The sequence below is a fragment of the Gaoshiqia sp. US2 genome, from assembly GCF_059705485.1.
Genome location: NZ_AP048550.1, coordinates 3,805,883 through 3,863,553 on the forward strand (window position 1 = coordinate 3,805,883; position 57,671 = coordinate 3,863,553).

General features: G+C 39.0%; 45 protein-coding genes and 1 pseudogene (2 of these 46 running past the window's edge). 45 read left to right on the forward strand and 1 reads right to left on the reverse strand.

All coding sequences use genetic code 11. The features are described from left to right. The 45 genes and pseudogenes from AC6H3C_RS15230 to AC6H3C_RS15450 all read left to right on the forward strand — a co-directional run. Positions 1-972: the 3' portion of a DUF5000 domain-containing lipoprotein gene (locus AC6H3C_RS15230; RefSeq protein WP_497516261.1), read on the forward strand. 207 nt of this gene lie to the left of the window's left edge; only the last 972 of its 1,179 coding nucleotides appear in the window; the start codon falls outside the window, past its left edge; the stop codon is at positions 970-972. Between the two features lie 32 nt (positions 973-1,004). Further along, the gene (locus tag AC6H3C_RS15235) at positions 1,005-2,120 is read left to right on the forward strand and encodes a DUF4998 domain-containing protein (RefSeq protein WP_497516262.1); all 1,116 of its coding nucleotides are present in this window, start codon (positions 1,005-1,007) and stop codon (positions 2,118-2,120) included. 219 nt (positions 2,121-2,339) lie between these two features. Continuing rightward, positions 2,340-5,552, forward strand: a complete 3,213-nt coding sequence (locus AC6H3C_RS15240; RefSeq protein WP_497516263.1) for a TonB-dependent receptor — start codon at positions 2,340-2,342, stop codon at positions 5,550-5,552. Between the two features lie 14 nt (positions 5,553-5,566). Further along, entirely contained in the window at positions 5,567-7,039 is a 1,473-nt protein-coding gene (locus tag AC6H3C_RS15245; protein ID WP_497516264.1) for a RagB/SusD family nutrient uptake outer membrane protein, read from the forward strand. Between the two features lie 204 nt (positions 7,040-7,243). Next, the gene (locus tag AC6H3C_RS15250) at positions 7,244-8,281 is read left to right on the forward strand and encodes a glycoside hydrolase family protein (protein ID WP_497516265.1); all 1,038 of its coding nucleotides are present in this window, start codon (positions 7,244-7,246) and stop codon (positions 8,279-8,281) included. A 21-nt stretch (positions 8,282-8,302) separates the two neighbouring features. Next, on the forward strand, positions 8,303-9,352 hold the full coding sequence (locus AC6H3C_RS15255; RefSeq protein WP_497516266.1) for a glycoside hydrolase family protein: 1,050 nt from the start codon (positions 8,303-8,305) through the stop codon (positions 9,350-9,352). A gap of 348 nt (positions 9,353-9,700) precedes the next feature. Beyond that, positions 9,701-10,702, forward strand: coding sequence for a LacI family DNA-binding transcriptional regulator (locus tag AC6H3C_RS15260; RefSeq protein WP_497516267.1), 1,002 nt, complete (start codon positions 9,701-9,703; stop codon positions 10,700-10,702). 243 nt (positions 10,703-10,945) lie between these two features. Continuing rightward, a complete protein-coding gene (locus AC6H3C_RS15265; RefSeq protein ID WP_497516268.1) occupies positions 10,946-12,979 on the forward strand; it encodes a DUF2961 domain-containing protein in 2,034 nt (677 codons plus the stop codon). Between the two features lie 32 nt (positions 12,980-13,011). Then, positions 13,012-14,877, forward strand: coding sequence for a right-handed parallel beta-helix repeat-containing protein (locus AC6H3C_RS15270; RefSeq protein ID WP_497516269.1), 1,866 nt, complete (start codon positions 13,012-13,014; stop codon positions 14,875-14,877). Positions 14,878-14,913: 36 nt separating this feature from the next. Further along, complete coding sequence (locus AC6H3C_RS15275) at positions 14,914-15,870, forward strand: aldo/keto reductase (protein WP_497516270.1); 957 nt, start codon at positions 14,914-14,916, stop codon at positions 15,868-15,870. Beyond that, positions 15,867-16,883 carry a zinc-binding alcohol dehydrogenase family protein gene (locus AC6H3C_RS15280; protein ID WP_497516271.1) on the forward strand — a complete coding sequence of 339 codons (1,017 nt, stop codon included), beginning with the start codon at positions 15,867-15,869 and terminating at the stop codon, positions 16,881-16,883. Before AC6H3C_RS15275 ends, AC6H3C_RS15280 begins: the two co-directional genes overlap by 4 nt. A gap of 9 nt (positions 16,884-16,892) precedes the next feature. Further along, entirely contained in the window at positions 16,893-17,720 is an 828-nt protein-coding gene (locus AC6H3C_RS15285; protein ID WP_497516272.1) for a TIM barrel protein, read from the forward strand. Then, positions 17,710-18,102 carry an L-rhamnose mutarotase gene (locus tag AC6H3C_RS15290; protein WP_497516273.1) on the forward strand — a complete coding sequence of 131 codons (393 nt, stop codon included), beginning with the start codon at positions 17,710-17,712 and terminating at the stop codon, positions 18,100-18,102. Before AC6H3C_RS15285 ends, AC6H3C_RS15290 begins: the two co-directional genes overlap by 11 nt. Further along, entirely contained in the window at positions 18,099-18,944 is an 846-nt protein-coding gene (locus AC6H3C_RS15295) for an amidohydrolase family protein (protein ID WP_497516274.1), read from the forward strand. Before AC6H3C_RS15290 ends, AC6H3C_RS15295 begins: the two co-directional genes overlap by 4 nt. 10 nt (positions 18,945-18,954) lie before the next feature. After that, positions 18,955-20,346 carry a sugar porter family MFS transporter gene (locus tag AC6H3C_RS15300; protein WP_497516275.1) on the forward strand — a complete coding sequence of 464 codons (1,392 nt, stop codon included), beginning with the start codon at positions 18,955-18,957 and terminating at the stop codon, positions 20,344-20,346. A gap of 311 nt (positions 20,347-20,657) precedes the next feature. Next, positions 20,658-22,094: an endo-1,4-beta-xylanase gene (locus AC6H3C_RS15305; RefSeq protein ID WP_497516276.1), complete on the forward strand. Its 1,437-nt coding sequence runs from the start codon at positions 20,658-20,660 to the stop codon at positions 22,092-22,094. 283 nt (positions 22,095-22,377) lie between these two features. After that, positions 22,378-24,003: an alpha-L-fucosidase gene (locus tag AC6H3C_RS15310; RefSeq protein WP_497516277.1), complete on the forward strand. Its 1,626-nt coding sequence runs from the start codon at positions 22,378-22,380 to the stop codon at positions 24,001-24,003. 125 nt (positions 24,004-24,128) lie between these two features. Then, the gene (locus AC6H3C_RS15315) at positions 24,129-25,427 is read left to right on the forward strand and encodes an SGNH/GDSL hydrolase family protein (protein WP_497516278.1); all 1,299 of its coding nucleotides are present in this window, start codon (positions 24,129-24,131) and stop codon (positions 25,425-25,427) included. Positions 25,428-25,575: 148 nt separating this feature from the next. Next, positions 25,576-27,105 (forward strand): glycoside hydrolase family 71 protein, encoded by a 1,530-nt coding sequence (locus AC6H3C_RS15320; RefSeq protein WP_497516279.1) that lies wholly within the window; start codon positions 25,576-25,578, stop codon positions 27,103-27,105. A gap of 318 nt (positions 27,106-27,423) precedes the next feature. Continuing rightward, a complete protein-coding gene (locus AC6H3C_RS15325) occupies positions 27,424-28,272 on the forward strand; it encodes an RteC domain-containing protein (protein WP_497516280.1) in 849 nt (282 codons plus the stop codon). A 744-nt stretch (positions 28,273-29,016) separates the two neighbouring features. After that, on the forward strand, positions 29,017-29,313 hold the full coding sequence (locus tag AC6H3C_RS15330) for a helix-turn-helix domain-containing protein (protein WP_497516281.1): 297 nt from the start codon (positions 29,017-29,019) through the stop codon (positions 29,311-29,313). Beyond that, entirely contained in the window at positions 29,310-30,122 is an 813-nt protein-coding gene (locus tag AC6H3C_RS15335; protein ID WP_497516282.1) for a hypothetical protein, read from the forward strand. The genes AC6H3C_RS15330 and AC6H3C_RS15335 overlap by 4 nt, the downstream gene beginning before the upstream one ends. Further along, complete coding sequence (locus tag AC6H3C_RS15340) at positions 30,109-30,771, forward strand: P-loop NTPase family protein (RefSeq protein ID WP_497516283.1); 663 nt, start codon at positions 30,109-30,111, stop codon at positions 30,769-30,771. The genes AC6H3C_RS15335 and AC6H3C_RS15340 overlap by 14 nt, the downstream gene beginning before the upstream one ends. 892 nt (positions 30,772-31,663) lie before the next feature. Next, entirely contained in the window at positions 31,664-32,023 is a 360-nt protein-coding gene (locus AC6H3C_RS15345; RefSeq protein ID WP_497516284.1) for a hypothetical protein, read from the forward strand. Between the two features lie 48 nt (positions 32,024-32,071). Then, complete coding sequence (locus AC6H3C_RS15350) at positions 32,072-32,386, forward strand: DUF4134 domain-containing protein (RefSeq protein WP_497516285.1); 315 nt, start codon at positions 32,072-32,074, stop codon at positions 32,384-32,386. Next, positions 32,386-32,697, forward strand: coding sequence for a DUF4133 domain-containing protein (locus AC6H3C_RS15355; RefSeq protein ID WP_497516286.1), 312 nt, complete (start codon positions 32,386-32,388; stop codon positions 32,695-32,697). The genes AC6H3C_RS15350 and AC6H3C_RS15355 overlap by 1 nt, the downstream gene beginning before the upstream one ends. After that, on the forward strand, positions 32,694-35,186 hold the full coding sequence (locus AC6H3C_RS15360) for a TraG family conjugative transposon ATPase (protein ID WP_497516287.1): 2,493 nt from the start codon (positions 32,694-32,696) through the stop codon (positions 35,184-35,186). Before AC6H3C_RS15355 ends, AC6H3C_RS15360 begins: the two co-directional genes overlap by 4 nt. 86 nt (positions 35,187-35,272) lie before the next feature. Next, positions 35,273-35,938, forward strand: coding sequence for a hypothetical protein (locus tag AC6H3C_RS15365; RefSeq protein WP_497516288.1), 666 nt, complete (start codon positions 35,273-35,275; stop codon positions 35,936-35,938). A 29-nt stretch (positions 35,939-35,967) separates the two neighbouring features. Further along, entirely contained in the window at positions 35,968-36,681 is a 714-nt protein-coding gene (locus AC6H3C_RS15370; protein WP_497516289.1) for a hypothetical protein, read from the forward strand. Between the two features lie 106 nt (positions 36,682-36,787). Next, a complete protein-coding gene (locus tag AC6H3C_RS15375) occupies positions 36,788-37,735 on the forward strand; it encodes a TraJ family protein (protein ID WP_497516290.1) in 948 nt (315 codons plus the stop codon). A gap of 102 nt (positions 37,736-37,837) precedes the next feature. After that, positions 37,838-38,464: a conjugative transposon protein TraK gene (traK, locus tag AC6H3C_RS15380; RefSeq protein WP_497516292.1), complete on the forward strand. Its 627-nt coding sequence runs from the start codon at positions 37,838-37,840 to the stop codon at positions 38,462-38,464. Between the two features lie 17 nt (positions 38,465-38,481). After that, complete coding sequence (locus tag AC6H3C_RS15385) at positions 38,482-38,850, forward strand: hypothetical protein (RefSeq protein ID WP_497516293.1); 369 nt, start codon at positions 38,482-38,484, stop codon at positions 38,848-38,850. After that, positions 38,825-40,012, forward strand: coding sequence for a conjugative transposon protein TraM (traM, locus tag AC6H3C_RS15390; protein WP_497516294.1), 1,188 nt, complete (start codon positions 38,825-38,827; stop codon positions 40,010-40,012). Before AC6H3C_RS15385 ends, traM begins: the two co-directional genes overlap by 26 nt. Before the next feature lie 32 nt (positions 40,013-40,044). After that, positions 40,045-40,890 carry a conjugative transposon protein TraN gene (traN, locus tag AC6H3C_RS15395; RefSeq protein WP_497516295.1) on the forward strand — a complete coding sequence of 282 codons (846 nt, stop codon included), beginning with the start codon at positions 40,045-40,047 and terminating at the stop codon, positions 40,888-40,890. Positions 40,891-40,978: 88 nt separating this feature from the next. Further along, on the forward strand, positions 40,979-43,018 hold the full coding sequence (locus AC6H3C_RS15400) for a type IV secretory system conjugative DNA transfer family protein (protein ID WP_497516296.1): 2,040 nt from the start codon (positions 40,979-40,981) through the stop codon (positions 43,016-43,018). Positions 43,019-43,071: 53 nt separating this feature from the next. Then, on the forward strand, positions 43,072-43,752 hold the full coding sequence (locus tag AC6H3C_RS15405; protein WP_497516297.1) for a DUF3945 domain-containing protein: 681 nt from the start codon (positions 43,072-43,074) through the stop codon (positions 43,750-43,752). A gap of 320 nt (positions 43,753-44,072) precedes the next feature. Then, positions 44,073-44,450 (forward strand): annotated as a pseudogene (locus tag AC6H3C_RS15410) (plasmid mobilization protein); the annotation flags it as partial. A gap of 29 nt (positions 44,451-44,479) precedes the next feature. Next, positions 44,480-45,415, forward strand: a complete 936-nt coding sequence (locus AC6H3C_RS15415) for a relaxase/mobilization nuclease domain-containing protein (RefSeq protein WP_497516298.1) — start codon at positions 44,480-44,482, stop codon at positions 45,413-45,415. Between the two features lie 234 nt (positions 45,416-45,649). Beyond that, positions 45,650-46,039 (forward strand): hypothetical protein, encoded by a 390-nt coding sequence (locus AC6H3C_RS15420; protein WP_497516299.1) that lies wholly within the window; start codon positions 45,650-45,652, stop codon positions 46,037-46,039. Continuing rightward, positions 46,008-46,463, forward strand: a complete 456-nt coding sequence (locus tag AC6H3C_RS15425) for a very short patch repair endonuclease (protein ID WP_497516300.1) — start codon at positions 46,008-46,010, stop codon at positions 46,461-46,463. The genes AC6H3C_RS15420 and AC6H3C_RS15425 overlap by 32 nt, the downstream gene beginning before the upstream one ends. Before the next feature lie 32 nt (positions 46,464-46,495). Beyond that, the gene (locus AC6H3C_RS15430) at positions 46,496-47,548 is read left to right on the forward strand and encodes a DNA cytosine methyltransferase (RefSeq protein ID WP_497516301.1); all 1,053 of its coding nucleotides are present in this window, start codon (positions 46,496-46,498) and stop codon (positions 47,546-47,548) included. 2 nt (positions 47,549-47,550) lie between these two features. After that, complete coding sequence (locus AC6H3C_RS15435; RefSeq protein ID WP_497516302.1) at positions 47,551-50,544, forward strand: ATP-binding protein; 2,994 nt, start codon at positions 47,551-47,553, stop codon at positions 50,542-50,544. 5 nt (positions 50,545-50,549) lie between these two features. Next, complete coding sequence (locus AC6H3C_RS15440; RefSeq protein WP_497516303.1) at positions 50,550-52,187, forward strand: response regulator receiver domain; 1,638 nt, start codon at positions 50,550-50,552, stop codon at positions 52,185-52,187. A gap of 135 nt (positions 52,188-52,322) precedes the next feature. Then, complete coding sequence (locus AC6H3C_RS15445) at positions 52,323-53,543, forward strand: hypothetical protein (protein ID WP_497516305.1); 1,221 nt, start codon at positions 52,323-52,325, stop codon at positions 53,541-53,543. Next, positions 53,521-57,189 carry an ORC-CDC6 family AAA ATPase gene (locus tag AC6H3C_RS15450; RefSeq protein WP_497516306.1) on the forward strand — a complete coding sequence of 1,223 codons (3,669 nt, stop codon included), beginning with the start codon at positions 53,521-53,523 and terminating at the stop codon, positions 57,187-57,189. The genes AC6H3C_RS15445 and AC6H3C_RS15450 overlap by 23 nt, the downstream gene beginning before the upstream one ends. 173 nt (positions 57,190-57,362) lie before the next feature. On the opposite strand, the gene AC6H3C_RS15455 is transcribed toward AC6H3C_RS15450, so the two are convergent. Further along, on the reverse strand, positions 57,363-57,671 hold the 3' portion of the coding sequence (locus AC6H3C_RS15455; RefSeq protein WP_497516307.1) for a hypothetical protein. Its footprint extends 174 nt past the window's final position; 309 of the gene's 483 nt are visible here — the last part of the coding sequence; the start codon falls outside the window, past its right edge — the gene reads right to left on this strand; it ends in the stop codon at positions 57,363-57,365.

The following is a 57,671-nucleotide window of genomic DNA, read 5'->3' on the forward strand; positions in this document are numbered from 1 at the left end:
GCTCAGGCAGAGGAACGTGCTTCTTTTTATCAAAGACAGGTTCTAATAAAGGGATTTGGAAAATCGCAAAAGCATATTGTCAAACTAATGGCAGTTGACCGTAGTGAAAATGAGTCCGTCCCACTGGAAGTAGAAATTGAACCGGAGGATTCTCCCATTTATGCAATACTTTCTTCTATAACAGTATTCTCTTCCTGGGGAGGACTTAAAGTTCTATGGGAAAACCCTGATGCTGAAAATATTGTAGTGGAATTAATCGGTAAAACGAATAGCGTCACCGAATTTTCAAGTCTGGACAATTTCTATACAGCTGAAAAAAATGCAAACAAATCTGTAAGAGGGATGGATACCCTGAAGGTAACTGTTGGTGTTTTTGTTCGTGACCGCTATAGTAATTATACAGATACTGTTTATAACAATTATAAACCACTTTTTGAGCAACAACTTGACCGAACCAAATTTAAGGGATTGCCTCAGTCGCCAAATTATACGCTTCACCCAACATTCGGAAATAAAAGCATGAGTGTATTGTGGGATAATATTATTTCTCCCGGAGATAATGTGTATTATATTGTTCCCGGAGGACCACCTAACCCTTATTTTACAATGGATTTGGGAGTAACCGCAAAACTTTCACGGTTCAAATTCTGGTCCAGAGACCAATGGTGGTTTCAACTTCATAGTCCAAAGCATTTTGAAATATGGGGAACAAATGATCCTACAGCAACTACTGTTGATAACTGGAACGGATGGTATAAAATTATGGACCAGGAAGCGTACCGACCTTCAGGATTGCCGGCAGGTGCTACACCTACTACTGATGATATTGCATATGCTATTGCCGGTGAGGAGTATGAGTTTGACATATCTAATCCTACAGTCAGATATATTCGTTTCCGTTGTACTGAAACCTGGAGCGGATCTACAGGCCTCAATTTGTCTGAAATTAGATTTTGGGGTGCAGTACAATGATTTTAAACTATGAATTTTAAATTCTTTATAGGATGAAAAAAATTATTATTTATATACAACTGATATTTGTGACTTTCATAATTATTAAGTGCACGGATATTAACGATATTCATGATGAATACTTAAAAAGGGGGGAAACCATCTATATTGCCAAGGTAGATTCGGTTGATGCTTTTAGCGGGGATAAGCGAATCATGCTACGGCTGTATACAAAAAATCCACAGATAACTTCTTTTGCGATCTTTTGGAACGAGGGAAATGATTCGCTGATTGTTCCCGTAGAAAACCGGATTTCTCCCGACTATCTGGACGTAATGATTGGTGATGCTAAAAAAAGTATGGATGAAAAAAGCTATGTATTTGAAATTTATTCCAGAGATGGCAAGGGGCATCGTTCTATAAAATATGAACAAATTGCAGAGATTTATGGTGATATTTATCGATCTACACTTCAAAATCATCCCTATAAATCAGCGGCATTTGATAGTAAAAGTTCTATTCTTAATATCACATGGTTCTCTCCTATTGATACCAAGGAAATTGCAGTTGAGTTCAATTACACGAACAAAAGCACTGGCTTGGCAATTTCTCAGGTGATAGGCGTGAAAAATCTGACAACAACCCAAATAGCTGATATCGATCCCAACTTTTCTGTTTCATACAGAACTCTTTACCTTCCAAAGCCGGATGCAATAGATACGTTTTATACCAGTTATGTTCCCGTTGAACTTGTAGAGATTGTTAATGTTGCATTAAATAAACAAGTAAAGGTTAGTGATGTGCTTGGCACTAATGAGGGGCGTTTTGCTGTGGACGGATCCACAAACACATCTCGGTGGGTTTCCAACCCGACTGGGGAGCATTGGATTGAAATTGATCTGGGAGGGGAATATAATATTTTTTCGTTCGCAACATGGAGTGGAGCGAGTGGCAGTTATGGAAACCCAATCCCTAGCTTTAAATTTCAAATTGATGTTGGTGGTTTGTGGCAGGATATTGTTACCGTTACCGGGAATACTAATCCGCAGTATAGTGTCGAATTTGGCTTGGTAAAAGCAAGCAAAGTGAGATATTTTGTTCCAAGTAATACCGATAATACTCGGTTGTATGAAATTGCTGTTTATGCAAAAATTAAGGTGAGACCATAATCATCTGCCTGAAGAACTAGTGAATTTGTAAGACAGCCAGCTGTTAATCAGATGGTTGTCTTGCATTAAGATATGATTCCAAACTTATCAAAATAAAATGCCTATGAAATATATATAAACTGACAGAAAAACAGGGAAATGCGCCTAACACTTCCCTGATGTAATTAATAACACCCAGTCTGACTCACTGGGTAATTATAAACTTTTCAACACAAAATTATGAAAAAAATAAGAAATTTAACCTGGAATGGAAAATTTCCGGGGGCAAAAACATTCAAAATTATCAAACTAACTACCTTTTTGATTTTAATTTCCATGGGTAGTGCATTTGCAAAAAATTCTTACTCGCAACAGAATCGCGTAGTTTCTGTTAAGGTTCAAAACGGGAAAATCGATGATGTCCTGAAACAAATATTTGCTGGGACCAATGTTAATTATACTTTAAAGGATAAATTTATTGTATTAGCGGCTCCTTCATCCGGTGAAAATTCTATAGCTCAGCAAAAAATCACGATATCTGGCCGTGTCACCGATTCATCCGGTCAGGCTCTTCCCGGCGTAACTGTGGTCGTGAAAGGAACCAACAACGGCACAATTACTGATGCCACAGGAAAGTATTCATTAAGTAATGTTCATGGCGACATGACGTTACAATTTTCCTTTGTTGGGATGAAAACCCAGGAAATTTCTGTTAACGGTAAATCTGTTTTTGATGTTACCATGTCTGAAGAAACTGTAGGAATAGAAGAGGTGGTTGCTGTAGGATATGGGACAATGAAAAAACGCGATTTGACAGGATCGCTTAGCTCAGTAAAAGCAAAAGAAATGATCGCTTTTACTGTTGCCAACCCGATTCAGGCTTTGCAAGGTCGTGTCCCTGGACTAGTAATCAGTTCCAATACGGGTGCTCCTGAAGGAAATTTCAGCATTCGAATAAGGGGAACTAATTCTATAAAAGGGGATAATACTCCATTATATGTGATAGATGGTGTTCCTGCGGGTGTTTCCAACATTAATAACTATGATATTGAATCAGTGGAGGTTTTGAAAGATGCATCAGCTACCGCTATTTACGGATCACGTGGGGCAAACGGGGTAATTCTTATCACCACAAAAAAAGGAAAAGCCGGAAAAACATCTGTTGATTATAATTTCGAGTATGGTGTGCAATCCCAGATAAAAAAGCTGGATATGATGAATGCCACTGAATGGGCGACACTTTACAATGAACAACGATTGATTGCGACGGGGAAAGAGTATTTTACAGCCGATCAAATTAAAGCTTTCGGGAAGGGTACAAATTGGCAATCGCTTGTTTTTAAAGATGCTCCCACTCAAAATCATAATATAACGATAAGAGGAGGTTCCGAGAAAACAAGAATATCAGTAAGTGGTTCTGCTATGCTAAAAGATGGACTTATTGATAATAGTTTGTATAATAAATACAATATTCGTTCTAATATTGATCATGTTATAAGTGATCATTTTGATTTATCATTAATCGCTTCCTATACAAGAACAGATAAATATTTGCAAGATTCCAATGCTGGTAATAGAGGAGGCTCATTAATCGGTGCAACTTTCTCAGTTCCCCCGATATGTAAACCATATAACGAAGATGGCTCCTATAGCTATTTTCCCGTGTCCAATCCCTATTTGCTGGCTCAGGGTGTTAATCCCATTAATTTAATTAATGAAACCAGTAATATTTCGAAAGCAGATCTTATGGATGTAAATGGAGCTTTGACTTGGAAACCCCTAAAGGGTTTATCCCTTAAATCTTCTTTTGGTATCGAATCTCTCAATTATAGTACAAATTATTATGTCACCTCTAAATATTTATACGGCTCTTCCAGTGCATCGGTCTCCAGTAATCAGCAGACGACCATCGTCAACGAGAATATTGCCAATTATGATTTAGTAATTGCAAAAGATCACCGATTAAATTTAATGGGAGGTTTTACTTATCAGGAATATAAAGGAACCTCAGTAGGGGCTAGTGGAAGCGGTTTTTTGAGTGACGCTCCTGAATCTTATCAATTGGGGTCGGCCTCTACATTTGGTACGCCTTCTACATCATTCACTAAATGGGTGCTTATGTCCTATTTGGGAAGGGCGAATTATTCTTATAAAGGAAAATATCTGGCTACTGCGAGTATTCGGGCAGATGGTTCTTCCAGGTACAGCAAAGGAGATAAATGGGGGTATTTCCCATCCGCTGCATTGGCCTGGCGTATCTCGGATGAAGCTTTTCTAAAAAGGTTCTCTTTTCTTTCAGATTTAAAGTTGCGTCTGGGCTGGGGAGCCACAGGTTCTACCGCAATTAATCCTTATACCACAATGAACATGTTAAGCCAGGGAAAAGCTCCGGCAAATGGAGATATTTATACTTATTATGCTGCCAGTACAACCTTCCCTGCTAATTTGAAATGGGAAACTACAGCCCAATGGAATTTGGGTATAGATTTAGGTCTATTAAACCAACGGTTACGCATCACTGCAGATTATTATCGGAAAAAAACCACCGATCTGTTAAATTCGGTTTCATTGCCAGCCTCTACCGGTTATGGAAGTACGATTCAGAATATTGGAGAAATGAGTAACAAAGGTGTCGAGTTTTTGATTGATGGGGATATCATTCAAAAAAAAGATTTTCGATGGAATGCTTCTGTCAATTTTGCTGTTAATAAAAACAGGGTTGACAAGCTATATGGTGGATCTGACCTCTATGGAAGTGATATTAATCTGGCATATATGTCAGGAACTATAAACCTGATTCGTGAAGGCGAACCCCTCGGAGTTTTCTATGTTTTTAAAAGTGACGGATATGATAGTAATGGGATACTTAAATATATCGATGTGGACAATGATGGAAATTTAACAACAAAAGATCGCTTTATTTTAGGAGACCCCAACCCAGATTTTACTTACGGTCTAAGTTCTACAATTCAATATAAGAATTTTGAATTTTCAGTTTTTCTGCAAGGAAGTCAAGGAAATGATATTTACAATGTCGGTGAAACGGCAAATTATGACTATGGATTAGGATTAAATCTGAAAAAAGATGTGTATTACAGCCATTGGTCCTCCAGTAATACACCGGAACAAAATGCTGCGGCCAAGTATCCTAAACTAAGTGCTAATCAAAAGCTGGTTCACTCAGACCGTTTTATCGAAGACGGTTCTTATTTGCGTCTAAAGAATATTTCTTTGGCTTATAATTTACCGGTTCAGAAATGGAGTTTTGCCCATTGGTTCAAAGGAATTCAAGTGTACGCAAGCGCACAAAATATTTTAACGATTACAGGCTATTCAGGTATAGACCCAGAAGTTAATTCGTGGGGAGGTGGTAATTCGGTGAATTTGGGGCTGGATTATTTGACTTATCCCAATACAAAAACGGTATCGTTTGGTGCTAAAGTTTCATTTTAAAAAAAGAGAAACCCATGAAAAAAATATTATTTATCACAATAATAGGAATGTTATTTTTTACTTCCTGTCAGAATTGGTTAGATGAAGAACCCAAAGCTGTAGCAGCTGAGACATTTTATAATACTTCAGCAGAGGCAGATGCTGCGGTAATGGCTCCCTTGTATAAATTAAGAAGTGGTTTTGGATCATTGTATCCCGGGCTTATGGAGTGCTTCGCAGACTATCAATATGGAAGAGGTAGTTGGGAAGATAATAGTAGGTATGCCGGATTAAATGCGACCAATGTAAATCGTGCAAGTGCAGTGTGGTCTTCACTGTACAGTGCTATCAGAGATTGCAATATCCCTATATCCAGACTGCCTAAAGCTTCCGCGTTAACTGATGTTCAGAAAGCAGCATATGTTGGAGAACTGAAGTTTCTCCGTGCTTTATGTTATTATCATTTGGTTCGGTTTTGGAATGCTGTTCCTTTGCGAACAGACGAAAATATGTCAGAATGGAACCTGGGAAAAAGTTCTGCGGATGAAGTTTATGCACTAATTAAAAGTGATTTGGAATTTGCGATAGTTAACGCTCCGGATAAACCTAGATTAGTGGGAACACCAGGGAAAAATGCAGCAAAAAGTTTATTAGCACAAGTACAAATCCAACTGGGGAACCATGCTGAAGCTAAAAGATTAGCTGGTGAAGTAATTAGCAGTGGTGTTTATGCGTTGGTTCCAGTCACAAAGTACCGGGAATTTGAAAAAATATTTGGGCCGAATGTAGTAAATACTACTGAAGAAATATTTTATTTTAAAACGTCTCGAACTAATAATATGGGATGGGAGTACGTTATGATGTGCTCACATCCAAGAGCTTTGATAGAAGGGAAATATATGCATGGGAGAGGTAGTGGAGCAGGCGATGGATGGTATGCAATATATACTAAATTAACAAACCAATTGATTTCAGATTGGGATGAGAAAGATCTTCGGAAAAATTATAATATATTGCCTTTCGATATCGGTCTGGGAAATACTACTTGCCTAGATACAAAATTTTATGATCCTGATGCTACAGGATCGGGAGCAGCCAATGTATCCTATCCTCTGGTCCGTTATGCCGATATTTTACTTTTATATGCAGAAGCAGCAGTACAAGCCTCGGGTACGCCAAATGATGATGCCATGGAAAAACTAAACATGGTACATAGGAGGGCCTATGGATATACACCAACTGTTTCTTCCACTATCGATTTTAAATTAATAGATTACAATACCAAGGAAAAGTTTATGGCTTTATTGATCAAGGAACAAGCGTATGAGAACTATAATGAGGGAAAACGCTGGCCATTCCTTGTTCGTTTAGGTATAGCAAAAAAAGTTATAAAAGAGGTGAAGGGAATTGATGTCGCAGATAAACATTTTCTGTTTCCTATACCGACTACAGAATTTGATTACAACAAAGGGCTAGACCCAACTAAAGACCAAAATCCAGGTTATTAGTATAAAAGAGAGAAAGGAAAGGCTGTCCTCCTATTGATTGAAATTCTTAATCATTTCAATATTTAGGTTTGGCTGGATTAAGTGTAATAGAAAATCTCTGATTTTCTGGAGGGCAGCCTTATTTTTTCAATCAAGTTCAAAAGTTCCATAATCTTCCAGGATAGGAAAGTATATTTTCATTTTTTTAATTGTTATAAAATAAACATGAAACTGATCTGTCTTTTTTTTCTTTGTTTGATAGCAGAAGGCCTTTACAGTCAATTTAAAGGAGACCAATCTTATATAAACTTTGCAACTAAGTTGGACCCCGTCGCAAAAATCATAGACTTGTCAGAACAAAAATATGTTGTCTGGGATTGTTCTCCTATTTATGATTCAAATGGTAAAATTCATGTTTTCTTTACCCGGGTGCCTAATTCAGATGGTAACTGGTTCCAGAATTTCAGGACACAAGGAGAAATTGTCCATGCTATTGCTGATAAACCGGAAGGCCCGTATACTATACACGAAGTTGTATGCAAAGGAAGAGGACCGGGGCACTGGGATGCTTATGGCATTGTTGGTCCCAGAGTTTATAAAATTGATAATCAATATGCATTATTTTTTACAGCCTATGAAATCCCATGGCCATTGGAAAAAATGAAAGAACATATCGGCTTATTAATATCTGATGATTTGCAACACTGGAGACTGGCTAACAAGGGGCAACCGGTATTATCTCCTGATACTGTGTCAAGGTCAAGCGATACATGGGATAGAATGATTGTTAATAATGCTGCATTTGTTAAAAATCCTGTTACAAATCAATATTGGTTGTATTACCGTGGCATGAAATCCTTAAATCAATGGAATATTGGACTGGCTGTTTCGGATAAATTGGAAGGACCATTCATTCGGCATAGCGAAAATCCGGTTATTGATGCTTCAAAGCTAAAGAAGAATTTTATAGGATTTGAAGACCCTGTCGTCTGGTATCAAAATGATCGTTTTTGTATGTTGGTTAAAGATGGTGGCTATTTGGATGAACCTGGCGGGTGTTATTTCGAGTCCGGGGATGGTATTCATTGGACTCAACCTATGCGTGGCTGGTATTCGCCTGATTTTTACTTACATGAAGCTGGAAAACTTGAATCACCACAAATTCTTAAAACTGAGAAAGGCGAGCCAGAGTATATTTTTTTTAATAAGTATATTGAAAGAAATCAGGAATCATCGGGCTTTGTATTCAAAATTAGTAAATAACATATTAAGTTAAAAAATAAAATGAAAGCTAAATTTATAATTTTATTAATGAGTATTTTGTATACGGTAACTTTATGGGGGCAAGCTCCAAAAAGTTTTGCGGAAAGATTAGAACCCGTCGGAAAAATTTTAGATATATCTGATCAAGGATATGTTACCTGGAGCATGGCTCCCATATATGGTCCAGATGGTAAAGTCCATGTTTTTTTTACCAAGATACCTAATTCAGATGGGAATTGGATGAAGAATCACAAAACAATGGGTCATATTGGACATGCCGTAGCTGATAAACCTGAAGGTCCTTATACTATTCTGGAAGATATTCCTTATAAAGGGAGGAAAGGACCAGGGCATTGGGATGGTAATGGTGTTCCGGGGCCTCGGATTTACAAAATTGACAACAAATATCTGTTATTTTTTACCGCTTATGAAGTTCCGTGGCCATTAGAAAAGATGAAAGAGCATATCGGTTTTTTAATCTCTGACGATTTGAAAAACTGGAGACTGGCAAATCATGAACAGCCTGTATTATCTCCGGACACCACGTCAAATGATGCCTGGGACAAGATGATAGTTAATAACGCTTCTTTCGTTAAGAATCCTGTCAATAATCAATTTTGGTTGTATTACCGAGGAATGAAATCCTTGAATCAATGGAATATAGGACTGGCAATATCAGATACATTGGAAGCTACTTACATTCGACATTGTGAAAATCCGATTATTAGCGTTTCGAAAATGAACGACAGATTCCATATAAAGAAAAATTTTGTAGGGTTCGAAGATCCTGTTGTCTGGTATGAAAACGGTCGTTTCTGTATGCTTGTTAAAGATGGTGGTTATCTGGATGCACCTGGTGGGTGCTATATGGAATCAAAGGATGGCATTCAATGGAGTGAACCGGTACGCGGCTGGTATTCTCCGAGTTTTTATTTGAAGGAAGAAGGATCGAAACTAGAATCCCCACAACTACTCTTAAATGATCGTGGTGAGCCGGAATACATATTTTTTAACAGGTATATAGAAAAAAATCAAAAATCATCCGGTTTTGTATTTAAAGTGAGAAAATAGTTGGTGGCTTTGGATAAAACAAAAACTGTTTCTGTTTATAGGTCCATCAAAAAATAAAATACTATGTAATGTATTACAAATATAGTCTACTATAGTAGTTCCCAAAACTAAGAATTGAACCTAAGGATTTACAAGTAACTGAAACAATAAATGGCAGATTTTTTAATAAAATGATATGCTGTGTAACATTTGTAATTGTAAAATATGCACACGTGAGTATTGTATATTTGCTTCGAAATTATTTTGATGAACTACCCGTTTGGGGTATAGATGCTGTGATATGATTCAAAAATTTAGTTCATGGATAATTGACATTTGCAATCAACTGACGACTTGTAATTTTAATAAATGAAGAATATTTCAATAAAAGATATTGCTCGGGAACTTGGGATCCATCATACTACAGTTTCTCGTGCTTTGCGCGAGAGCAATTCCGTAAAAAAAGAAACCAGAGAGAAAATTTTGGAAAAGGTAAATGAGATGGGATACAGACCCAACCGTTTAGCACAAGAATTTCGAAATAAACGGAGTAATACTATCGCAATAATTGTTCCGGTAATACCGCACTCCTTTTTTTCAAATTTTATTGCTGATTTTTCCCAGAAGGCCAACGTTTCTGGCTTTTCAGTAATGGTATTCCAGTCTAACGGTAATTTAAAAACTGAGAAGGGTATTATAGATACCTTATTAAGTTACAGAGTTTCTGGAGTAGTAGCTTCCGTATCTCATGAAACTAAGAGCGGAAAGCAATTTGAGTTGCTTAAAAATGCAAAGATTCCCCATGTATTTTTTGACCGTACTCCCGAAAATTATAAAGCATCTCATGTTATACTTGATAATTTTCACGCAGCTTATGATGCAGTAAAAATATTGATTGTTTCGGGGAAGAAACGTATCGCTTTTATCTCTACGCCTGACCAAGTTAATGTTTTCGACGATCGTTTTTTGGGTTATAAAAAAGCTTTGGAAGATAATAATCTACCTTTTGATGACCAGTTAGTTATCCGTAAGGGTTTGTCAATGAATGACGGATATTGTGCTGCTCAAAGGATGTTAGAACTATCGGAAAAACCTGATGCTGTTTTTGCCATTAGAGATGAATTAGCCATTGGTGCAATCAAATTTATAAAAAAGAGTGGTCTGCATGTTCCGGGTGATATTTCTGTAATCGGGTTTGACAATGATCCAATGGGTATAGCGTGTGAGCCTGAATTAACTACTGTGAGCCAGTTAATACCTCAAATGGCATCAGTAGCCTTTGATTTGTTGTCGAGGCAAATAAATAGTGATGTCCAGGAGGAGGAACAGCGGATTTTAAGAGCTGAAATAATTATACGCGCTTCTAGTTAAATTTTTTTTATTGAAATTGCTCACGTGAGCAATTTATTGATATTTACAAAAACTAAAATGACTAGATGATTGACTTAGGATGATAATTTAAAACGAAAATTAAACGGACTCTAGTTTCTCTTGAATTACGGTTGCTGAGTCATCTTATAATTTCATTTGGTTGGATCCAGGTGAGACCCATGAAGTTGAGGTAAACTTAATGGATGGATTACAACTTAATGCACGGAATATAAATTTTTAAGAATGAGAAAACTAACTTTCTATTTTTTCTTTTTGGCTTTTGCCGTAAATATTGCTTCTATCCGAAGTCAGGAGCCTATTGGAATTGAACAGCTTGGGTCAATTAAATGGTTGCCATTCAGAGCGGATTTAATAAAAGTTGGCTATGAAGGAAGCATTGATAAAAAAGGGGATAATGCAGATTGGGCTTGGGATTTGTACCAGGATAAGAATAATGAATGGGTAATTTTTGATATTGATGGTCCCGGCTGCATTTATAATTTTGTGGTACATCATGATCTTGCAGTATCCGACCCGATTTATCGTTTTTATTTTGACGGAAGCAAAAAGCCGGCCTTCGAGATAAGGCACTCCGAATTCGGGAGCAAATACCCTTTTATAGAACCATTAGCTGCAAGATATGACCCGAAAGAGCGATTTCCTCTATTTGCGATTGTCAGAAGTTTCTGTCCCATGCCTTTTAAAAAGTCATGCAAGGTAACTTCCTCTGAACACTTGTACGATAATGCCGGAGATAAAGGTGGCGGTGGTTGGGGGCACATTATGTACCATGCCTATCCTACAGGCAATAGTGTTGAAACTTTTAACAGTAAAGAAAGTTATCAACCGATTTTTGATCTTTGGAATAACGTTGGAGATGATCCTAAAAGTACAATTGGTAATTATGTAGAAAAAGGCACTACGTCGCTTAATAAAGGGGATTCAACAATTATCTATCAAAAATCCGGTTCAGGGTATTTGGCTTCAATAAAGTTACATATCCCTGAAGAACCTATGAAACTTCTTACCGATTTATGGATAAGGATTAAATGGGAGGGGGAAACAAGTTACGCTGTAAACTGTCCAATCGGGGCGTTTTTTGGGAACGAGCTAGGATTTAATGACATAAAGTACATTACCCATGGCATGAAAACAGAAGGCAGTTTCTATTCTTATTTTCCAATGCCATTTTGGCAATCAGCGCAGATTGAATTGTTAAACAAAAGCACAAAAGCTATTTCCCGGTTATCTTATGAGATCGCCTATAATGCTGATAATGAAAAGTTTTATCAAAAAGGTCCTTCCATGCATTTCAGGGCTTCGGCTTACCAGCCGCCTGAAAAAAAAGAGAGTATGCGGGATTCACATATTGCTACCATTACAGGGCATGGTCACATAGTCTCCGGCACCGTTACCGGATGGGAAAAAACTTTTTGCGAAGGAGATATCCGGGTTCTAATAGATGGAGCCTCGACGCCAAAAGTTGAAAGCGATGGGTCCGAAAGCTGGTCATGTTATGGATGGGGGTTTATTAATCCGCCAAAAAATAACCCTGTTTCTGGGTTTGACGGTAAAGGGAATAGTCAATGGTCTATGACAAGAGTCTGTGTAGGTGATTTTTATCCATTTCATACAAATTTGCGTTTTTCTGTTGAAGGAGGAAGTGGAGGGCATTCGGGCGAAGACATTCGAAGCGGAATTGTCTTTTACTACGGTGAACCGGAACCATCAATGATCCTGACTGATTTTATTGATGTGGGTGATATTACTTCGGAAAAGGTAAACAACTATAACGCTCCAGAATCGGCAATTGATTCGCTTAAGTCACTTTATGAAGGAGAATTTGATCAAATACCTGTTGCTGATGAAGGTCGTAAGCTGATGGATGAAAGCCGTTTTAAATTAAAAATATCGCCACAAAACAAAGGTATAATACTACGTAGACGTTCTGATCAGGGATTAGGCAGACAGCGAGCGAAATTATTTATTGATGGTATCCAGGTTAAAGAAAGAGACTGGTATTTTTCCGACCATAATACCTACAAACGCTGGTTGGATGATGAGTTTATAATTCCTGAAAAATATACCAGAGGCAAATCGAATATTGAGATTAAAATAGAACCACAAACAGTCAATTTAGAAAAGAACTGGAACGAGTATTTTTATTGGGGTTACAGCCTAATGGATGATTCCAAGCAAATAAAGATGGATGATATTGTTCTTCCATCAAAAGCTACTCCTGTTCATTTACGAGATCGCCACTTCCCGGTTAAATAAAGCAGACTTTATTAAACTCAAAATAATCTCTTATGAATAAATATATTTTGCTGATTATTAGCGTCTTTCTCTTCTTGATTTCTGCCTTTGGAAAATCTTACCACGTATCGCTGAAGGGGAATGATGTCAATACAGGTACGTTAAAGTCTCCTTTCCATTCAATTCAGAAAGCAGCCGACATTATGCAGGACGGGGATACCTGTTATATTCATGCCGGGACTTATTACGAATCGGTACGTCCTGTTAGTTCGGGTGTAGAAGCCAGACCAATTGTGTTTACGGCATATCATAATGATGAAGTCATTGTCCACGGTGGCAGGATAGTAAATAACTGGACAAAATACAAGGAAAATATTTATAAAGCCACTATACCAGACACCGTAAAAGACCTGTTTGTTAATAGACAGTACATGCTGTTAGCCCGTCATCCAAACATGCCTTACGATCCTTCGAAGGGTTTTGATATGCTTCATCCTGCACTCGGAACAGCCAATCCACCTGCCAATATCGACTGGACAAACGTTACTGTTATTCAAAGTGATAAGCATGGTTGGAGGAATCGCATATGGAATCAGGATACTTATTTGGAATTGCCTGACAGCATTGACCGGGGCGGTTGGTTGATGGGTATTCCCGGGTTACTGGATTCTGAAGGGGAATGGTACTGGAAAGATGGTGTTCTTTATCTCTGGTTGCCAAAGGGAAAGAAACCTGAAAGTCTTCTTGTGGAAGCCAAGGTAAGAGATTGCGGTTTCGACCTGTCCGGGCGGAACAATATCATTTTGAATAAGCTCACAGTATTCGGCTCAACGATAAATATGTACGGGGCCAGCCATTGCATGATGGATGGATGCAAAGCTTTTTACGTAGGTTCAATGTTTAAAAATTCAAAATTTTTTATCAGCGGATTCTGGTCTCCCATGTCTGCTGACATCACAGGCAAGGGAATACTCATGGGCGGTTCTTCCAACACTATTCAGAATTGCGAGATTGCTCATTCATGGGGTAACTGCGTATCAATTCTTGGATCGAATAATACGGTTTTCAACTGTGAAATTTATGATGCCAACTGGCAGGGCGATGAATGTGCGGTGATCCTTATGAACGGTGGGGGGCATATCATAAAGAGAAACAAATTACATGATTCAACTCGTGAAATTGTAATGTTGCAGAATTTAATGACGATGAACCCCGTTCCGGCGGCTCCTTGTCATATTGAATTAAACGAACTCTATAATGCGGGAACTGCAAAAACCGATAACGGAGCGTTCTATACTTTTTGTACGGATGGCAATAGAACTGTTATCGCGTACAACTGGATTCACGATTGTTTTAATGGCTATGATGAAAAATTGCATGGTGGAGCCGGGATTTACCTTGATGATTATTCTAAGAATTACATCGTTCACCATAATGTGATTTGGAATGTTACGAACGGCCCTTGGGCAACCGGGATATTTGCAAATAATCCCAAAAAGGATTACGAAGCTGGCCCTAATAATCACAGAATATATAATAACACGATATGGAATTGCAAAAGGGCTGTTAATTCTCCTGAGAAAGACTGGAATGGATCGGCCGCAAGTAGATTTTGGTCGGAAACGGAGGTTTTTAACAACATCCTTCTCAAGGATATTACATTCGCTAAAGCTGCAGTTAAAAATAATTATTCGGGTACCATTCCCGTGTTTACAGATACCTTGAATCATGATTTTCGCCTCGGGGAAGGATCTCCGTGTATCGATGCCGGAAAGGTTATACCCGGGATAACCGATAGCTTTAAAGGTTCAGCACCGGACATCGGTGCATATGAATACGGGGGTGAGTATTGGTTACCTGGACTTCTTCCTGGCAATAATGATAAAGTCTCAAAAGCCGACAAAACAACACGTAAATAATATACACATTAGTTAAGATTTTAAATAAGAATAGTTATGGAGTATAGAAGATTAGGAAAAACCGATATGAATGTATCGATCCTCAGTTTTGGGGCGTCCCCATTAGGAAATGTATTTGATCAATCGGACGAAAATGAAGGGAAAAGAGCTGTACATTATGCTATTGACCATGGCGTAAACTATTTTGATGTGGCTCCAATGTATGGAACGACTCTTGCTGAATCGCGACTGGGAAAAGCGCTTAAGGGCAACCGGGATAAAGTTTTTCTTGCCACCAAATGTTGCCGGTATAGTGTTGACGATTTCGATTTTTCTTATAACAGGGTGCTGGAAAGTATTGATGAATCGCTGAAAAGATTACAAACAGATTATGTTGATGTGTTGCAGATACATGATATTGAGTTTGGCACAACTCAACAGGTTTTGGAAGAAGCAATTCCTGCTGCTATCAAAGTGAAGGAAATGGGGAAAGCCCGGTATATTGGCATAACTGGCCTGCCTGTCAGGTACCTGGCAAAAGTTGTAAGACAAGTAGATGTGGACACCGTGCTTTCATGGGCTCATTATAACCTTGTTGAAGATGAAATCAACGACGAATTAGTACCATTATCAATAGAAAAAGGTTTTGGGCTGATTAATGCCTCCCCGTTGCTTCAACGACTTCTTTCCGATTCTCCGTTACCTGCCTGGCACCGTTCGCCTCAGTTAGTTAAAGATATTCAGCCGGGATTACTTAAGCTATGCTCAGAATACGGAATTAGTCTGAGCGATGTGGCAAATCGGTACGCACTTGATCATCCTGACATTGCAACCACCATTGTTGGTATGTCAAAACTGAAGAATGTTGAACAGAACGTCAGGGTTTTGGATTTTAAAATACCTGATGGCCTTTTGAAACGAATTGAAGCGATGGTTAAACCGGTAAAAAACAAAATGTGGTTCGAAGGAAATCCTGAAAACAACATTTCAAAACAAAAAATAACCCAACTATGAAAGCATTATTTTTGGTAAAACCGGGAGAAACTGAAATCAGGGAGATTGATATGCCGGTTATTGGGCCTGAGGACGTATTATTGAAAGTGAGTATGGTCGGTTTTTGTGGCGGCGACCTCAATGGGTTCAGGGGGCTATTTGAGTTGCAGGAATACCCGAATATTTTAGGGCACGAAGTAGGCGCTACCATTGAACAAACCGGCGCGAAGGTTCCCGGTGAATTTAAACCGGGGTTGAAAGTAACCTTAAATCCCTATTTGAGTTGCGGGGTATGTTATTCATGTCGTAAAGGACATCCCAATGCTTGTGAGGATAACAAAACAATGGGTGTGAGACGACCCGGAGCGATGACCCGGTATATTGCAGTTCCTTGGAAAATCCTTTATTCATCGGAAAAACTTTCGCTTAAGGAACTTGCCTTGGTTGAACCTTTATCAGTGGGATTTCATGCCGCAGCCAGGGGACATGTTTCATCAAAGGACCGCGTTGCAGTTATTGGCTGCGGAATAGTAGGAATGGGAGCAATAGCTGCTTCGGTCAATCGTGGCGCTGAGGTTATTGCCATTGATATTGACGATTTGAAAATGGAAATTGCAAAAAAAGCCGGAGCAGTTCATACGATTAATACAACTAAAGTCGATTTGCATAAAGCGTTATCTGAAATTACCAATGGAGACGGACCCGATGTTATTATTGAAGCAGTCGGCAATCCGGTGACTTATCGGGCCGCTGTTGATGAAGTGGCATACAAAGGAAGAGTAGTATACATCGGATATGCCAAAAAGCCGGTAAAATATAACACTGGAATTTTTGTAAAAAAGGAGATAGACATTTTGGGATCACGTAATAGTCTTAACGAGTTTCCAGAGGTCATTCGTTATCTGGAATCCGGTAAATTTCCTGTTGACGATGTAGTTACGAAAATTGTCCCGATTGAAGAAGCAGGAAGTGCCTTGTCGAGTTGGTCGGAGAATCCTGGTCCGATTACAAAAATCATTGTCTCATTTGATTAGCAAGAAACCATGATCAAGTCTAGTATTACGATCAATTTAGCCTCACAGGTAGAAACAGGGCCCTGGATTTACCGGGAATCACTGGAGACAAGTGTATTAAAGGCGGGTGAGCTGGGATTTGACGGTGTAGAACTTTTTACAGCCTCAGCAAATTCGGTTGATTCTGATTTGCTGGAGAATTTGTTGCAAAAGACTGGGCTAAAAGTATCCGCAGTAGGAACTGGTGCTGGTAAAGTGCTGCATGGACTGACTCTTACCAATCCTGATTCGGAGATAAGAAGACAGGCACAGTCCTTTATTCGGGATATGATTTCTTTTGGTTCGCGATTTGGAGCTCCGGCGATTATCGGGTCAATGCAAGGAAACTCGGTCTTCGGAATTGATAAGAAACAGGCTCTTGCATGGTTAATTGAGGGACTCAATAGCCTCAGTGAATTTGCCCATGACTATGGTGTCTCGCTAATTTTTGAACCGCTTAACCGATATGAAACCAATCTGGTGAATTGGTTGGAATTTGGAGTAGAAATTATTGGGAAGCTCAATACAAACAATGTGGTCTTACTCGCAGACCTTTTTCACATGAATATCGAAGAAAAATCGATTCCGGATGCCATACTCAATTATGGCTCCCATATTGGATATGTTCACTTTGCGGATAGTAACAGGTGTCCGGTTGGTAACGGGCATATTGAGATGCAGGAAATAGCCAGGGCCTTGAATGAAATTAAATACCAAGGGTATATTTCGGCAGAGGCATTTCCGTATCCTGATGCCGACAGTGCTGCTAAAACAACGATTGAAAACTTCAATAAATATTTCAAGAGAAATGAAGTATAAGAGATATTGCAAAACCATGCTTTTAAAAGACGATCGGGAACTGATCGAAGAATATAAACGGGTACATGCTCTTGGCGCTGCCTGGCCACAAGTGACAAAAGGAGCGAAAGAAGCCGGCATTATCGACCTGGAGATATACATTACAGGGAACCGTCTTTTTATGATCATGGATACTGTCTCCGATTTTAATCACGACCAAGCCATGCTCGAATTGAGCGGAAAGCCAGGGCAGCAGGAATGGGAAACGTTTGTTTCCCGATTTCAGGATACTTCGCCCGATGCTTCTTCCAAGGAAAAATGGCAACTAATGGAACGGATTTTTGAAATGGACCAGATTGCAGAATATGCTTCGGTTGACGGACAACTAAAAGAAAAGAAATGATCATTGATGCACATCAGCATTTTTGGAGCTACCATTCTGATGAATATGAATGGATCCGCGAGGATATGAAGATTCTCCGGAGAGATTTTTTGCCTGCCGGTTTGAAAGTTGAGATTGAAGAGTCAGACGTTGACGGAACGATCGCGATTCAGGCACGGCAATCCATTGATGAAACAAACTGGTTGCTTCAAATGGCTGAAAAGAATGATTTTATTAAAGGTGTGGTTGGTTGGCTTCCGGTTGCAGCCCATGAATTCAAAAGCAAGTTAGAATCAATTGCTAATCAGGACAAGCTGGTAGCCTTACGACACGTTGTCCAGGATGAACCTGATCCTGATTTTTTACTTGGCAAGGAATTTAACAGGGGAATTGATGAGCTAAAATATTTTGGACTGGCTTATGATATTTTAATATACGAGAACCAGCTTCCCGGTACGATTTCGTTTGTAGATCGGCATCCCGGACAGGTATTTATCCTGGATCATATTGCAAAACCAAAAATCGGCAAAAATTTATTAACCCCCTGGAAGGAAAATATCGGGGAGTTGGCCAGAAGGGAAAACGTGTACTGTAAAATAAGCGGTCTGGTTACAGAAGCTGAACCTGGTAGCTGGACAGAAGAACAATTGGCTCCCTATTTTGAAATTTGTCTTGAGTCTTTTGGCGCCAGCCGGCTGATGTTTGGTTCAGACTGGCCCGTTTGCCTGCTGGCCATATCATACAAGGAATGGCTCAAAATTGTAAAAGGGTTCATTTCCAAATTAAGCATTGAAGAACAAAACTGCATTTTACATAAGAACGTAATAAAAGCATATAATCTAAAAATTGAAAAAACAGTTTAAAACACGACGAATGAAATACAATTTTAAATTTTTACTGCTTATCATCTGGGTTGCGGCCATGGGTGGTTTTTTGTTCGGTTATGATTGGGTGGTTATTGGAGGAGCCAAGCCGTTTTATGAACCGTATTTTGATATAACAACGCCGTACATGAAGGGCTGGGGAACCAGTTCTGCCTTGATCGGATGCGTATTTGGGGCCCTGTTTTGTTTCCTGTTCAGCGACAGGTACGGAAGACGTCCTGTGCTTATCCTGTCGGCATTTATGTTCTGTGTCGGAGCATTTGGCACTGCCATGGCAGGTACTTTCACGACGTACAACTTTTTCCGTATTGTTGGGGGATTTGGTATAGGTATAGCATTGAACCAGTCGCCTGTTTATATAGCTGAAATGTCGCCGGCACACTTGCGGGGAAAATTTGTATCTGTTAACCAATTGATGATAAACATCGGGATTTTATTAGCCCAAATTGCGAATTGGCGAATATCGCTGATGGACACTGAAATGCCGGCAAATGCAACTGCAGAAATAATCCGACAAAGCTGGAACGGGCAAATGGGGTGGAGACTGATGTTCGGGATGCAGATCATTCCAGCTACAATCTTCTTTATCTTAATGATTCTGATGCCTGAAAGTGTCCGATGGCTGGTAAAAAACGGACAGGATATCAAGGCAGTGAAAATTCTCGAAAAGATTGGCGGCAAAGATTATGCCGCAGCTGAGATATCATCTATTAAGAATACTATTTCAAAAGATGAAGTCGCAAAAGTACACTTTAGCGAGCTGTTCCGGGGTAAATTATTTAAGATCATTTTACTGGGTATATTTATTACGTTGTTTCAGCAATGGTGTGGAATGAATGTGGTATTCTATTATGCCGCTGATATTTTCAAGGCGGCAGGATTTGATATGAAGCAAATGATGCTGCAAATAGTAGTAATTGGTACGGTTATGGTAATGTCTGTAATTTGTACCATTCTGTTTGTTGATAAAATCGGTCGGAAAACATTAATGTTATTTGGTGCCGGGTCTCTGGCCGTAATTTATATTATTGAGGGATTTTTTTTCCATGTAGGTTATATCGGGCTACCAATAATCATTTTAACATTGGCCAGCGTTGCTTTCTATTCGTTTACCCTTGCTCCTGTCATGTGGGTTATTCTCTCTGAAATCTTCCCAAACCGGATTAGAGGTACGGCCATGTCGGCAGTTGCAGTAATAATGTGGATTGGAAATTTTTCCCTCACGTTTCTATTTCCGATTATCAATGAAAAACTGGGTTGGGCAAAAAATTTCTGGTTATATGCTTTAATCTGTATTGCAGGATTTATAGTTCTGGCGCTTTTCCTTCCGGAAACAAAAGGTAAATCCCTTGAGCAAATTGAGAAACAACTGATTGGTTGATAATATTTTAAAGCAAATATTATCAAATATGCTGCCAAAATGGATCGCATTAATAAGGTTATTGATGATCAATGGAACGATAGATGAGTACTCTAAACCTGAATGGTTGAAGATGCCAAATTTGGTATGTTCATCGCTAGGGGCCTTTACACGAGGAACAGAAAAACGGCTGATGACTAAAGGTAAATGGCGAGGGAATTTACTCAACTATGTCTAATGTAATATCAGAATTTGACATGAGGTACTGCACCCGTTGTATCTTTAAACAATTCTATATTGGCATCAAAGATTCAATAATAAAAAGATATACTATGAATCAAAAACTTTGGATTTTTTTACTGTCTATTTTCACCCTTACTCAGGCGGGTGCAAAAGAGCCGGAATTTAGACTACCACAAAACGAAGTGGATAAAAAAGCCGGAGATAGCGATGTAATGGACGAAGCCTACCGGAAGCTCTGGAATCCGGAACTGCAGGCAGAAATTGACCGGAATATCGAAAAGTATCGAAAAGCCGACGCGTATGTCACATTAAAAGGCGTACTGGAAGGAACTGAGGTAAGAATAGAACAACTGGAACACGATTTTGAGTTCGGTGCAAATATTTTCAATTTTAACCAACTCGGCTCGGCTCAGTTAAATGACAAATACAGAGAATTATTCGGAACACTTTTTAATTCGGCAACCATTCCATTTTACTGGAAAACCTTTGAACCCGAACCTGGGAAACCTCGAAATAAAGCATCTTTTGAAGATACTGAAGAGTACTGGAACCAAAAAAGGGAACCCTGGAAGGAGTATCATTGGAGGCGACCTGCGCCTGAAAAGATTATCGAATACTGTGAATCGAAAAATATTCACATGCACGGACATCCGATTATTTGGGGAAGCAAATGGAACCATCCTGACTGGGTATCTAAAGATTCGAATAAAGTTGATGAAATGGAAAGACTATTTAATAAACGGATTACCGAGATATGTTCATATTATCATGATCGTATTCCAAGTTGGGATATTGTAAATGAAAGCGTTGACCCGGAACCGGGAAAGCCACGATACGGAGTAATCCCCGATGATTACACCTTTAAATCATTTAAGCTGGCAGAAAAAATGTTCCCTGTATCGGTAAAAATGTGTATTAATGACTCCTGGCGCACAGTTTATCCACAGTTTATCCGTGATTTAATTTCTCGGGGTGCAAAGATTGATGTGGTCGGTCTTCAGATGCACATTTTTGATTCACAGTCGTGCCTTGATGTGGCTGACGGGAAAACCGTTTTTCCAAATAATACATCATGGAAACCTCTAGATGTAATTCAATACCTGAAAACATTGGATTCATTGGGGAGACCGGTCCATTTGAGTGAAATAACCATTCCTTCACCCGGGAATGCACCCATTGATAATGATATACAAGCAGTAATTGCTCGGAATATGTATCGTTTATGGTTTTCCTGGCCAGGTATTTATAGAATCACATGGTGGAATTTGATTGATGATTGTGGTGCTCCTGGAGAACCCTCAAAATCAGGATTATTCACCCGAACAATGGAGCCCAAACCCGCATACTATGCTATCGAGAACCTGATAAACCATGAATGGAAAACCAATACGACTGTCCATGCAGGTAAAAACGGATATTTGAAATTTCGTGGTTTTAAAGGTAAATATCGTCTAAAATGGAAGAACAGTGCTGGAGAAGAACAAACTGCAGAGTTCTATTTGAAAAGAGATGGCGACGGATTTTAATCTTTCTCGTAATTTTTTAATTGTTTTTACATTATCTAAGTGAAAATAATCACAAAAAAAAACGGAAATAGGTAATTATGAAATATCTATAAGATAAGAATCGTATCAACCGAAATAGAACAACGACCTTTGAAAAAAAGGCAGTTCAAATGGAACAAGAGAAGCATCAATATCTGTCGTCAACCCTGATATTCAATTCATGGAAATAGGACGAATTAGCAAAATTATACTCTTAACTTATCTTGCAATTATTTGAAAATTAAATAAACAAAAATTTATACCTATGAAAAAGTACAAAATTTTCGGAATATTCGTTTTGGCAATGATTTTCATCTGCCCAATATTAAAAGCACAAAACACTGCAATACCGGTTGCACCCAAACAATACAGGCTTCCGGCAAATTACAAGCCTAAAAATTACAAGTATTCCTTAACCGATTTAAAGGAGAAATTCTCAGAAAAGATGCTGCAAAATGCATCTGAAGATTTTAAGCGTGTTCAGGACGTGAATGAAAAAGGTCAATGGAAAGCGACAGCCGAATCGATTGATAAGCACTCTGCCCCTGAATGGTACAAGGATGCAAAATTCGGAATGTATATAGATTGGGGCTTATGGTCTGTGGCTGGTTGGGCACCTAAAAAAGAAAAAGGCGCTATGTATCCTGATTGGTATGAATACAGACTTGATACCGATACTGCATTTATAAAGTATCACGAAAAGAATTGGGGAAAGGATTTTATGCGCGATGATTTTATCCCTTTATTCCAGGCTAAAGATTACCATCCTGAACAGCTTGTCAAAGTAGCCAGAGAAGCGGGGATGAAATATATAGTACCTTTTTGTAAACATCATTCCGGTTTTTGCCTGTGGCCCTCATCTTATACACAAAGAGATGTATCTGATATGAAGGGCAAAGATTTAATCAAACCGTTAGTGGAAAGTTGCAAAAAAAACGGGATGAAATTCGGATTTTATGTCAGCATTGAAGAATGGGAATATCCCATCATCGATGATCTTAATGGAATGAAATATAGAAAATGGGGAGGAGAATTTTACCCGTATTCAAAAAATCTTGAAAGAAAAGCTTCCGGAAAGATTGCGGTAAAAAACTATGCTAAAGACTACCTGCTTCCACAAATCACGGAATTTATCGATACCTATGACCCTGATATTTTATGGTATGATGGTGATTGGAGCACTCCTGCCAAAGATCTTTTGACTTATGATATTTCAGCTTATTTCTATAATCAGGCCCAAGGACGTAAGGAAGTAGCGATTAACGACCGGTATGGTACTGAAAATGGAAAATGGTTACGTTCAGTCAGGGGAGACTTCTTTACTGATGAATTTGGTGATATGGAAAAAGAAGTAAAACAAGCGAATCATCCATGGGAAGAGAACCGTAGTATCAGCCAGTCTTATGGATTTAATTGGCAGGATACCGATGCAAATGTCGTTAGTTCTCAGGAATTTATAAATATGTTTGTCGATATTGTTGCTCATGGTGGAAATCTCCTGTTGATTGTAAATTTAGATGGTCAGGGAGCTTTGCCAAAAGTTCAGGAAGATCGTTTGGAAGATATAGGCAAATGGCTAAAGATTAACGGAGAAGGGATTTACTCCACCAGGAGATATTCGAGCGTACTTGAAAATAATATTCGTTACACATGCAGTAAGGACAATAAAACAGTCTATGCAATATCGCTTGTATGGCCGGAAAATCAATTGAAGCTAAAATCTGTTAAACCTAAAAAAGGATCGGTGATCACTTTGCTGGGAGATAATAACCCATTAAGCTGGACTTATGATGAAACTACAGGAGTGACTTCAGTTGTAATACCTAAGACATTACAGCAAGAATCCAATCGGCCCTGCCAATACGCCTGGACGTTCAAAATAGAGATTTGATTAAAAACACAAAAATCCAAATGAATTTTCGCTGAACTGGCAATTCCGTAGTATCGGATACATTTTGGGATTACAAAAATCATGCACGCAAATTTTCTTTGTGAAAGAATTAAAACTAATCCAACATGTTTAAGCTTAAAATTAGTTTAATAATTACAGGCTTCCTTTTGTATTTGATATGTAATACCGAAGCAAGCAACCTGAATAAGAAAAGTGTAGAAGACTGGGAACAAATAGTTTCAGCAGAGTTTCATGCAAGAGATGGCCTGCCCAACTTCTTTGCAAAAGTTTTGTGTGGTGATTCAATAAGAGTAGGTTACCTGGGAGGAAGCATTACCGAGCAAAATGGTTGGCGGATATTTTCACTTAATTGGTTAAAGCAACGTTTCCCTACAGCAAAATTTACTGAAATCAATGCGGCAATCGGGGGTACAGGTTCAGATTTTGGTGTCTTCAGACTGTACGACCATGTTTTAAAATATAAACCCGATTTGGTTTTCGTGGAATTTGCAGTGAATGACGGGAGTACCTCTCCCGAAAAGATTATTCGTTCGATGGAAGGAATTGTCAGACAGACATGGCAATATAATCGTACGACGGATATATGCTTTATATATACAATTGCAAATAGCTTTCTGGCAATTGAACAAAGTGGACAATTGCCGGAATCTGCCTCAACAATGGAAAAATTGGCTGAAAAATATCATGTTCCAAGCATCAATTTCGGGTTTGAAATAGCCAGGCAGGAAAAAGACGGGCAATTAATATTCAAAAATGAATCAAAAGAGCTTAACGGAATAAAAGTTTTCAGCCCCGACGGAGTACACCCATTCCCGGAGACTGGACATAAAATTTACCAGGAAGTATTCCAAAGATCGTTCGAAAAAATGATTCCTGAAAGGTCTGGTCATCCCCAAAAACATATTCTGGGTAGGTCGATGGCTCCGGATTATTTCTCTCATGCACAGATGATTGATGTTACAAAAGCCAGGTTAAGCAAAAACTGGGAAGTTATCCAAATTAAAGATAATCCTTCTTTTTCAGCATTTGGAAGATATCTCCAGAATATTGGAAAGGCCAACCAAACAGGCGAAACCCTGGAAATTCATTTCAAAGGACAAGCTATCGGATTTTCTGACATCATGGGACCTGATGCTGGCAGAGTAATAGTTGAAATTGATGGAGAAGTAAAGGACACTCTCTTTCGGTTTGACAGATACTGTACCTACCGCAGAATAAGTTACTTTTTAATGGATCATCTGGAATACAAACACCATACAGTCATTTTCAGGGCGCTAACCGATCCGTTTGACAAAACAGCAATCCTTGCAAAGAAAGAAGACATTTCGCAAAATCCTGATAAATTTAATGAATATGCTGTTTTAGTTGGGAAAATTCTTATTGACGGAAAAATGGAATATTGAAGTTAGTTATTCTTCGAAATTATTTCAAAATGAACTCTTAATGTTAATGTTCCAACGAAGCCACTGATAATAATTCTGTAGTTACCTTTTTATGAATTAGTTTTTTCCTGATGTGGTTCATTTTATTAATTGTCTAGAATTTTTAAGTATGGATTCAGTAAAATATGTTGTATGCAGTATCATCTTTGTTTTATTCTTTCAAGTTGTTTTTTCCTGTAACAATAACCCTATTGAAGATACAAATGAAGATCCAGGCGATACAATAACCCAAATTGATCCAGGAGACACTGTTACACAAACACCATGGGAATACGACTCACCATTTTCTTTCAATCAGCAGCCGGTTAAAGAGTTGCTTGCTATGCCCAAAAAAGTGTTTGCACACTATTTCACACCGTTCCCAATATCTCTCGATAATAAAGCTCCTGATAGCGATTATTATGAAACGGGATATTTGTCTCCCTCTGGTGAGAATAGTAAGCACTTAAGCTATGGAGGGTATTTGCGATCCCGTCCTTTACCTCGTTCTCCCCGAACTGAAAGCGACTGGAAGGCAAAGGATATGGAAGAAGAAGTCAAAAGAGCTGTTGCGCTTGGTATTGATGGGTTCGCTTGCGATTTATTATCCGGTCAAGGGTATGTATATTATGACCGGGTTGTCATGTTAATGAAAGCAGCAGAAAAAATTGCCCCCGAGTTTAAAATCTTATTAATGCCGGATATGGAGGCTTTTAAAAATGCCACGGATAAAGTTGCGGGAGTGGTAAAAGCACTGTCTCTATATTCTGCCGCTTATCGGTTGGATGATGGCCGATTGGTTGTTTCACCTTTTAATACTCAGGTGAAAGATGCTGATTGGTGGAAAAGCTGGTTGCAACAAATGAAAGCAGATGGTGTTGACATCGCTTTTATTCCGCTTTTTCAGGGATGGGGAACTTATGCGCCGACATTTGCTCCCATAAGTTATGGAATGTCTGATTGGGGGTGGAGGTCTGTCAGTGGACAAAGTTACTGGGTTAATACTGCTCAGAAGGCTCATGGCTATGTTACAAAATGGATGATGCCGGTTGCACCGCAGGATATGCGTCCCAAGAATACACGGGTTTGGGAGGCCAAAAATAGTGAGGAGTACAGAGTAATGTGGGAAAACGCAATTTTCGGAGGTTCTGACTGGGTTCATTTAATAACCTGGAACGATTATTCAGAGCACACTCATATAGCCCCTTCAACAGGTACTCAATACTCGTTTTATGATTTGACTGCTTATTATGTAAGCTGGTTTAAAACAGGAGAGAAACCTACAATTGTTCGTGATGTACTTTACTATTTTTATCGGAAACATTCAGCCTCGGCACAGGCAACTAAACAGGAAAAACAATTTGAATTTGATGTGGGTAGCGATGCTCCCTCGAATCAGATTGAATTAGTTACATTTTTAACAGCTCCAGGAACACTGGAAATAGAAATAATGGGTAAAAAGACAAAAAAAGAAGCGATTGCAGGGGTGAATATTTTAAAAATACCTTTAGAAACAGGAAGACCAGTTTTCAGGCTTATCCGGAATGGAAAAACGATGATTAATTTGCCAGGTGCTTTTAAAATAAACAATGAAATTGCGTACCAGAACTTAATGTATTGTGGAGGGAGTAATTCCAGACTTCCTGTTTCTGAACCATAGAAATATACTCAATTCAACTTTCAATTGAATGAACAGAAAAGATTGGACGGTTGCAGTATCTGATGGGAAGATTCAAAATATTAACTACTAATTTTTCTATGGAAACATTTTATAAAATCGTTCTTGATCAGTAACCTACAATTATCCAAAATAAAAGAAGTTTCGGAAAGATTTTCGGAACAAATCGAGTATATTTTTAAAATATGGGAGAATAAAAGGGTAATTCAGACAGAACTAAAAACAATTCAGCAGTTAAAATGGGGTTATAACTTCTTGAGTTGCAAATTTTCAATTATCAATTGACAAAAATGCTTCAAAATGGCTACAAATACTCCTGATAAAATTGTCGAAAAGCTAAAGGACAATTTAATGATAGCCGACAATAATGATAGCCGGGATTTGTTATTGATTGAACAATCTATCGGAATTTGTTCTTCAGCACTTATGGAGTTACGGGAATACGTCAACGGGCATGATTTTAAAATACAGGAAGAAGAAATCAGCTTTTTTAAAGCCACCAAACCGTATGTTCTTGGAGAATACCTGTACTTCTCCAAACTATTTGAGATCGAGATTCGAAGACCTGTGGCAACGATCAGGGTGCAAAAAAGGTACCTAAAAAAGATAATTTCCAAAGCACAGCGTTTTTTTAACGAGAACCTTGAATTTTACCAATATTACAGGGACAAATCGACGCATTTGGATGACAAGTATTTTGTACGTAACAGGACAATAAACTGTCTGAATGCCAGCCATTTTATCATTGATCCTATTTTTTCGACAAGTCACGATTATACATTTGCTTCTATGAAAGCAAATGAAAAAATTATTGTGTACTGCAAAGCTGAAATCAAACAATTGGAAGAACTTGGAAGGGCTACTGATTTGCAAAAATTGTTAAAGCAGGCAAAACTCAATTTCAGATGGACCGGAAGTAAAACTGACCTGATGGAAATAATTTATGGGACCCACAGCACTGATTCTATTAACAATGGGAAAGCAGAGATCAAAGACCTGGTTAAAGGCTATGAGATTTTCTTTAACATCAAACTCCCCAGGTTTTACCATACTTTTTCCGAGATGAAAGATCGTACCAACCGTACCAGTTTTCTGGATTTGATGAAAAAATGCTTGATCAAAAGGATGGACGAAAGCGATGAAAAATGAATACAAACACAGAATGTTATCAGAATAACCGAACCCAGAATATGAACGGGAATAACAAACTATCAGAAATAACCTGAAAATTAAAAGTAAAAAAGATGATGTAGCGTTATAGCGGTAAATAAGAGCATATTAAAATTATAAGAGCGTTGGCTTTTATTCTTGTACCGGAAAATCGTCAAATATATACACCACAGGAATATAAGTGAACGGCCCTCGTATGGCGTGGGCTGTGCTTATTTGTGGTGTGGGTGTTTGACGATACCTCTGGTACGAATAACGTGCAGTTCACGTTTCTTTTTGTATTCCGGTATTTGAATATCTTCTATCCAAAACGTATACAACTATGTATCAAACCGAAAAAAACAACCGAAATGCCGATCTTGTAAGTGCATTTCTCAGGTGCCCATTTGGAGAAACGGTTGCTGATTGCCCGTTTATCCAGGCTTATCAGCTCAATAACCCGGAAGAACAGATCGGGCTTTTAAACTCCCTTTCAGAACAAGAGCTTAAGCAACTCCGTTCCCATCACCGAACGTGTATTGCATTACGAAAGGCTGATTTCCTGATCAATGGAGATTCACAAAAAAGATAAGACTTTCCATAATCTAATTCCCGCGTTGAACGGAAACAGCGTTCAAAATGTAAAAAAATCAGACCGGAGTCCGGGTCAACTTTGGTTCAAAACTTAAATGAAGGCTTCAATTTTGGGACAGATCAAAATGTACCAATTTAAATTTCAAAGTTATGCCTTCAGAGATTATTACAACCGACGACCTTCGGGAATTCAAACACGAATTATTCACCGAACTAAAAAAACTGTTTGATGAGCATCATGGACAACCCACTAAAAAGTGGCTGAAATCCTATGAAGTGCGCAAGATGCTGGGTATCTCCCCCGGAACCCTTCAGAATATGCGGATCAACGGAACCATCCCGTTTACCAAGATGGGCGGAATTCTGTTCTATGATTCCAGCGAAATCCAGAAAATCCTGGAATCCAACAAGCAGAAAGACCGTTTTAGCCTTGAACCCAGGCGATGAATTACATCCGGCATCTGAACGGATTTTTTGAACGTTTGGCAGAGGATGAGCGCTTGTCCTCCTATCACATCAGCCTGTATATAGCCCTTTTTCAGCAATGGAATGCCAACCGGTTCAATGACCAGTTTACCGTTTCCCGGATGGAAATGATGCAACTGGCCCGGATTGGTTCTGCCAATACGTACGCCCGTTGCATGAAAGAACTGGCCGATTGGGGGTATATTGATTATGCCCCATCTTCCAATATCCATTTAGGAAGTAAAGTTACCTGTATCAGATTTGATACTGCAAGTGATACCACTGGTGATACAGCAACTGATACCGGTATTTCGTGCGATCTCAAAAGTGATACCGGAAGGAATACCGCTGGCGGCGAAATTGAGGGTGCCGGTCTCAAAAATGATACTGCAAGAAATACCGGAACTGATACAGCAAGTGATACACCTTTTATAAACTATTCAAACAGGAATAAACCAGAAGAAGAATCTTCCAAAAGAAATTCAAAAGGAAATCCGGAAAATTATTCCGAACCCAAATTTCAAATTCCTGAATTCGAAATAATCAGAACGTTTTTTGAACAGAACCGGTCTTCACCCGGTGAAGCTCAAAAGTTTTACACCCGTTACCAGTCATCAGGCTGGAAAACCGGGAATATGAAAGCCATTGTTTCCTGGCAGGCCGTTGCCCGGAAATGGATCGAAAACAATCAAAACAACCAAAACAACAGAACAGATGAACGAGAGCATAATCAAAACAGGACCGGCCAGCTCAGTGTCGCGGTCAACAAAAATTATAATGAACCCTTATGAGCAGATTGCCGATTTTAAGGGAGGAATATTCAATTTCAGTTTTCAAACCAGCATTCAATGGATGGAAGAACGCGGTAAAATTCTGTTCGGAAACCATTTCTCCATTTATCCGGACGATCTGAAATTGATCTACAAATTGCTGGCTTACGCTATTGGCGATAAGGAAAATGCTGAAAAGCACGGAATTAGTCTTTGGAAAGGTATCCTTTTGGTCGGTACAATAGGATCGGGAAAAACATGCTTGTTAAAGCTGATCAGCTATTTCTTTCCCAGGGAAACACAGTATCAAATCAAACCCACCCGGGAGATCAGCTTTGAATTCGAAAAAGACGGATTTTCAGTAATTAACCAGTACAGCAAGGGATCATTTTTCAGGTATGGAAATAGCCTTATTCCCAAAGCGTATTGTTTTGATGATTTGGGTTTGGAACAAACGCCAAAATATTACGGCAACGATTGTAATGTGATGGCAGAAATCCTTCTTGCCAGATATGACTTGTTTGTCTCCAAACGAATGATGACCCATATTACCACCAACCTTTCGGCTTCGGAACTGGAATCCATTTACGGAAACCGTATCCGTTCCCGGATGAGAGAGATGTTCAATCTGGTGGCTTTTGACCGGGAATCAAAGGACAAAAGACGCTAAAAAATCTTTACAGAGGTTAACCTGCGGCCTGTTCATTCCACTTGCTCCGCATTTCGCTTACAAGCCTCGGTTTTTTGAGGAAAGAGTCCGCTCCGGGATAATTTCAGGTGCCAGGCCTACGCCTGACAAACCTTCAGTCCCTTTCACGGACACTCTCCTGTTTTATAAGGTTTTTCCCCTTGTTCTCCGGCACATTCGCTTCACTTCGCTTAATCGCTCCCTAATCCCATTCGCGAAACTCACAGGTACCGGTCGCTCAGGACAGCTTGTTCCGCTCATAAGCCGGGTTGCACCGCGCGGCAAGAGAAGCCCGGTTAATTTACGCTCCGCTTCATAACGGGCTACACATGCCTTTCCCGGTCCAAAATCCAATAACTTTTGACAGGTTCGCTTTTCCTGAACAGGTAACCAATTGTGTCAAAATCAAAAAGAAAAGCCAATTTAGCCGGACTCCCCGCGTTCCCATCCCGGTAAATGCGCAAGGCCAGGACAAGTGTCCCGCTTTTTTAAGCATTTGGAGAATCATTCTTATCGATTCTGAGTTTTATTACGTGGTCCAGCCTTGCACTTTAGCCCCGTCCGGCTTGATTTCAGCTTTCTTTTTATTTTTTTGACCATTTTTTCGTTTTCTTTTCGAAATATTTTTTCCAATCAAATTGAAATAAACCCAGCCGGAATTTATTGAAAAATCACTTTCCCGAAGCCTTTTCGAATCAAATCAATCCATAACCATCTAAATAATAACCGGATAGTTGCGAGTGTGCTAAAAAAAATGCACCCGGAGTCCGGGTCAACTTTGGCTTTTGCCAATTTTCTCCATCCCATTTTTGCACGGTGATCAGGCTCAACTCCTGAACCAGAATCATGCAATTTTTAATTAAAACGAAAAACGATGTTTGGAATCAATCAAATCAGTTGGGGAAAATTTTCCGGTTTTATTCTTTCAATTCTTCTTTTGTGGTACCTGTCAGTTATCCTGCTTTCCTTTTTCAGGAAAAGAAACAGCCGTAAAATCCTGTTCGAAGAAGACAGTTTTAGCCCTGTTACTTCAGAAGCATTAAAACCCATATCCGTTTCTGCTTCGGATTTCCCATCCGAATTAATCCCTGTCCGGCTTTCTGAGGACATTGCCTTACCTGCTTCTTTTTACGAAGAGAACGGGATGGATGATGGTTATTCCATCGAAACATTCTCATCGCCCAATAACCCGCAACTGCCAAAAATTCTGGAGAATATCCAGCATCAGTCATAAATCATACTCAACATACTCAATTACTAATTTTTAAAAACTCAAAGCCACATGAAAACAAAAGTTCAGTGTTTTTCCAAGCGGGCAGAAGCCTTTGCTGCAATCCTTATCCTCAGTATTTACCAGGCTGCGGCCCAGTCAGCCGCCGGTATCGACCAGGCCACCTCCGAGGTTAGTTCATACATTGACCCGGTATCCAACCTGATCATTGCCATTGGCGCAGTTGTCGGTTTGATCGGAGGCGTACGGGTTTATATTAAATGGCAGAGCGGCGACCAGGATACCCAGAAAGCCATTATGGGCTGGTTTGGCGCCTGCTTGTTTCTGGTCCTGGTCGGGGTAGTTATCAAAGCCTTTTTCGCCTGATGGAAGCAAGTAGTTACCCGGTTAAAAAAGTGGATACCCGGCTGTACATCAAAGGGCTTTCCGGCCCTTTGGTCTTCAGGGCGCTATACGGGATTATCGCCAGCTTCCTGATTTTCTCTGCCCTATATATTGCAGTCGGGGTATTCCCGGCAGTACTGATTGGGGTTCCGGTCTTTTTCGGTTACCTGTACCGGCTCAATACCATCCAGAAAAAGTACGGACCGGAGGGCTGGAACAAAAAGCAAACTTCGAAAAAGTTGCCTCAATTCATCAGTTGTAAACGACGAATCAATCAAAGCTACTTAAAATGAAGATTAAAAATCTCGAAAATGTACTGCCCATACTGGGATTTAACCAGGATGTTCTGGTGTCCAATAATCTTGACCTGACCATTGGTTTTAAACTTCAGCTACCGGAAGTTCTTTCCTGTAGTACAGAACAATTGTATATGCTGCACGATACCTTTCAGAGAATGATAAACCTGTTACCTGCCGGAAGTTTCTTGCACAAGCAGGATTTCTTCCTGATTGAAGAGTTTCATCCCGGAGAACAGAAAGATCAGTCAGAACGATCAAATCCAAATTCAGTTGCAGATACAGCAAAAACAGGCATATTCAGGAAAGCCAGCCTGAATGATTCCTACCTGTACCATTTTAATGGACGGAGATTCTTAAAACACCACTGTTACCTGTATATCAGCCTTCTGAACAAAGGACTTCTGAAAAGCTACCTGGAATCAGCCCTGATTTTCTCCAGAAAACAGCATAACCTGGAAAAACTCCAATACGACAAGATCAATGAGTTGAAAGGAAATGTAATTGCCATTTTTAATCAGAACGGAATCGGATGCGACCCAATATCAAGGGAAGAGGCCATTGGCGATGACCACTCTCTTGGGCTGATCGAACGGTTTCTAAGCCTGAACTTTACGGATAACCATCCAACTTTGGGCGGAATCGACTTTCGCGACCGGCTCAAAGTGATGGACCAATTTGTGGAAATTCTTTCTTTGAGTGATTATTCCCATATCCCGGCAGAATTTCGTCCGGTTTCGCAGCATCCCCAGACAGGACTACCCGTTTCGCTGGTCTATCCGCTGAGTTATCATTTACCGTTTTCGCACATCACCAACCAATTTATCTACATCCCCGATCAGCAGGAGATCAAAGGATTTCTGGAAAGCAGTTACAAAAAGATCTTTAGTTTATCCAAATTCTCGTCGGAAAACAAGGTGAATGCAGGGTTGATCGAATCTTTCCTGGACCAGGTGCAGACTTCAGGAGAAAAGATTGTAAAAACACACTTTAATGTGATGCTGTTCGATCCTTCCCTGAAAGATTTGAAACAGCATAAAAGCGAAGCAGCTTCCGCTTTTGCCCTGATGAACTGTTTCCCTTACCAACACACCCATGATCTGCCCATGCTGTTTTTCTCCTGTGTTGCATTTTCTACACAGCTTCCCGAAACAGAGCTTTTCATTACCCAGGTTCCGCAGGCTTGTTGCCTGACCAACTTTGAAGGGGAACTAAAAAACAGCGAATCTGATTTTACTATCCGGCTGTCAGACCGGCTGGAAGGTTGCCCGGTAAAGATTGATATTTCGGATGAACCCATGCACAAGCATTTGATCCATAACCGGAACAAAATCATTATCGGCGGATCAGGCTCCGGAAAATCCTTTTTCACCAATCATTTGCTCCGGCAATACGCCGAAAGTGAAAACTGCCACATCGTTTTGCTGGACGTTGGCCGAAGTTATGAACTGCTGACCCGTTACCTGGATGAACGGTTGAAAGCCCAGGGCGGGGCCATGATGGTAGAGTTTACCACAGATAACCCGATCTCGTTTAACCCATTTATCCTGGAAGGCGAGCTGGACATCGAACGCAAGCAGACCATTCTGTCGGTGATCTACACCATTTACAAGGAAAACCTTTCGGAGATGGAGAAAGATGTGATTGCACATTCGGTGACCGCTTTTTTCGAATCCGAAGATATATCGGATCGTTCTTTCAATGGGTATTACGAGTTCTGCCAAAGCTACATTCCGGCATTGGTCAAAGAGAAATCAATACAGTTTAAAGCCAAAGAGTTTTTCTTTATTCTGGGCAAGTACTATCGTGGAGGTGAATACGATTATTTGCTAAATAGGCAGATGGATACCGACGAGTTTTTCCGTTGCCCGTTTATTGTCTTCGAATTGGATTTGATCAAAGATCATCCGATAATTTTCCCGGTCGCTACGCTGATCATTATCGACATTTTCATGCAGAAGATGCGCAGACTGAAAGGTGTTCGGAAAGTCATCTGCATCGAAGAAGCCTGGAAAGCCATTGCTACGCCCCAGATGGCTGCCTACATTAAATACTTTTATAAGACGATCAGAAAATTCTTTGGCGAAGCAATGGTGGTAACCCAGGAAGTAGATGATGTGATCTCCTCACCGGTAATTCGGGATGCGATTATCAACAACGCCGATACCCGGATACTGCTTGATATGAGCAAATTCCGCAACAAGTTCCAGGGGATAAGCGATACCCTTGGACTTTCCGAATTTCAGAAAGAACAAATCCTTTCGATCAACAAAAACCTACCGGCAGGACGCAAACTCAAAGAGGTCTTTATCGGGCTTGGAAGCTACTCTCAGGTGTATGCTTTGGAAGTCAGTAAACCGGAATATTTCTGCTACACCTCCGAGCAAAGCGAAAAGGAACTGATCCTGAAAGAATTGAAGCAAAACCCCGGAATGGAAAACGGTCCAACCTTTCTAAAAATACTCAAGGGCCTCCCCCCTGTCTGACTGCGTTAGCCAGGCAGGTAACCCCTCCGAAGGAGGGGAACCACTACAACAATGAGAACAATAATAACATTACAACAACGACAATCATGGAAACAATGACAACAAAAGCGACAATTTTATGCCTCGTGTTACTGGCATTGATTTGCACAATTCATCCAAAGCATACAACCGCCCAAACCCCGGTAACCGATGTAGGAGCAGGAATACAGCGCGAAGCTTTATGGGAACAGGAAAAAGGAATCCTTTCTGAAATCAACTGGTACAATGTGCTGATCAAGGTACTGAACGGTGACATCAAAGGCCTGACCGAAGAATTGGTCGGAATTGATCAAAAGAAACTCGCAAGCCTGCAAAAGGTTTCCTACCTGATCAAGGATTACAAACGAATCAGGGAAACCAAAGAGATGCTGCAAAAGATCATACAGGTCTATACAGAAAAACTTCCTAAGTTGGTACAGGATCAAAACTTTACGACCCAGCAGGCCGCTGTGATTGTCCAGTCGTTTGACCTGATCCTGGACGATAGCCGCCAGTTAACCACTTCTATTTTGAATACCATCGTGGAAGATGACCTTTTTATGATGGATGACAAGCAGCGGTATGACACGATAAACGGCATTTACACCGATGTGCGCAAACATTACGGGACGATCTGCTACCTGTACAATAAGCTGATGTATGCTTCTTTCCAGAAAAGTTTCGAATCGGATAAGCTGGAGAGTTTTGCTTATTACTATACGCTATATAATTAATCAATTCTCAGTAAACTGAAACAATGTCCATGAAATCAATACTTTTCATACTCTTTCTTACCCTGGCGGCTTTGCTGCCGGGGAAGGAAATCAAAGCCCAGGTCTTTGACATCAAATCCTGGAATAGAACCTATCCCGAAATGAACGGCAGTTACCCGCTTTCTTTTATGGCGTTCAGTGGCTGGTTGATCCCGGTGCCCCATGTTTTTATACGCACATGGCCAACCCATTATTACATCGAGGTTGATGCCCTGCCGGTATCCGACGGAACAACCTATTCTGATCTTCTGAGGATTAATCTGATGAAGATCATTGAACGGCTGATCGAAAAGTCACAGATGGAAAAACGCAAAGAAGAGACCGAGCAAATCAAATCCAATACCCTTTCTCAACGGGATATTGAAAAGAAAATCTTTGATGCTGAGTCTGATCAGTTGCCGGATGTTTACAACATCGCTTCGGGTTTTGTCAGGCTGTATCTAAGTATCGAAAGGTTGGACAAACTGGAAAACTGTCACTGGCTAAAACAAACCTGCCAGAAAGAAGCCGATCAGCTATTATCCCGTTTTGTTTCTGTGAACTTGTTCCAGACCGATCACGGTAAAAAACTGGAAGCTTTTGATGAGATCAGAAAAGAGCTTGACCATCAGATCGGGGAAACAGATTATTGCTACCGGAAAGTGCATCACTACCAGTTTTACGCCAATAACGTCAGCCAGTCCTACAACTTTCTGAAAGAATAAAGTTTTTTGACTATTTATTCATTTACCGATTTACATTTTAATATTCACCAATCTCTCTTCATTCCTCCCCTTCGGGGAGGTTAGGAGGGGCTTCTATTTAACTTATATGCAACTATTTATTTCAACCAAAGACTTTTTTGCCTTTACCGATGTGCTGGTCCGCGGGGGACTGGACAACGCTTCGGTGCTGGTCAATATGGCTCGGGCCATCGGTGGTATTGCCGCCTTTCTGTATATCTCGAAACGGATTTACGAGCAGCTGATTGCCGATAACCCGATCTCCCTGTTACCCCTGTTAAGACCTTTTGCCCTGGTGCTGGTCATAACCTTCTGGGGCCCATTTGTCCAACTGCTGATGGTTCCTACCAAAGGACTGACCAAACTTTCCGAAGCAATGTATTCTGATAAGAAAAGTATCGTTGCCGCCCGCCTGGAAGAAAAACAGGATGCGATCCTGGCGGTTGACCTGCCGTCTTTCCAGGAGAATGAGGAAAAAGAAGCCACCCTTTGGGACAAGGGGATCAACATGCTGTTGACCACTTACAACATTGTTTCCGGCAGGGCTTTACAGCACCAGATTAACTTTTACTTTATGGACGGGGTTCGCCAGTTAATGGAATCCCTGTTCGAGGCCATCGTTTACCTGATCGCCTTTTTGCGGACAGTCTTTTGCGTGCTGCTGATCATTTTCGGTCCGCTGGTGTTTGCCATCTCCATTTTCGACGGGTTCCAGGATAACTACCTGCAATGGATCGCCCGGTTTGTCAATGTCAACCTTTACCTGCCCATAGCCTTGGTCGTTCTGGCTTTGGTTCAGGAGGTGCTGATCTATGTGCTGGAAGCCGAAATTGTACAAATCAAAAGCTCGCTGATCTACATGCCATCGATGTACTACGTTTCGAATCTGGTTGTTCCGCTTTGCGGTATTGCCGGGCTGGTGATGGTTCCCAAAATTGCTTCGTGGATTGTCAGCGCATCAGGTACTAACTCCGGCGGAGGCAGACTGGTGAAAACTGCGGCCATGATGATGATCACCAAAGGAGCCATGAAGTAAAATGGGAAAGACAAACTTCCAATACTGAATTTCCAATAACCAATATCCAAGGATTCGATTTCAATCATTTAAACTCATCATTCAAAACTTATAACTTAAAAAATGAACAAGGTTTTTGATATACAGCAAAAATTCCGCTTTACGGTCTATGTTCTTTTAACGATCAGCCTGACATTAATCGGATTCAGCACCTTTGTTTTTATCCGTTCCCTGAACCTGGTGGAAAAATCACGGCAGAAAATCTATGTGCTGGACAACGGTAAATCCCTGCTTCTGGCCCTTCGCGCCGACATTACGGATAACCGTCCGGCAGAAGCCAGGGACCACATCAAACGCTTTCACGAATTGTTTTTCACGATGGAACCCGACAAACAGTACATCGAGAACAATGCACGTGAAGCCCTTTTCCTGGCTGACGGTTCGGCCATGAAACAATACCAGTCCTACAAGGAGAACAATGTCTATAACCAGGTCATCGCCTCAGATATCAGCATGACCTTGCTGACCGATTCGGTTCACGTTGATTTTTCAGCGTATCCTTACCAATTCCGGTTTTTCGGGAAACAAAGGATTGTCCGCAAATCCAACATCACGATCCGTAATCTTGAAACAACCGGTAGGCTTCGCAACATCTCCCGGACAGACAATAACCCGCACGGGTTCCTGATTGAAGAATGGCTGATTACCGATAACAAAGATCTGGAAACCCTCAAACGCAAATCTTTTTAAAAATTTAAGTATTAGCCATGAAGATCATTTACAACAAAAACGACAAAGCGCCTGATCTGCCAACAGAAGAAAAAGAAAACCGATTTTCCCGCCTGATCAACCGGCTTGATTTGAAAGACCAGGGACTTGACCCGGAAAGGCGAAAACGCAAATGGATGGTTATCCTTGCCGGGATATTTGTTCTTTACCTGCTTTCGTTCCTGGTCCCTTCGCCTAAACTGTTGCACCATTCCTTAAATGCTGAAAACAAGCCAATAGCAAAAGATTCAGTTTCAAAAGGAAATACTTCAAATGCTCAAAAGCCAGTGACTTTTGAGATGCCTGTCGATTCATTTGAAAACATTTTAAAAAGTAATATCCATGAAAAACTTTCTAAAAAGAAATAAGCCCCTGCTGTTCCTTCCACTAATCCTGATTCCTTTTATTGTATTGATTTTTTACATACTGGGAGGTGGAAAATTGCCGAAGGAAGACGCTCAAAACCAGATGAAGAAGGATTCTATAAAAGGAGCCAATTACAACCTGCCGGAAGCAGACCAGAATATCGGGATTGTAGATAAGATGGAAAGCGCCCAGTCCAAGCAGGAGCTGGCAGAAACCCGTGATTACGATATCCTGGGAGAAAAAGACTCAGTAGATAATACGTTTTCAGAAGAACAAAATTTGGTTGAAAACCCGAATACAGATGAAATTGCACAACCAACAGAACTGAATTCCGATGTTTCCAATAACCTGCTATCACATATTAAAGGAAGGGAAAAGCAGGCACGCGAAGATTTGCTGAAAAGCAAAGAACAGTCCGGTGAAGATACCGCAGATAGAAAATCATCTGACAATCAGAGCGAAAATAACTCAAAATCAACTTCTGAAAAACGGAAAGAACCTTCAGATTCCAAAACTCCAAATCCGACAGGCATTGAAGAGCTGGATCAAATCTTCCGGCAAAACCAACAACTGGCCCGTAAGAATGATTCGCTGAGCCGGCATTTAAAAGAAGCCGCTGCAAAAAATGAGAAAGCGGAAGCGGAAAAGAGTAAACGCTTTACCCTGGAGAAACAAGGCAAATCCGGTTTTAGCTCCAAACAAACTGCCGTTCCGGTCATTGAAGCCGAAGTTTACGAAACCGCAACTGTCCTCTCCGGCAACCGGGTCAAACTCCGGCTCATGGAAGATGCGTGGCTTTTAGAAACCAAAATTCCTAAAAACACCTTCCTGTACGGAACGTGTGAAGTAACCAATGAAAGGTTACAAATCGAAATCCGTCAAATCCCGCTGGGAGAAAAGTTTGTACCGGTTGAGATTACGGTCTGCGACCTGGACGGGCTGCCCGGTCTGTACGTTCCCGACAATGCTTCGCGGAAAGTTGCCAAAGAGGTCGGGAGCAGCGCTAATACTTCATCCATGTTCGGGGTAAGCAATAACCCGCTGACTTATATGGGCATCCAGGCCGCCGACCGCACCGCGCAATCCTTGATAAAAATGATCCGAATCAAGAAAGTTACCGTCAAAAAAAACACCCTGGTCTATTTAGTCAATAAATCCAATTAACAAACTCAATTCAATTTTTAAACACAACATCCATGAAATCAATTATCGTTATCATTTTCGGCGCAGCCGCTATCCATTTTTCGGTATGCGCACAACAAGTTCAACCGGCAAACACTAATAGCTTACCTGCAATCACCAACACTTTAAAAGTGTCGGACACGAAAACCAGTCATTTGGTCTGTCCGGACAAAGTCAGCTACGTTCAGGCCGGGGATTATTCACTGGTACAGGCCGAAGTCGTACCGGAATTATCCAACCTTGTCAGCGTAAGAGCAACCCAACCTTTTGAAAAGCAAATTTCGCTGACAGTAGTTTGTGCCAATAAAATTTACAGTTTCGAACTGAGCTACGGCAACAATGCCCCGATCACTTACCCGATAGAAAGTTTTGAATCGCAGCAAGCCATGACCTTTTCCGGCAAGTTAATGCCGGATCATGTTCTGAAAGAACTTTGTGACCAGGTACTTGTAAAACACAAACGTCAGTTTCATAAACGAAAAGCTGAAAAAGACGGGATTACCATTCGGCTAAATTCCATATCCCTGAAAAACGACGCTTTGTTTTTTGAACTGGAAATCTCCAACAAAACCTCAATGGCTTACGATGTGGAGAGTTTTAACTTCTGGATCACCGATAAGAAAAAAGCCAAAGCCACCAATGTGCAGGAGTACCAGGTCATGCCCCAATACCAGCGCAATCAGGTTCAACGTATCCCGGGAGAAGAAACAGTCCGGGAAATTTTTGTGATGGAAAAGATGACCATTCCTGACGGACGGATACTGAAGATCGAATTGAACGAAAAAGCATTGGGCAATACCGGTCGAAAACTCAGCTTCAACCTGAAGAACAAAGACATCCTCAAAGCCCGAAAACTGTAACCAAAATCTCGAACGGTATAAAACAAGTCAGCAAACCGCTACCGAAAGTCCCCCTTTGGGGGATTCAGGGGGCTTCTTTCTTTCAACAATGGATCACGAATCACACGAACTGGTCAAGCTGCACGAAGGTTTTCGATTCTTCAGTTATGTACTGCTTTTTACATCACTGTACATGACTCAACTGAATTATTTCATGCTGAAAGGAATACAAATACCTGCTTTTCATTCGGTGATCGAAAAATTGCAGAACCTGAAGTTTTTGGCCAGTCTGTATCCGTCCAAAGTGGTTTGCCTGGTTTTTCTGGCCATCACCTGTATCGGCACCAAAGCGCACAAAGACCGGGAATTGCTGGTTTCAACCATTGTCGGGCAAACGATAGCCGGATTGATACTCTACTGGGGAAGCCTGATCGTTTTCAAATCGTTCCCGGCGGTGTACTTAGGATTGACCTTTGCCGGTTTCGTTCTGCTGAATATCGGCTTTGACAACATCTCCAAACTAATCAACGTCAATTTGATGAAAGACCGCTTTAACGTGGAGAATGAAAGTTTTCCGCAGGAAGAAAACCTGAAGGCCAATGAATATTCGGTGAATCTGCCATCCGTTTATCTGTACAAAGGCAACGAACATCAAGGCTGGATCAACATTGTCAATCCCTTCAGGGCAACTATGGTGATCGGAACTCCAGGCTCCGGCAAATCCTTTTCAGTAGTGCTGCCGTTTATCCGACAGCACCTGAAAAAAGGATTTTCGATGTGCGTGTATGATTTTAAGTACCCTGACCTTTCTCTGGTTACCTACAACCATTTTCTGAAAGCCAGGAAAAATGGAAAGCTGCCGGAATCAGCGAGGTTCTATGTGATCAACTTTGAAAACATCCAGAAATCATTTCGATGTAATCCGTTGGCCCCCGAATGGATGGAAAGCCCGATTGATGCCTTTGAATCTTCCCGGACGATCCTGTATAACCTGAACAGGGAATGGATACAAAAACAGGGAGAGTTTTTCTCTGAATCAGCTGTTTCTTTCTTTGCTGCCGTGATCTGGTTTTTGAAAAAATACCAGGACGGTAAGTTCTGCACTTTGCCTCATGCCATTGAACTGCTGCAAATGGACTACGATGATTTATTCGCTATCCTGGAGCAGGAAAAAGATGTGGCAAACATCATTAATCCGTTTATCAATGCCCACAAACGCGGGGCCAGTGAGCAATTGGAAGGACAGTTGGGAAGTTTGAAAATTGCCATTTCGAAAATCATCAGTCCCGAGATTTACTGGATTTGTTCCGGGGATGACTTTTCACTGGACATCAATAACCCGGAGCAGCCAAAAATTCTGTGTCTAGCGAATAACCCGCTTCGTGTGGAAATGTACGGTGCAGTTCTTTCACTGTACATTACCCGGATGCTGAAGGTGATCAATAAAAAGGGACAGCAACCCGCATCACTCATCTTTGACGAACTGCCAACGATCTATTTCCGGGGACTGGATACATTGATTGCAACAGCCAGGAGCAACCGGATATCCACTTTGCTGGGAGTTCAGACCATCGACCAACTGATCCGTGATTATGGGAAAGAGCAGGCCAACGCCATTACCAGCAACATCGGCAATGTATTTTCAGGTCAAGCAGCAGGTGAGACGGCTAAATTTATTCAAAGCCGAATGGGCAAAATCCTTCAGGAACGGCAATCGGTCAACATTAACCGCAATGTCCAGTCCTCCACGTTCTCCACCCAACTGGATTTCCTGGTTCCCGAAGGTAAGATCGCTACTTTACCTCAAGGGTATATGGTTGGCCAGATCGCCGATAATTACGGAGAGCTCATCGCCCAGAAGAACTTCAATTGCCTGGTTAAAGTTGATCTGAAAGCTCATGAAAGAGAAGAAAACTGCTATGTGCCTATTCCTGACTTTTACCGGTTTGACAATATTCCGGAAGTTCTTGAAAGAAACCGGACCCGGATACAGAATGACATTCGAAGAATCGCAAACCAGAGACCGGAGCCTGATCAAAAGGAAAAGCCTGGATTAAATCAGCAACAAACTATTACTACGAATAAACCTCAAAGCAAACCTTTGGGCGAAAAATCGAAACCCAATTCAAAAATTAAACAAAAAAAATAATCCTCAGATAGAATTAAAAACATCAAGTTTTAACAACGTAAATTTTAAAAACCATGGAACAAAGTACACGAATGACAATGGATCAGATTCCGTTTGACAAACTCGAAAAAGTAGGGATTAACCGAAGCCTGATCGAACAAATGGAACAAAAAGAAAAAACTGATTTTCTGAACGGTTTCCGTTCGGACAAGCTCTACACGGTAAACGCCAGGATCGGCAATGAAGATTACAGAATCCCGGCAAAAATCCGGTTACAAAGTAAGGAGGACGGATCGGTTGACATAAAAATCCATCCGATCCAGCGATTGAATGTCCCGGATGAATACATGGGGCATAAGTTTACTAAGGAAGAAAAAGGAGCGCTACTGAATGACAAAAACCTTGGCAAAACGGTGGAATTGACCGGCAGGGATGGAAAGAAGGATAACTATTACCTGGGTATTGATCCCAAAACCAATGAACTGATTCCGCTTAGGACCAAAATGATCCAGGTGCCTGAAAAGATTAAGGGAGTAACCCTTTCTTCGGAACAAAAAGAAAAGCTTGCATCCGGACAAAAAGTTACTGTTGACGGAATGATGGGCAAGAATGAAAAGAAGTTTTCAGCCACGCTTCAGGTTGACGCTGCAGGACGGAACATCAGTTTTTCTCAGTTCAAGCAGGAGAAATCCGAAGAACAAAAAACCGATGCCAAACAATCGGAAAAGCAAGGGGCCAGGCAAAAGGTCCATTGAATAAATAACAGGTCTCGTTTTCAAAACCGGAAGGGGAAATTCTGAAGTGCAGGTTTCCCTTTCTTTTTGGCAAAAGTTGAAAAAATGAGTATGAAAGTTCAGTGCGGAAAAGCAAAAAATCAGGAAGAAAATCTTGTTCAAAGTGGGGAATGCAAGTTGTGTATTTGTATGCACAAATACCTTTCAACTTGCCCCAAGAGACAACAGGCCATTCCCCATCTTTTAAAAACTGATTCCCCACTTTGAACCGATTTTAATAGGAACACAAGAGGCCATTGGAACAATAGAAACAATAGTGAACACAGAAACAAAAAAACAGAAAACAATCTGTGCGTCCGAAATTATCTGATACCGATAAAAGAACTGAGAAGCTTATAATCCGGCTTACCAGGGATGAGAAGTTCCGGTTGCAGAACCTGACCAAACAGGGAAAGTACGGCTGCATGAGTGACTACATGCGAAATAAAATATTTGATCTGTCAAAAAGGAAAACCATTTTGCTTGACAATGAAGCCAAGGAACAACTCAAAAGCTTGGATTACGAACTGAATAAAATTGGAGTGAACCTGAACCAGCTTTCCAAACGGATGAATTCATTTTCAGGTTACAATGTTGGCGACAATGACCGGCAACTGTTAAAACAGGCTTTCGAGATGATGCGATACTGTCTGATCACTCTTCAGAATCTTCTACACTGATTTTTTTTCACTAACCGCCATACTTCTCAATGATTATAAAAATACACCAGGCTTGCAGCACAAAAAATGCGTTGTTTTACAACGAGCGGAAAGTGGAACGACATTACGCTTTCTTTTACCAAAGTAGAAATACGCCGGAGATCAATCCTTTTCTTGGAGATAAAAATGACCGGTACAGGATCTTTCAGGAGATTGAGCAGCGCAATACAAGAGTTCAAAAGCCTGGGTTGCACATATCTGTGAATCCAACTGTCAGCGATTTGGTTCGTTTGGGTGATGCCGGTATTAGAACTGAGATCGATAACCTGATGAAACATTTGGGTTATGGGAACCAGCCTTACCTGGTTTATAAACATGCTGATCTGGAGCGGATGCATTTTCATATAGTTTCAACGAGGATTAATTATGAAACCGGGAAAAAAATCAAAGACAGTTACGAAAAGGAAAAAACGCAGTGCTTTATCAAAGACCTGGAGCAGAGATACCAGCTAATTAAAGATGGGTCACAGGAGAAACTAAACTATCGGTTTTCAGGCTCCAGTAAAAACCTGAAACAAAACCTGGAAAGCTTGTTTGGGCAACTCAACAGGATGGAGTTCATAACCTCGAAAGAAATGCATGATCAGGCGCTGAAGCTTTTTAATGTGGAGGTCAGAAAGACAGGACGGGGATATTCGGTTTTTGCAACGGACGAACAGGGGAATCCGATCCGTCATCCGGTGAGAATGGGGGATTTTGAGGAAAGGCCGAAGTTTTATTTGTCTGAACGGCAGAATTTGGGTCAACATTCTAAGCAACATCTCAATCTGGATCAAACAGGACTGGGCAATGGAGTTTTAAAATCACTGGTTTTAAAAGAATTAATACGACAGGTTGGACGTCCTTTCAATCATGGAGAATATCAGAAAAAAGCCAAACAACGATTGAGAAGTAAGAAAAAACTAGGGAACAGATTCAGAAAATAACCTATTGTTTTGTTAGTATTAAGTAGAAATAAAAACTAGTCATTATCACATTTTTGGTAATAATTCTTGTTTGGTGTATGATTTGTGATACATATGCTCCTATACTACGTAAAGCAGCTTATCATTAATTGACTGAATAAAACTCTTAAAAAGATATAATTATTTTTACAAATAAAAACAGATGTTTATCTTTAGACGAAGAATTAAAAAAATCAGGATAGGGAAAGTTATTTGTTGAATAATTCTGGTAACAAGTTTCCACGCACTTGGGAAATAAATAAAAGTGATAGTGGCGAAATTCCTCTTCATTTACCAGCAGGGAAGGTAAAGAATTCACGATTAGACAAAACTGGAATCTTTGATCATGAATTTGATGATCCCGATCAAAGAAAAAGAGTTTTATTCCTTGCTGTTCAAAAGGGAATTAGAAGTTCTGTTAATATGATGAGCTGGAAACAACGATTTGACTATATGAAGCAATATTTTGGCTGGTACTACGAGGATATTGCTAAAATTACCGGCAATAATACCGATAGTATCCAGACAGTTTTAAGCCAGCAGGATATTCCCAGATGGGCAAAGCTGGCTGTATATGTATTTGAGAAACTACGGAAGGGTAAATAATATGGCTGATGTTCACGACAAACAAACCCGGAGTTACAACATGAGCCGGATAAAAGGAAAAGACACCAAGCCAGAACTATTGGTGAGAAAATTCCTTTTTGCTAACGGATTTCGTTACCGTCTGAATATTAAAAAACTTCCGGGAAAGCCGGATATAGTGCTGCCTAAATACAAAACCGTGATTTTTATTAATGGCTGTTTTTGGCATGGGCATAAAGGCTGCCGCTATTTTGTTTTGCCTAAAACCCGCACCGAATGGTGGCTGCAAAAAATTAAAGGAACCATGTTGCGCGACAAAGAAGCAGAAATTAAACTGAATGTTTTAGGCTGGCGGGTAATAAAAGTTTGGACTTGCGAATTAAAAAAAGCGAAAAAGGAGGATAAATTAAATAATTTGATTCGAGAGATTTTATATATTTGGTGATTCGAAATATATGCTAAATTCAACCTCAGTATATGCAAAAAAAATACCAGCAGTTAAAAGTCGTGGATTTCTTCTGCTCTATCGGAGGAGTGAGTCTGGGGTTTAAGCAAGCAGGTATAGAAGTTTTAGGAGGGATTGATATAGACAATTCCTGTAAAGAAACTTACGAAAAGAATATTAATGCAAGATTCCTGACAGAAGATGTTTCTCAGTTGAATTTTGAAAAAGTACGTAAATATTTTGGTATCAGACGCAATCAGCGAAATCTAATTTTTGTCGGATGCAGTCCCTGTCAATATTATTCCAATATAAAGACGGACAAAACAAAATCGAGCAAGACTCGCTTATTGCTTGCTGATTTTCAGGAGTTTGTTGCCCATTTTATGCCCGGATATATTTTTATTGAAAATGTACCGGGTCTTGATACTAAAGAAGAAAGTCCGCTGGGGCAGTTTAAAAGATTCCTTATTGAAAACAATTACGCCTTCGATGATGACATTTTGAATGCCAAATATTTTGGAGTACCTCAAAACAGACGCCGATATGTTTTAGTTGCAACCCGAATAAAAAGAAGTATTAAATTACCGGCAGAAGATCGTTCAAAAATAAAAACGGTAAGACAAGCCATTGGTGATTATTCGAAATATCCGCCAATAGAACATGGTATAAAAGATAACTCCCCTTCTGCTCATTCGGCTGCAATGCTTTCTCCGATAAACCTGAAACGCATCCAAAACACGCCGCATGATGGAGGTGGTCGGCTAGACTGGAAAGATATCACATTGCGGCCACACTGTTATGATAATCATGACGGTCACACCGATGTTTATGGTCGCTTGTCTTGGTCGAGTCCTTCGCCAACTATAACCACTCGTTTTGTCAGTTATTCTAACGGCCGGTACGGGCATCCAGAACAAGATCGTGCGATTTCTCTTCGTGAAGGTGCAACTTTACAAAGCTTTCCTGAAGATTTTATATTTTATTCGAATAGTCAGGGTACAATTGCTCGAATGATTGGCAATGCTGTGCCACCAAAATTAGCAGAAGCGATTGCAACCATATTCACTCAAAAAAATCAAAACTAAGGATGGCTGGATTTAAAGCAAGAGCAAGAGCTTTGGATATGTTAGGAAGGCAGCAGATTGCAGGTATTCCTACTGCAATTAGTGAACTATTTAAAAATGCTCATGATGCTTACGCTGATAATGTTATTGTTGACTATTTCCGTTCAGATAAGCTTTTCGTTCTGCGCGATGACGGATATGGAATGACTAAACAGGATTTCGAAGAAAAATGGCTTACTCTTGGTACCGAAAGCAAGCTGGATGGCAAAATTGACGAGACATTACCGGATATATCTGAAGAAAAGAAACGTCCGATAATGGGAGAAAAAGGTATTGGTCGGTTGGCAATCGCCTCTATTGGGGATCATGTGCTTGTATTAACGAGAGCTAAACGAAAAGATGGAATTCATGATCTTGTAATGGCTTTTGTGTATTGGAGAATGTATGAAATTCCGGGAATCAATCTTGAACAAGTGGTTGTTCCTATAAAAACCATTCCTGAAGGAAGATTACCAAATGGAAAAGATTTTGAAGAGCTAAATTCTGAAATAATTGCCAACATCGTTGCACTTGAACTTCAAGGATATATCAGTCAGGAAGAGGGAATGGAATTACTTAACCCACTGATGAATCTTTCTCTTGTTGCAGAGAAAATTGATAAATATTTAATAGGCCCATCGCTAAAAGATAATGGTACTGGCACGCATTTTATAATATGTCCTGCAAATGAAATGCTCGAACAAACAATAGATGGAGATAAAACTGGTCGGTTTAGTATTAAGGAAACCCAATTAAGAAAAGCATTGTTAGGATTTTCTAATACAATGCTGCCTGATTCTCCAAAACCTTTAATTACAACGAGTTTTAGAGATCACAAAACAGATGAATATTTTGATGATTTGATTGAGTCGGATGTATTTTGGACACCAGAAGAATTTGCTAAGGGTGACCACCACATTTCAGGAATATTTGACGAATATGGACAATTTCAAGGTTCTATAAAGGTTTATGGGAAAGAATTTCCAAATCACATTGTTAATTGGAAAGGAAATAATGGATTAAAAACGCAATGTGGTCCTTTTAAAATTAACATTTCATATATACATGGAAACTTAAAAGACTCCCTGATTCCTTCAGATGAACATCCTCGAATTTTGGCAAAACTAGACAAGATTTCAGGATTATATCTTTATAAGGATAATATTCGAATACTTCCTTATGGAGATAATGACGTTGACTTTCTAGACCTCGAAGTGGATAGAAACAGAAGTAACGCCTTTTATTTCTTCTCATATCGTAGAATTTTTGGAGCAATAGATATTTCGAAAAAGACTAATCCAAACCTTATAGAAAAGGCGGGCAGAGAAGGGTTGCGAGAAAATAAAGCTTATAACCAATTTAAGAATATTTTGAAGAATTTATTTCTTCAATTAGCAGCAGATTTCTTTAGAGACACGGATAAATGGGGAAGTCAAGCCGGTCCAAATACTGAATTTTACACTTCATTTAAAGAAGAATTAAATAGGCAATATAAAGCAAAACAAGAATTTGAAAAGAAATCGAGAGCTAAAAAGGAGAAATTTCAGAAAGAACTAAATGCTTTATTCGAAAAACTTAATAATGAAACCTATAAACAAGAAATTGACATTCTTAACCAAGATTTAGTTAAGGAACTTCAATATTGTGTTTCAATTCAAGATAAGGACAAAGCAATTAGCACTTTTCTGGAAATTGAAAGGAAAACCCGCCAAAAATACAATAGATTTGTTGAGGGTTATAAAATTCAACGACCAAGAGGAGTTGCTCTCGCTAAATCTACAATCCAAGATTACGAGACTTATTTAAATGAAATAGAGAGAGTCTCGGAGACTGATTTCAACCCGGAGATTGATCATATTGATTCGCTGCTGAATGATTATTTAGCAAAGCTTGAGGTTGAAATAAACCGAAGAAAGAGATTGGAAATCGCCATTGAAACCACCATTGATCAGTACAAAAAAACAACGAAATCTGAAGTTTTCGGTGTTCAGGAAATCGCCAGAAAAGTCAGTAATGATGTAATTACGTTGTCAAAAGATTTGGTTGCCGGGTACGATAAAAAAGTAAGAGAAGTGCAAATTCAACTTGCACATATCGAGCCATATCAGTTGGATGATGAAAAATTAGTTTCAGAAAGGAACAGAATGGAAACAATCCTGATTTCTGAGGCTGAAGAGATAAAGGAAACCATGAATAATATTCGAAATCAATTAGAGAATATTATTCTCTCGAAAGACGTCTCAAATATTGACATGGTGGAAGCTTATGCCGAAGAGGTTGAAAGTTTAAAAGATAAATTAGATTCAGACCTTGAACTAAGCCAGTTGGGATTAGCTGTAAGCGCAATTCAACATGAATTTGCTCATACCACAAAAACGATCAGGGAACAAATCAGGCGTTTAAAAGCATGGGCGGATCTCAATGAGGGTATTGATGATATTTATAAGCACTTTAGTACAAATTTTGAGCATTTGGATAATTACCTCACCCTTTTTACACCACTAAGTCGGCGATTATACCGAAAAGAAGTAAATATTTATGGGAATGAGGTCTTTAATTTTGTAAAGGATGTATTTTATGCCCGCATGTCAGAAGAAAGGCACCAAATAACTTTTGAGTGTTCACAAACATTTTTAAAAAATATAGTAGTAGGATTTCCGTCAACTTTCTATCCTGTTTACACAAATATTGTTGATAATTCAATTTTCTGGCTAAAAGATCAACAACTACCTCGTCGCATCTTTTTAGATGCAGACAAAGAAGGAGCTATTTATATTTCCAACAATGGTCCATCCATTGATATCAGAGACCGCCAACGAATATTTGAATTGGGATTTACCCGAAAGCCCTTGGGCAGAGGGATGGGATTGTATATATCCAAACAGGTTCTTAATAAAATTGGCTATGATTTAATTGTTGACGAACCTAAACTTGATAAAGGTGTAACCTTTAAAATTTTTAAAACTAATCAAAACTAAGCGATATGTCTTTCCACGAATACTCTAAAGAAATCCTTACAGAATATCTTGGCACAGTTGCCTATGTAGATGATTTGATTTTTTCAAAAAAAGAAGAAACGAAAGCGGTCGAATTAAAAATAGAATCTCCCAGAATAATGGCTGCTAAATTAGAGGAAGAAGAATCACTTCCAAAACAAGATACAGAAGGAAAAGATACAGTCAATAAATCAGATAGTCCTATTGAACAGTTAGAACCAAACATTAATCCTGCTGCTTTCACAAACGCCTTTCTTGAAAAAGGAATCCATTGTTCCCTATTTGAAATTAAAAATGACGATGATTCCCTCGATTCATTAAAAAATATACTAAAAAAAACAGATATAATTATTCTTGATTGGCAAATGCATCAAGATAATGGAAGAAAAGCTTCCGATTTGTTACTATCAGTAATTGAGTCCTCCGATAAACCTGAATTGAGACTGTTTATCATTTTTACTGATGATCCTCAATACAAAAATTTGCTTTCTCAAACCATTTTACCAAAACTAAAAGAAATAGGGATTATTAATGATATTCCAGAAAATATAGAATGCGTCTTTAAATTCGGGCATTCAAAGATAGTTGTACTTGAAAAAACAAATGGTAAGGGATCAGAAACAGCAATAACTGATGACCAATTGCCTGATCGAATTATTGAAGAATTTACTGAATTAACAAAAGGGCTGGTTTCAAATACCGCTTTAAAGGCAATAATTTCGATAGACCGAAATATCCATAAATTGTTAGCAGTTTTTAATAAAAAATTAGACCCTGCATATTTAAGTCATAAATCACTACTGCCAAATTCTTCTGATTCATTGGAACACATTACTGATTTATTGGGTAGTGAGATAAAATCGATAATCAAGTCGAATGTTGTTCAAGATGAAAATGATACCATAAAATCATATTTTGATGAAAAATATATTGATTGGACTTCTGATTTTGTATTCGAGAACAGAGAGCATTTAAATTTCGAAATACCAGAACAGCTAACTGGAGAGATGCTTTATACTATTACAAACGTTGGGATTGAAAATTATTTTTTAAAGAGTGAAATTACCCAAGATCAGAAAATCATTTTTTCAAGAAATTGTCACAAAAATTTAACTACATTTTTTACTAACAACAAAATTGAAGCGGATGAAGCGAATCATGAATTTGCAATCTTGACAACTTTAAAATCACTAAATGATAAATCTGAAAAAATATTAACTCAGGGAACCATACTAAAAGAAGATAAAAAGAATCCTAACTATTGGTTATGTATTCAACCTAAGTGTGACAGTAATAGAATAAATACCCAAATAAGAGATTTTCTCTTTTTGAGATTATATAGAGGAAAGGAAGATCGTTTTGATATTGTTCTATTTGATGGAGAGAAGTTAATCATTGATTATAAAGTTTACTATAGTCGTTTAATGCCTTTTAAAACAAATGGTCACAATAAGATTCTAAGTTTTCAAGAAAATGGTTATAATAAGTTTCTTAAACAGGATAATCAAAAAATGATATGGATTGCAGAATTAAAAAATGATTTTGCCCAGTACATTTCAAATAATTTTGCTGGTAATCTTTCCCGAGTCGGGATGGACCATTCCGAATGGTTAAGAAGATCATGAGAAAATGTTATGGATAAAAAACTTGATGGATTTATAACAACTGAGATCGTAACGAAACAATTGCAAGAATGATTGTCACTGTTGCTCATATGTTACTTGCGCAAAAAAATAGGGACCGGATAACCATAAATAAAAATGCAGCAAATAATTAATGAATTTTTATCGAATCCGAGCGAACATAACATGGATCAATTGATTGAATTATTTGTAGGTCCATATATAAAAGATGAAGATATAATTGATCTGGCAAAGGGATTGGCTGATTCTGGCACTAAGTTAAAATTTGATAAAAATGAGATTGTTTCAGACATACCATCAACCGGTGGGCCAACTTCTTTATCGACATTAATTTGTCCATTAGTATTAGCGGAAATGGGGTTTATTGTCCCCAAACTCGGTGTGCCGGGTAGACCAGCGGGAGGAATTGATGTTCTTTCTCAGATACCTAATTATAAAATAGATTTTTCAACTGAGGAATTAGAACGATTCTTTAGAAAATACAGATATTGTCACTTTCTCGCTAATGATTCCTTTACTCCTTTAGATATTTCACTATTCAACTATCGTTCAATTGTGGGAGCCAAAGGAATAATTCCTTTGGTTATTTCGAGTTTATTATCTAAGAAATTAGCGGTTGGAATTAATCTCGTAGGATTAGACGTGAGAGTGTTTTCAAAAGGTAACTTCGGTGAAAATAGAAACGAAGCACGTACAAATAGTTTAAAATTTATTGAAATTGCCCACAAAGCGGGTATAAAGGCAATATGTTTTTTAAACGAGTTGAATAAAATTCAGCAACCCTATGTTGGTAGAGGTGAAGCTTTAATAGCATTGTATGAAATTTTTTATGGTGTACCGGATGTTTTATTGAAAGATCACCTGGACAAGTGCATAAACATGGGACTTTCATTAACAAGTAGTCAGGACGCGGATATTACCGGCATCATAAGTAAAATAAAAGAACAATTTATCAAAAATATAGAATCACAAAGATCCTCTGAAAATGAATTTATTAGAAAAGTTAAACAATTGAAAGATGATTTAATTTATGAATTTAAGTCTCCAGCAAGTGGATTTCTTCACGTTGATTTAGATATGTTACGGCAGGCGATCGTTTGGGGGCAACAAAATGAAATTGGAGATAATAAATTTTCTGACCCATGTGGGGTTGTCTTTAAAAAGTATTCAAATGATTTTGTGGAAAAAGGAGAGGTCATCTTAAAGTATAGAGCGAAGAATAAAATTATGAATGAATTTGATAATCGACTCTTAAAGTCAATATTAATCAATAATAATTACGATATTGGTTCTGATTTTGAAAAATTATTTAAAAATGGGAAAATATGGTTGTTTTAACTGCCCAGAAACTGGGCATGACAATACTCGTGAACTGGATCAAGAATGTCCTAAATGTGGTCACAAATATGGATTCCCACTATTTTATCCTCCTCAAAAGATTGGAAAGTACGAGGTGATCGACAAGATAAGTAGAGGTTTTTATGGCTCTGTTTATTTAGTTGAAGATAAACTTCTTAACAAAAAGAATGTTGTAAAAATTATACCAAAGTCAATTTATGAACTCCATAATAAAGATTTCTATAATGAGAGTCAAGATCACGCTGCTCTTGCCTCTGAAAGTCCCTTTATAGTTGATATAATTACTGTTGAAGAAACCAAAGTCACTTTTGGAAATGGTTTAGGAATAGATTGCTATGTGTCGGTACTGAAATATATCCCAGGTAAGACATTGAAACAAATTTTAGAAGATGACGAAAATATCAACGCAATTAGAATAGCTCAGATCGCAATTGATTTGTTTCTGATATTGGATGTATTAAGACAGAAGAAAAAAAACCACAATGATTTACATTCTGAAAACATTATAGTTCAAGAACTTGATTATTCAGACAGAAGAGCTGGCGAAATAGATCATTTGATTAGAGCTGTAGCAATTGACATAGGGTCGTTAGCCTCAGAAAATAAAGAGGGAGACTCTCCTGACAGAATAGGAGATGTTCATTGGGTCGCTGATTATCTGATGCAATTAAGTGGCAAGCTACTAAGAGATCCAGATAAAGTATCCGATCAAGATTACAGATTAGCCAGCTTATTAAATGATAGAGCAAAACTGCTATTTCCTACCGGAGAATATCAACGGGTTCCTAATTTTGAAGAGATCATTGAAAGCATAAAGAATTGCTTTCATCAACAAGCATTTCCTTGGGAAGAACCTCTTCTCTTGTTAAATTTTAACGACACATATAATGCTCAGACTTTAGATCCATGGCATGTTCCCACTTTATTGGTTGATCCGGATAACCAATGGTTAGATAAGATTTCAGGGAAAGGACCTTTAGTTGTGACAGGAATGCGTGGATGTGGTAAAACAATGATACTTCGAGCGGCTCAATTTCATGCTCGCGCTGCCTATTCAAAGATTGAAAGTAAAAACAACGTAGAAAAGCAAATAGAACGGTTAAAAAACGAGCTATTTATAGGTCTGTATGTATCATGTAAGGTTTTGCTCGACCGAATGGGAAGACCAGTTGAGGAATTGATTCATCAACCATATTCAAGATTATTTATTTGGTACGGAATTGAGGCTATAAAAGCACTCAGGCATTTAAATTCCATATCTGAAGATTTGGTTAAGCATGATTTTTATAAAGAATTAATCCTTTTCTATAAAGAGCATCTTTCTGAATGCAACGTTTTAGATAATGTTCACAGTGAAATGCAACTTGAACAAAGACTTTTAAGTATGACATTCTCTCTAGAAAAAGGAGAAGATAAATATATAATTCATTCAAATCCAGCAAATGCTTTTTCTGCATTAGCTCAAAAAATAAAAGGATTTTCAAAAATTTGGCAAAATCACTATATACTTTTCCTGTTAGACGATGTTTCAACCCGATATTTAAGTGAAACCAATATTCGAGAATTATTATCATCCTTGATATTCCAAAGTAATGAATGTGCTTTTAAAATTACCAGCGAAGTACAGACAATTGAGCTTGTTTTATTTTCGCCAGGAAAGGTTGAAAAAGCAAAAAAAGGTAGGGATTTCGAAACTTTTGATTTAGGAAGTGCTGTAAACCAAAAAATAAGAAACAAAGGGGGCAAACAATTCGTTTCAGAAATATTACGTCGTAGAGCTGAAAGTCATCCTAAACATCCGAGCGATATTCTACCCCAGGATATTCTAGGAGACATTCCATTAACTAAAATTGCAGAAAATATTGTTGAGAGAGGCAAGGATAAAAATCTCAGGAAACAAATTTACCACGGTTTATCTGCTCTTTGTGGCGTTTGTGTCGGTGATATTGGAGACATAATCAACCTTTACGACATGATTGTTGGTCATTTCGATCACGGGAAAAAACAATTTCCGATTCAGCCTACAAAGCAAAGTGGATGTTTTCAGGATCTTTGTAGTGTTAGATTGCATGAGATAAATTTTAAAGGGAAAGAATATAAAGATCATGCTTTATCTTTCGCTCAAGCTTCTTATGAACTTTTAATGCAATCTTATAAGAATGGTGATAAAAGACTTAGACAGTATTATTCGATCTATATAAGAATCACTACTGGAAATATGGAGCAACAATATCAGCAGATTAGAGAATTATTGGATGCGGGTGTATTCGTTTATTCTGGTGATCCTCTGGCGCCGAGGACACTGGGAATTGATACAAATCCAATAAATCAGTTTAAATTAACTTTTAGAAAACTATATGGAATTTCAAATTTAATTGGGTTAACAAATGGTGATAGATTTGAATTATCTGGCGAAAAACTTGAAAAATGGTTAAATGAACCTGAAAATGGTAAGGAGTTATTAATTAGTAGCGTGGGAGGTACCAGCTCTAATATTGATGAGGGAGATGAAGAACAAGATCAAATTTCTGATCTTGATAAACAAGATAAAGAGCAAGAAGATTCTGTTCAAACAAAGATTTCATTTGTATTTAAAGACGAAATTACCCCGGATATTTCTAAAGCGAAAGATAAAGTCAAAATAATAAATGAAAAAAGACCATCATGTAGGGAAATATCATATGAACACCTGTCTGAAGAAAAATTCGATCTGCTTGTCTCTGCCTTAGGGTTTGAAGAGAGGACGCTTGAATCATTCAAAAAATTAATAAAACTAAATATTTCAAAGATTCTTCTTATTCGGTATGATGAAGTTGGAAAATCTAAAGAGATGATTGATTTAGTAAAATCATCAAATATTGACTATACAATCGTGGATTATGAAAGCGTAAAGACAAGTATTGATATTCCAAATGGTAAGATTCTGTGTGACATAACAGGAATGTCAAAATCCATTATTTTCAACATAATACGAAATACTCTGAAAACCAATGGCTATTTGTGGTTTAGTCACACTTACGCCAAACAATATTACCCATTAAATGATGAGGTGGAGCTTGCACTGAACAAATACAATAATGAAGATGGCTTTAATATGCTTGATTTAATTACAAAAAATGTGAATAAAGGGGAAGACGGGCCATACGAAGTATATGATTTACTCTTTTCTGATACTGATGAATCAAAAAGAAATATATTAATTGGCATTTCATCTCCCAAATATGAAAAACTATTCAAAGTCTTAGAATATAGAACAGTAGATAAAATTTGTATTATAACACCAGATAGTAATACACCCAGGGCTAGATTGGCTAACTTAGCATCTGAAATGGTTTCGAAAACTTTTCCTAATGCATATATTGCTCGATTCGACTCAAACGAAATTGACGGAATAATTAATTTTTTAACGGAGCAATATCAAAAGTACTTTATTGATCAAAATTTCAATTTCGAGATAGCTTTATCCGGATCAAAGAAAAATACGGTAGCATGTGCTGCAATTAGTGCTGCCTTCAAAATCTCTCATTGTTGGTATCTAAAACCCCAAAAATGGAATGTTGAGAATTTTTCAAATGGAGTTGAAAGCTCGACATATTTTCATTTGTCACTACTAGATCAGAAATAACTTTATAATTTCTAAAACTACTAGTTGATAACAAATATGAACAGTTCCATCTAAAAAGTATAAAGATTTGTCTTGTGGCAGAGTTCAGTTTACACCCTATAAATCTGTGCTGAGCGAGCTTTTCCCGTCGAGAGATTTTAAACAAGAAATCAAAATCCAGAAATAGATGCAAATCAAATTTCTTCATTTGGATTAAAAGGAAAATCATCTTCCGGGTCTTTATCAAAAGGACTTATACCCGGTGGATTGAAAAGGCCCCAGCGATCAATGATAAAGTCCCATTTGTCGAACCCGGCAACCCAATCAATAAATAGCAAACGGTATTCTTCAATCAAATTCCGTACAATCCGGTAATATTCCACATGCTCAAAACCAAACATCTCGAGAGAATGGTTTTGAATCATTAATTCCCTGGCAGCTTTACGAATTAGGACAGCACATTCCATTTTGATGTCGTATAACTGTCCGCCTGTTGCTCCTGC

What these genes read in the sequence shown, in the direction of transcription:
- AC6H3C_RS15365 (WP_497516288.1), top strand. Translation starts at nt 35,273, where the DNA reads ATGGAAACAATGACAACAAAAGCGACAATTTTATGCCTCGTGTTACTG.
- AC6H3C_RS15360 (WP_497516287.1), top strand. Translation starts at nt 32,694, where the DNA reads ATGAAGATTAAAAATCTCGAAAATGTACTGCCCATACTGGGATTTAAC.
- AC6H3C_RS15335 (WP_497516282.1), top strand. Translation starts at nt 29,310, where the DNA reads ATGAATTACATCCGGCATCTGAACGGATTTTTTGAACGTTTGGCAGAG.
- AC6H3C_RS15300 (WP_497516275.1), top strand. Translation starts at nt 18,955, where the DNA reads ATGAAATACAATTTTAAATTTTTACTGCTTATCATCTGGGTTGCGGCC.
- AC6H3C_RS15315 (WP_497516278.1), top strand. Translation starts at nt 24,129, where the DNA reads ATGTTTAAGCTTAAAATTAGTTTAATAATTACAGGCTTCCTTTTGTAT.
- AC6H3C_RS15330 (WP_497516281.1), top strand. Translation starts at nt 29,017, where the DNA reads ATGCCTTCAGAGATTATTACAACCGACGACCTTCGGGAATTCAAACAC.
- AC6H3C_RS15245 (WP_497516264.1), top strand. Translation starts at nt 5,567, where the DNA reads ATGAAAAAAATATTATTTATCACAATAATAGGAATGTTATTTTTTACT.
- AC6H3C_RS15355 (WP_497516286.1), top strand. Translation starts at nt 32,386, where the DNA reads ATGGAAGCAAGTAGTTACCCGGTTAAAAAAGTGGATACCCGGCTGTAC.
- AC6H3C_RS15325 (WP_497516280.1), top strand. Translation starts at nt 27,424, where the DNA reads ATGGCTACAAATACTCCTGATAAAATTGTCGAAAAGCTAAAGGACAAT.
- AC6H3C_RS15320 (WP_497516279.1), top strand. Translation starts at nt 25,576, where the DNA reads ATGGATTCAGTAAAATATGTTGTATGCAGTATCATCTTTGTTTTATTC.
- traN (WP_497516295.1), top strand. Translation starts at nt 40,045, where the DNA reads ATGAAATCAATTATCGTTATCATTTTCGGCGCAGCCGCTATCCATTTT.
- AC6H3C_RS15235 (WP_497516262.1), top strand. Translation starts at nt 1,005, where the DNA reads ATGAAAAAAATTATTATTTATATACAACTGATATTTGTGACTTTCATA.
- AC6H3C_RS15250 (WP_497516265.1), top strand. Translation starts at nt 7,244, where the DNA reads ATGAAACTGATCTGTCTTTTTTTTCTTTGTTTGATAGCAGAAGGCCTT.
- AC6H3C_RS15305 (WP_497516276.1), top strand. Translation starts at nt 20,658, where the DNA reads ATGAATCAAAAACTTTGGATTTTTTTACTGTCTATTTTCACCCTTACT.
- AC6H3C_RS15430 (WP_497516301.1), top strand. Translation starts at nt 46,496, where the DNA reads ATGCAAAAAAAATACCAGCAGTTAAAAGTCGTGGATTTCTTCTGCTCT.
- AC6H3C_RS15415 (WP_497516298.1), top strand. Translation starts at nt 44,480, where the DNA reads ATGATTATAAAAATACACCAGGCTTGCAGCACAAAAAATGCGTTGTTT.
- AC6H3C_RS15290 (WP_497516273.1), top strand. Translation starts at nt 17,710, where the DNA reads ATGAAGTATAAGAGATATTGCAAAACCATGCTTTTAAAAGACGATCGG.
- traM (WP_497516294.1), top strand. Translation starts at nt 38,825, where the DNA reads ATGAAAAACTTTCTAAAAAGAAATAAGCCCCTGCTGTTCCTTCCACTA.
- AC6H3C_RS15275 (WP_497516270.1), top strand. Translation starts at nt 14,914, where the DNA reads ATGGAGTATAGAAGATTAGGAAAAACCGATATGAATGTATCGATCCTC.
- AC6H3C_RS15440 (WP_497516303.1), top strand. Translation starts at nt 50,550, where the DNA reads ATGTCTTTCCACGAATACTCTAAAGAAATCCTTACAGAATATCTTGGC.
- AC6H3C_RS15425 (WP_497516300.1), top strand. Translation starts at nt 46,008, where the DNA reads ATGTATTTGAGAAACTACGGAAGGGTAAATAATATGGCTGATGTTCAC.
- AC6H3C_RS15240 (WP_497516263.1), top strand. Translation starts at nt 2,340, where the DNA reads ATGAAAAAAATAAGAAATTTAACCTGGAATGGAAAATTTCCGGGGGCA.
- AC6H3C_RS15310 (WP_497516277.1), top strand. Translation starts at nt 22,378, where the DNA reads ATGAAAAAGTACAAAATTTTCGGAATATTCGTTTTGGCAATGATTTTC.
- AC6H3C_RS15445 (WP_497516305.1), top strand. Translation starts at nt 52,323, where the DNA reads ATGCAGCAAATAATTAATGAATTTTTATCGAATCCGAGCGAACATAAC.
- AC6H3C_RS15370 (WP_497516289.1), top strand. Translation starts at nt 35,968, where the DNA reads ATGAAATCAATACTTTTCATACTCTTTCTTACCCTGGCGGCTTTGCTG.
- AC6H3C_RS15405 (WP_497516297.1), top strand. Translation starts at nt 43,072, where the DNA reads ATGGAACAAAGTACACGAATGACAATGGATCAGATTCCGTTTGACAAA.
- AC6H3C_RS15345 (WP_497516284.1), top strand. Translation starts at nt 31,664, where the DNA reads ATGTTTGGAATCAATCAAATCAGTTGGGGAAAATTTTCCGGTTTTATT.
- AC6H3C_RS15435 (WP_497516302.1), top strand. Translation starts at nt 47,551, where the DNA reads ATGGCTGGATTTAAAGCAAGAGCAAGAGCTTTGGATATGTTAGGAAGG.
- AC6H3C_RS15295 (WP_497516274.1), top strand. Translation starts at nt 18,099, where the DNA reads ATGATCATTGATGCACATCAGCATTTTTGGAGCTACCATTCTGATGAA.
- AC6H3C_RS15265 (WP_497516268.1), top strand. Translation starts at nt 10,946, where the DNA reads ATGAGAAAACTAACTTTCTATTTTTTCTTTTTGGCTTTTGCCGTAAAT.
- AC6H3C_RS15340 (WP_497516283.1), top strand. Translation starts at nt 30,109, where the DNA reads ATGAACCCTTATGAGCAGATTGCCGATTTTAAGGGAGGAATATTCAAT.
- AC6H3C_RS15400 (WP_497516296.1), top strand. Translation starts at nt 40,979, where the DNA reads ATGGATCACGAATCACACGAACTGGTCAAGCTGCACGAAGGTTTTCGA.
- AC6H3C_RS15280 (WP_497516271.1), top strand. Translation starts at nt 15,867, where the DNA reads ATGAAAGCATTATTTTTGGTAAAACCGGGAGAAACTGAAATCAGGGAG.
- AC6H3C_RS15270 (WP_497516269.1), top strand. Translation starts at nt 13,012, where the DNA reads ATGAATAAATATATTTTGCTGATTATTAGCGTCTTTCTCTTCTTGATT.
- AC6H3C_RS15285 (WP_497516272.1), top strand. Translation starts at nt 16,893, where the DNA reads ATGATCAAGTCTAGTATTACGATCAATTTAGCCTCACAGGTAGAAACA.
- AC6H3C_RS15375 (WP_497516290.1), top strand. Translation starts at nt 36,788, where the DNA reads ATGCAACTATTTATTTCAACCAAAGACTTTTTTGCCTTTACCGATGTG.
- AC6H3C_RS15450 (WP_497516306.1), top strand. Translation starts at nt 53,521, where the DNA reads ATGGGAAAATATGGTTGTTTTAACTGCCCAGAAACTGGGCATGACAAT.
- AC6H3C_RS15255 (WP_497516266.1), top strand. Translation starts at nt 8,303, where the DNA reads ATGAAAGCTAAATTTATAATTTTATTAATGAGTATTTTGTATACGGTA.
- AC6H3C_RS15385 (WP_497516293.1), top strand. Translation starts at nt 38,482, where the DNA reads ATGAAGATCATTTACAACAAAAACGACAAAGCGCCTGATCTGCCAACA.
- AC6H3C_RS15350 (WP_497516285.1), top strand. Translation starts at nt 32,072, where the DNA reads ATGAAAACAAAAGTTCAGTGTTTTTCCAAGCGGGCAGAAGCCTTTGCT.
- traK (WP_497516292.1), top strand. Translation starts at nt 37,838, where the DNA reads ATGAACAAGGTTTTTGATATACAGCAAAAATTCCGCTTTACGGTCTAT.
- AC6H3C_RS15260 (WP_497516267.1), top strand. Translation starts at nt 9,701, where the DNA reads ATGAAGAATATTTCAATAAAAGATATTGCTCGGGAACTTGGGATCCAT.